Below are 56870 nucleotides of genomic sequence, written 5' to 3' on the forward strand. Positions count from 1 at the left end.
ATTTTATTTTTCTGGCAAAAAGAAGCCCTGCTGGAATTTTACGTTTCCATGCTGGATACGCCGTTGGACACGGTCTATTTGGGCGAGGTAGTCTGCTCACGCCGTCAGAAAATGCGCTTTGCTGACTGGTTCGGACTGGCTGAAGACCTGGCAGAAAGCGGTAAGGAAATTATTCTTTCCTCACAAGTCCTGCTCGAAAGTGAATCTGATCTAAAACGCCTACGCAAAATCACGGAGCAGGGAAAATTCAAAGTTGAAGCCAACGACATGGGGGCGGTTAAATTGGCACGCGAACACGGCATCCCGTTTGTTGCCGGTGCAAGCCTGAATATCTACAACGAAACCACTTTGGACGTATTCCGAAAATTAGGGGCATTCCGTTGGATTGCACCGTCTGAGCTGAGCCGCGATAAGGTTGCCGAAATCATCAAGGCTTCAGACGGCATTGAAACTGAACTCTTCGCTTGGGGTAAAATGCCGCTCGCCTATTCATCACGTTGCTTTACCGCCCGCCATTACAATCTGAATAAAGACAGTTGCGAATTCCGCTGTCTTGACCATGAGCACGGTATGGCCATGAATACGCGCGAAGGCCAGCCGTTTCTTACCATCAACGGCATCCAAACCATGTCTTACGGCTGCCAAAACCTACTGCCCCACCATAAAGACTTAAATAAAATCGGCGTGAATATGCTCAGACTGTCGCCACAAATGCACGGCATGGCTGAAATTATCCAAATTCACCGTGATGTATTGGACGGAAAAGCCACATGGGAAGATGTTCGCCCCGAGTTGGAACGACTGACTACCGGAACACTGGTTGACGGCTATTGGCGCGGTCAGCCCGGTATTGAAACCGTGAAGGAGGCATATTATGGAGCTGCCTGAAATCATATTACCCAAATGGATGGCGAAAATCGGTACCAAACTTCCCGGCAAACCTCCGCGCTTTGTTTTAGTCTCCGTATTGAATACCATGCTGAAAAAAGGTTTACTGCCTGCCGATATGGAACTTTTTGCCGGAAGAAAATTCGAAATCGAAGTTTTGGATGCCGGCATTAAAGTGCGGTTTAGTGCCAATACGGAAAAATTCCTGGATGACAACTTCAGCGGGGCTCCCGATCTGAGGCTGGCCGCCAACGGTATAGACTTCATGCGCATGATGATGCGCGAGGAAGATCCCGATACCTTATTTTTCAACCGTAAATTGCAAATTGAAGGCGATACGGAATTGGGATTAATTACCAAAAACTTACTCGACAGTGTCGAGTGGCCTTTCAGCGAATGGTTTCTGAAACGCAGTACGTCCACTTTGGATTGATTAATTTTGGTTGAAACAAGAACAAAGGCCGTCTGAATGTTTCAGACGACCTTATATATTTCGTCTCTTTGATATGTCTTTTCTTATCGGCTTTATCAAATATAAAAAAGCGTACCTTGTTAGGTACGCTTTTTTCAATCCGACTCAAAATTAGAATTTTGCACCGGACTCATTTGCCATAAAGTCTACAGCTGCTTTAACTTCATCGTCACTCAAACTGCTGTTGCCGCCTTTGGCAGGCATTGAATTAAAACCTTCAAGCGCGTGTTTGTGCAAAGTGTCTTTACCTTGTTTGATGCGAGGAGCCCAGTCTTCTTTTTTACCTACGACAGGAGCGCCTGGAATCATACCGCCATGACATGTTTTACAGTTGGCTTCAAAAACAGCTTTGCCATCTACCTTAACCGGAGCCGCTTCTGCTTTTTCAGCAGGTTTGGCTTCAGCAGCCGGAGCAGCTTTAGCATCTGAAGCAGCTTTATCGGCAGCAGGAGCTGAAGCAGCCGCCGGAGCAGAAGCATCGGCAGGTTGAGCTGCCGGAGCAGGCTCGGCTTTTTTAGCAGGAGCTTTTTTACCGTCTTTGTTAGACAAACCCCAAACATAAGCAGTCATGATGTGCAGCTTGTCTTTGTCGAGGAAGTGACCCCAAGCAGGCATTTGGCTGCTACGGCCGTTGGTAATGGTTTCGGTAATCGCTTTTTGAGTACCGCCCCACAACCATACATCGTCGGTCAGATTCGGGCCGAGGCCTTGGATACCTTGACCTTTGTCGCCGTGACAAGTGAAACAGTTGGCAGGTGGGCCGCTAAACAGGGCTTTACCGCGTTCTGCACGTTCTTCGTCGTATTGACCTTTAGGTTTAGAAAGAGACATAACATATTGTGTTACGTTTTTCACACCTTCCTCACCCAAAGCAGGACCCCATGCAGGCATGGCGGCAGTACGGCCTTTTTCAATGGTTTCCTGAATTTTTTCAGGTTCGCCACCCCACAACCAGTCATCGTCAGTCAGATTTGGGAAGCCTTTAGAGCCCTTGGCATCTGAACCGTGACATTGGATACAGTAGGTATTGAAAAGGTTTTGTGCAATAGCACGGGCTTCAGGGTCTTTAGCCACTTTCTCAATCGGCATATTGGAAAATTTAGCATACACTTTACCGTATTGCTGATTGGCTTTGGCAACTTCTTCTTCATATTGACCATGGCTGCTCCAGCCCCACAGGCCTTTGTAATCGCCGATACCTGGATACATAATCAGGTAGCCGACGCCAAACAGCCATGTGCAGACATAAAGCCAAAACCACCAACGTGGCAGAGGATTGTTGTACTCCGAAATGCCGTCCCACTCATGACCTGTGGTTTTTACTTCTTCGCCTTTTTTAGGGCGTTTCACAACGTTTTGCGAAAGCAGAAGCCAAGCCAGGCCGATGAAGCTGAGCACGACGATAACGGCAATATATATACTCCAGAAACTACTGGTAAATTGGGATGTTGTGTTCATTATTTTGCTCCGTGATCACGGACTGACTGAGCTTGATCGTCCTTTTCAGACGGCCTTTGTTCGTCATTATCGAAAATACTGCTGGCAGCATCGTCATAGTTTTTCTTATTGCGTCTATTGAACACAATATAGAGAACTAAAATAAAGCTGATAAATACCCAAACAGTAAAGAGCGAGCGAGCCCAGTTAGCGTCCATGATGTTACCTTACGTTTTTCAATGCCAAGCCCAAGCCTTGCAGATAGGCGATAACAGCGTCCAGCTCTGATTTGTTGGCCAGCATTTCAGGTGCTTTGGCAATTTCTTCATCGCTGTAAGGTGTACCCACTTTACGCAGGGCTTTCATATGCGCCACAGTTGCCTCAGCATCGACTTTATTGCGTGCGAGCCATGGGAATGCAGGCATATTGGACTCCGGCACAACGTCGCGCGGGTTCAGCAGGTGGATACGGTGCCATTCATCGGAATAACGGCCGCCGACACGAGCCAAATCCGGACCGGTACGTTTAGAACCCCATTGGAACGGATGGTCATAAACAGACTCACCGGCAACAGAGTAATGGCCGTAACGTTCAGTTTCTGCACGGAATGGACGAATCATTTGAGAGTGGCAGTTGTAGCAGCCTTCGCGCACATAAATATCGCGACCGGCCACTTGCAGGGCATTATATGGTTTCACGCCGGGTGCAGGTTCAGTAACTGCCTTGGTGAAGAACAGCGGAACAGCCTCGATCAGAAGGCCGACGCTGACTACAAGCAGGGTGAATACAATCAGTACACCGACTTTTTCTTCAGCTAATTGTTGTAATTTCATTTTGGTAGCCTATCTTTCTTGTCATTAGTGGTGTTGAGTTTGAGAAACCGCAGGAATCTCAGCATCAACGGCTTTACCACTGATAGCAGTACGGTAAACGTTATATGCCATGATGCACATACCGCTCAGGTACAGAAGACCGCCGGTGAAACGAATCATGTAGTAAGGCATGGTACGTTTTACGGATTCAACGAAGGAATAAGTCAGCGTGCCGTCGTCATTCAAAGAACCCCACATCAGACCTTGCATTACGCCGGCAATCCACATTGCAGCGATATACAGAACCACGCCGATGGTCGCGATCCAGAAATGCGCCTCAACCAATTTAGTGCTGTACATTTCATTTTTGCCGAACAAGCGGGGAATCATATAGTAAACGGAACCGATGGTTACAAAGCCCACCCAGCCCAATGCGCCGGCGTGAACGTGTGCAACAGTCCAGTCGGTATAGTGGCTCAGAGCGTTAACGGTTTTGATAGACATCATCGGACCTTCGAAGGTAGACATACCGTAGAAAGACAGAGAAACGATCAAGAATTTCAAAATCGGGTCGGTACGCAGTTTGTCCCATGCGCCGGACAGAGTCATGATACCGTTGATCATACCGCCCCAAGAAGGCGCAAACAGGATCAAAGACAATACCATACCCAAAGATTGAGTCCAGTCAGGCAATGCGGTGTAGTGCAAGTGGTGAGAACCTGCCCACATATAAGTGAAAATCAAAGCCCAGAAGTGAACGACGGACAAGCGGTAAGAGTAAATAGGACGGCCTGCTTGTTTTGGTACGAAGTAGTACATCATACCCAAGAAGCCGGCTGTCAGGAAAAAGCCCACCGCATTGTGGCCGTACCACCATTGAACCATCGCATCAATCGCACCAGCGTAAACCGGGTAAGATTTCATCAAACCGGCAGGGATGCTGATATTATTGACGATGTGCAACAGCGCAACAGCCAAGATGAAGCCGCCGTAGAACCAGTTGGCAACGTAAATATGTTTGATTTTACGTTTGGCAATCGTACCGAAGAATACGATAGCGTAGGCAACCCACACCAGCGTAATCAAAATGTCGATAGGCCATTCCAACTCGGCGTATTCTTTACCTTGGGTGTAACCCATAGGCAAGCTGATAGCCGCAGCCACGATGACAGCCTGCCAACCCCAGAAGGTAAATGCAGGCAACCAACCGCCAAACAGACGGGTATTACATGTACGTTGAACAACGTAGTATGATGTACCGATCAAACCGCAACCACCGAATGCAAAAATAACCGCATTGGTATGCAGCGGACGCAGGCGACCAAAGTGGAACCAAGGTCCAATTTCAGATAAATCAAGGGATGGAGCAAATAATTGGGCGGCTACAATTACACCAACCAACATGCCCACAATACCCCAAACTACAGTCATGATGGCGAACTGGCGCACCACTTTGTAGTTATAAGTTTGTGTGTCCATGGAAGTCTCCATAAATTATGGGTATAAAAAATTTTTATCTCACCCCAACCCTTACGTTTATAAAAAGCGCAATACGGCTAAGGCTCAAATTTTTCTAAATTTAACATAGACACCACAACATGCCAAGCAAAATTACATTCCATATTGCATAAAAACTTTAGTGAGACATAATCTCATTTCTTTTATATTCAATGAATTATTTAAACATATCCTATAAATCGGACACAGCATTTTTTCAAGCCCCCTTTTTCGTACAGATTTATTGATATAGATTAAACCTAACCTTTTAAAACACTTATCCTTAATAAACTTTAGCAAACTATACGATAGTTATGATTAATTACAAAATTACCCCCAACTTTCTGTCGCATGAATGGCACATCACCTTATCATTCACCCAACCCAATGATTCTGAAACAGAAATCAGCCTGCCAAACTGGGTTCCCGGCAGCTACCTCATCCGTGACTTTGCCCGCCACATCACACACATCAGCGCGCGTTGCAACGGCAAAGCCCAGCCGCTGACGCAAACCAGCAAAAACCATTGGCAAACCCCAGCCCTCAGTGGAGCGTGGGAAATTTACTACACCGTCTACGCATTCGACTTGTCTGTGCGCGGCTCGTTCCTCAGTACCGAGCGCGGCTTTTTCGACGGCGCATGTCTATTCTTAAAAGTACACGGACAAGAGGAACAACCGCACCAAGTCGAATTTCCCACCCTGCCACACACATGGCAGATAGCCACAACCCTGCCCAAAATTTCGACAACCACTTTTCAGACGGCCTCATATGCCGAGCTGATTGATCACCCCGTTGAAACAGGCATCATCGAATTCCTCGACTTTGCAGCACAAGGCATTCCCCACCGTATTGCATTAAGCGGTATCTACCCCGATTTCGACCGTTCCCGCTTCCTCGCCGATATTCAAAAAATCTGCGAAACCGAGTTGGCGATGTTTCCCTCCCCTGCCCCGTTTACTGAATACCTTTTCCTACTACATCTAGGCGACAACCTCTACGGCGGACTGGAACACATCAGCAGCACCGCCCTTCTTGCCGACCGCCACAGTCTGCCATCTTACGATATGGGCGAAGCCGACAAAGCCTATACCGAATTACTCGGACTTTTCTCACACGAATACTTCCATGCATGGAACGTCAAATCCATCAAACCGGCCGTCTTCGCACCTTACAATCTCGACCAAGAAAATTACACCGAGCAACTTTGGGCATTTGAAGGCATTACGTCCTACTACGACGACCTCTTTCTAGCCCGAAGCAAAACCATCAGCCCCGAAGCCTACCTTACCCTGCTTGCACAAGGCATTACACGCGTACAGCAGACACAAGGCCGTCTGAAACAAACACTTGCCCAATCCAGTTTCAGCGCGTGGGACAAGTTCTACAAACAAGATGAAAACAGCCCCAACGCCATCGTCAGCTACTATCAAAAAGGCGCACTGGCCGCACTTTGCCTCGACCTCATCATCCGTGAAAAAAGCCAAGGCAAATACAACCTCGACAGTGTAATGCAGCAACACTATCGCAACTGGTGCGACACCCATCAAGGTATACCCGAAAAACACTGGCAAACCCGTTGCCAAGAAATAACTGGTTTAAATTTAGAAACCTTCTTTCAGACGGCCTTATACAGCACCGAAGACCTTCCGCTCGCAGAATGCCTGCAAAGCGTAGGTGTCAAACTCGACTTTATCCCCCTGCCACGCCAGCACGGTGGAGCATTTGCAAACGAACCCCAATCAGTTGCCCCCGCCAATGATTTGGGCGCACGTTTCAAACAAAACGGCGACCATGCCGTCCTGACTCATGTATTTAATGGTGGCAGCGCAGAAAATGCCGGACTCTGCCCGCAAGACAAAATCATCGCCTTAGGCGGCTATGCCTGCAACGACCTTGCAGCGCAGTGGAGCAAACTGCCTATCGGTACGCGCACCACCATCCATTTCTTCCGCCAAGGCCTATTGCGCGAAACCAGTATCACAGTTCAAGCAGCAGAAGCCAATACCGCCCTGCTGCACATTACCGATCGCCAAAAACTTGAAAACTGGCTTTATAATGACTAAACCTTATTTTTATTTTTAAACAACTACCTCTATACAAGACAATTTGAAAATATCTCACTTGAAAGAACAGCCATGAAAAAACTTCTTATCGGAACACTTGCCCTATTTCTCAGTTTGCACTCCGCCGCTGAACCTAACACTGACTCGACAGAAAAGCTTCCAACCGAAAAGCTGAGCAAAGAAGTTGCCGTCTTCTACAAAAACCCTTCTGATACACGCGCGGTTAACTTACTGGACGGCATAGTCAAAGCCAATCTCACGCGCCATACCACTATTGCTTGGGCCAGCCAAGTCTTACAAAAGTATCCTCAAGTCAGCACCGCTTGGTGTAACAAAATTCGTACTTACCACGATAATGCACAAACTTTTGCTGCCTATACTCTCGCCATGACAGGTACACCTCAAGCCCAAACATGTCTTAATAGCCTGACATTAGATGCCGCACTTAAAAATGAAATTGAACAAATCAAAACCTTCCATCCACTTCAAGAACCGATGGTTTCTCCTGCATCACTAGATTTCCTATGGGTAACCTACTATGCAACCGGCAATCCTAAAGCTGTTGAACGTATTCTCGACTACATTATTAAAGCCCAAACGGCAGCCGAACAGCATCCAAATCATGTAGACCTCATGCTTGCTTCTGCCATTTGGTCAACCCGCTCCAATATGGAGCAAGACTCGACGATCGACAATATCGTCCGTAAATATATACAAAACCAATCCAAAGCAAATAAAAAACTATTGGAACAAGCCTTATTGAAACCTCAAAAGCAATAACATCCATCATCAAACTTAGAAAAGGAAAAACTATGCCCATCCGTAAACTGACCGACTCCCTCTATATCGCCCCCCAACTGACCGAATCCGATGTCCAAGAAGCCGTACGTCTCGGCATCCAAACCGTCATCTGCAACCGCCCGGACGGCGAAGAAGAAAACCAACCGGCTTTTGCCGAAGTGCAAAACTGGTTTAAAGAGGCCGGCATCAACCAATTCTCACACCAGCCCGTCGTTGCGCCTCAAATCAACGCAGCCGATGTTGCAGCCTTCCAAAATCTGTTGCAACAATCTCCGACTCCTATCCTTGCCTTCTGCCGCACCGGCACTCGCTGCTCCTTGCTTTGGGGTTATCATCAAGTGCAACACGGCGCATCTGTAGCCGAAGTAGTTGCCGCAGCCGAACAGGCAGGCGTCAATCTCAGCAACTTTGAAGCCCGCCTGCAAGAAGCCAAAGATAAAGGTCTGGCTTAATACTTAATTTATGTATAAGTAGTAGCCTTTAAACCAATCAGGCCGTCTGAAACCCATTTTTCAGACGGCCTGATGACTTTTATTCACAATCAAACCTTATTTTTAATTTATTTCCACTATCCTAAAAATATATTTTCTAAATCAAGCCCGAATTGACCTGTATCAATACCCCAACCCTATTTTCATTTATAATGCCTTTCAATGCTTCAGGGTCAAGCCCTAATCCTCCAGTTTTCCTCTATAAGAGCCAGCTCTCTTATTAAATGATTTTTCTTTCCTCTTGATGTGTGTGTGTTTGGGTGTGGCCGAAAGCCACCCCCTTTTTTTTATACCTACCCCTTTTAAGGCCGTCTGAAAACTTTCAGACGGCCTTTCCTTTCCCCTCACAAAAATAGTATAAAATCCCCTTATCGTTCAAACCACAAACTCCAAATACCATGGTCAACAAACTCACTCCCCCTCCAAGCCTGCCCGATCCGCAAGACCTCCGCGCCGTTATCGCTTACAACATGCGCCTCTATCGCGTTAATCACGGCTGGTCGCAAGAAGAACTGGCGCGCCAATGCGGACTTGACCGTACCTACGTTTCCGCCGTCGAGCGCAAACGCTGGAATATCGCCCTTTCCAACATCGAAAAAATCGCATCCGCGCTTAAAATTGCTCCTTACAAACTCCTCCTTCCGCCGCAAGAAATGCTCCGCCAAATGACCGAGCCTGCCGATACCCAAGCCTAATTCACAGCCAGATACCATCATGACCGCCGCCCAACAAGCCATCCAAACCTACCAGCAGCAAAAAGCCGCAGCAGAAACTGCCTACCGCCAAAACAACCGCCCTACCGTTTACTTCCGTGACCATATCGCCGCTGCCGAAACCCTGCTGCAAACCCTCTGGCAAATCCACTTCCCCGACAGCAACGATATCAGTCTGATTGCCATCGGCGGCTTTGGGCGTTGCGAACTCTATCCCCATTCCGACTGGGACTTAGCGATTATTTCCTTGGCTCCATTTTCAGACGGCCTGCAACAGCAAACCGCCCAATTTATCCAAACCCTTTGGGACGCACGCCTCAATCCTGCCATTAAAAGCGGCAGCATAGAAGAAATCCTCCAAAGTACCCAAAACGACATTACCGGCGAAACCGCCTTTCTTGAGGCGCGCCACCTACAAGGCAATGCCGACCTTACCGCCCAACTTCTAAACAAACTCAACACACGCCGCGACACAGCCGCCTTTATCGAAGCCAAACTCCTCGAAATGGAGCAACGCCATACCAAATCCCAAGGCACAGGCGCACAACTCGAACCCAACATCAAAACCTGCCCCGGCGGCCTGCGCGACATCCACACCCTTATCTGGACAGCCAAAGCACAAGGCATAGACAGCAACCCCACCGCCCTCGTTACCGCCGGCGTCCTCACACGCACCGAAGCCGGCATGCTGGCCCATGGCTACCGCCGTCTTGCCAATATCCGCATTCACCTCCACCTTACCGCCGACCGCCCCGAAGACAGGCTGCTTTTCGACTACCAGTCCCAAGTTGCCGAAAGCTTAGGCTATACCCAACCCGACATCCGCGGCCGAAGCGAAGCCCTGATGCACACCTTCTACCGCGCCACCAAAGCCATCAAACAACTCAACGGCATCCTCATTCCGGTTCTCAAAAACCATCAGACCTCCAGCCGTCCCCGACATATCCATCCCATCGACAGCCGCTACAAACGCATCGGCCACCAAATCGCCGCCAACGACCTTGCCCTGTTCGAGCAAAATCCCGAACACATCTTCACCATCATCCAAACCATGCAGGAGCAAAACATCACCACCATCGAGCCGCAAACCCTGCGTGCATGGTGGGCGGCCACACGAAAAATCAACACCCGTTTCACCCAAAATCCAGAAAATCGCCGCCGCTTTATCCAATTCTTCAAACACGGCACCGGCCTCACCCAAACCCTCCGTTTTCTCAACCTCTACGGCGTACTGGGCCGCTATCTCCCCGCATGGGAAAAAATCACCGGCCTGCTCCAACACGACCTCTTCCATATTTACCCCGTAGACGACCACATCCTGACCGTCGTCCGCAATATGCGCCGTCTCGCCATCGAAACCCACAGCCACGAAATGCCCGAGGCCAGCGCCATCATGCAGGCCTATCCAAGACCACATGTCCTCTACACCGCCGCCCTGCTGCACGACATCGCCAAAGGCCGTGGCGGCGATCACGCCAAAGAAGGCATCAAAGACGCACAACAATTCGCCGCCAACCACTACTACACCGAAGAAGAAAGCCACCTCCTCGCATGGCTGGTTGAAAACCACCTGCTCATGTCCACCGTTGCCCAAAAAGAAGACATCCAAGATCCCCATGTCCTCCAAGCCTTCTGCCGCCGTATTCCCACACGCGAATACCTAGACGCACTCTACCTGCTTACCATTGCCGACATCCGCGGCACCAACCCCAAACTTTGGAACACATGGCGCGCCAGTCTGCTCCAAACCCTCTACCACAGCACCGCCGCCGTTTTAAACAGCAAACACCACGATCCCGAACGCCTCCCCAACCGACGCGAACAAGCCTCAACCGACCAGCTCACGCGCGCGGCCGTTCCCCTCAAAAACCAACAAAAGCTCCGCCGCATACTCGGCAGCGCATACTACGTCCGCCATCAGACTCGGGAAATCCTCTGGCACACCGCAAACCTCGCCTACGACACCCAAAGCCCGGCCGTCCGCAGCCGCATCCTTCCCCAAAGCAACAGCCTTCAAGTCATGGTGTTCATGCCCAATGGCGACCGCCTATTCGCACGCCTCTGCCGCATCTTCAGCAGCCACCGCTTCGACATCCAAGCCGCCCGCGCCTTCATTACCGAGCACGACTACATCCTCGACACCTTTATCCTTCAACTTCCCGACAATCTCCCGCCCGAAGAATATCCCGACCGCCAAAGCGCGCTCGAAGCCGAACTCAACAGCTTCATCCACGGCAATACCACCGTCCAAAAACAAAGCGGCCGCCCACACATCAGCCGCCGCATCCGCCATATCCCCATTCCGCCCACCGTAATCATCACCCCCGAAGAAGATTATCCCGGCTGGCACACCATAGACATCACCGCCGTCAACCGCCCCCACCTCCTCGCCGACATCGCCGAGACCTTCTTCGCCCACAACATCAGCCTGCGCTACGCCAAAATCACCACCTTGGATCAGCGCATTGAGGACAGCTTCATCACCTACAGCCCATCCCTGCAAGACCCGCAAACCCAAAACACCCTAAAGCAGGCATTGATCGAAGTCTTGACCCCATAAAGGCCGTCTGAACATCTTAAAAACATAGGGTGAGCATTTTTTGCTCACCCTAATCGCACCCAAAAATATAAACATCCTGAATATATCCTTCTAAAACACTCAAGAAATCCAAAGCCTTAAAATTCAAAATCAGACCTTTACTCTGACATAAAACTACATTCTAAAATCATAACCCAAATGAATATAATTCCAATAACAAAATTTCATTCACCTATTACACCAAATCCTCTTCAGAAATCCTTCCTTCCAAATTTTTTCCTTATCTGTATTCAAACAAAATACGCATACAAAATAAAACCCATAAAAAACAAAAAAATAAAATCACAAAATATTAAACCTACCGATTAATCCATAAAGATACCGCCTATCTAAATCAATTAACATATTATTGAACAAGCTTAATTTCTGACAAAAAACGTCACATAACCAAACTCGCACACATCCCCTGTCACAAAAAACACAAAACTGACAAAAAACGTCAACCCCCTAATTTCCCTAAAATCCTGAAACTTTCAAACAAAACCTCACAAAATTTAAAAATTAAAAAATAATCTCAATAAAAACAACAAACAAAAAATAAAAAATAAATTTTTTAATCAGTTTTGCGCACTTGGCACACCGACTGCTTGAAACAACACGTCCGATAAGGCCCAAGCCTCAAAGCAGCAAGCCCGACGGAAGCTGTATATTCCTTCTTACTTTATGGTTTACTCATAATACAAAGTGCCAAGCACATTACGGACTTTTTACTTAAACACAATTATTCACACTTTCAAACTGGAGTTTTAATCAATGAAAGCAATCCAAAAAGGTTTCACCCTGATCGAATTGATGATCGTCATCGCCATCTTGGGCATCTTGGCCGTAATCGCTCTGCCTGCATACCAAGACTACACCATCCGCGCTAAAATTTCAGAAGGTTTGAGCTTAGCCGAACCTGCTAAATTGGCAGTAGCAGAAACTTCTGCAGCTTTAGGTGGCTTGAACGAGATTACTGCTACTAATACTGGTTACACCTTCCCTGCAGGTGGTACTGATTACGTTTCAAGCATCGCTATTGAAGCAAATACTGGTAAAATTACAGTAACAACTAAAAATACTGGTGCTTCTACCAATCCAGTGTTTACATTAACTCCTAATCAAGCTAACTCTGAATCTCCTATTACTTGGAAATGTAAATATAAAGGTGGTGAAGCTAAACACGTTCCAGCTAACTGTCGTGATAAAGAAGCTTCTTAATATAACAACATAACAAAGTAAATCCCATAACCGAACAATACGTTATGGGATTTACTTTACAAAAATAAAAAAACCTGAAAACGATACACTCAAATGAATACCCCATTTCAAGCCCAAAAAGGTTTTACCCTGATTGAGCTGATGATAGTGATCGCCATCCTCGGTATTCTGGTTGTGGTTGCCATACCCACTTATCAAAACTATATCGGTAGGGCGCAAGCCTCCGAAGCACTATACCTTGCCGATGACCTGAAAACCGAAATCAGCATTGCTTCAGCGGTAAATAACCGCCTGCCCAATGCAGAGGATGTCAGCAAACAAGGCGCAATCGGTGTTACCGCTCAACGCATCGGCGGCACATACATCCAAAACGGTGGCGTAACCGTAGAAGCAGATACAGGCAAAATCAGTATTCCTTTCGATAAAGGGCAAAACAAAGGCAAAGTCCTGACCCTGACCCCTTATCGAAATAATAACGATTCGACTTGGTTGCTCAACTGGCAATGCGGCGGAACACTGGATCCGATGATGGTTCCCGCCATGTGCCGAGACAACTCAAACGGATAACGACCGAGCATATACCTTAAGAAAAACACAAAAATACATTGCGAAGAAAACACCCCAAACAAAGCCAAATACAAACGCGGAAAACGAATCAAAGCAAAAGAACAAAACTCTCCAAAACAAGGTCATTAAGAGCCTGAATCATCACATTACGAAAATAAATGCCGTCTGAAATTCATTTTCAGACGGCCTCTTTATATCTAATCCTAATATGACATAAAGCTTTGACCTTGATTAGTTTCAGACGGCCTTTATCTTTTCACAACTACATAAAACAAATTCGCAACACTTTTTATAAGACAATTTGTCGCCTATCTGAACTCAATATATAATTTAACCATACAAGTCTTTATTTTTAAGCATTTTTCATTTTCAAAACATACATTGTCTACATTGGGAGAACCATCATGCTTCATCTAAACTTGGATAAAACGGATTTAAAGATTCTGCAGGTTTTGCAGGAAAATGGGCGGTTGAGCAATGTTGAGCTTTCTGAAAAGGTGGCGCTCTCTCCTTCTCCCTGCCTGCGCCGTCTCAAACAGCTTGAAGATGCAGGCATTATTCAAAAATACGCCGCCCAGCTTTCTCCCGTATCTTTGGGCTTGGGTTTGCAGGCTTTTATCCGTGTATCGATTAGCAAGGCAAAAGATGCGCGCGAGGATTTTTCCGAATCTGTCCGCGCTTGGCCGGAAGTATTGAGCTGCTTTGCTTTAACGGGTGAAACCGACTATCTGCTCCATGCCTTTTTTACCGATATGAACGCGTTTTCCCATTTTGTTTTGGATACGCTGCTTTCGCACCACGGCGTGCAAGATGCGCAATCGAGTTTTGTGTTAAAAGAAATTAAAAACACGACCGCTCTGCCTTTGGTTCATTTGGTTCAGGATTGATGATTTGAAACTGATAAAGGCCGTCTGTTGTTCAGACGGCCTTTTAAATTCCAATGGTTTGCTTTCACGCCCATACACTTGTATACTTTTTAAGAATAATTCACATAAGCTTTTACTCATGACTGACACCGCCCATCTCGATATCGATACTGTTTCAGAACATACCAAACAATGGCTGGAAAAAGCCGTTATCGGCCTGAATCTCTGCCCGTTTGCCAAAGCACCGCACGTTAAAAACCTGGTTCGCATAGTTGTCAGCAAAGCCCGTCATTTGGACGGTTTCCTTGAAGACTTGGATCGTGAATTGCAGCTTCTGGGCAATACGCCTGCTTCGGAATTGGAAACCACTTTACTGGTTCATCCGACACTGTTCCCTGATTTTGAGACCTTCAACCAAATGCTGGAAATTGCCGACGATGCGGTTGTAGAAAACGAATTGGAAGGCATTGTCCAAATTGCACCGTTCCATCCCGATTTCCAATTTGAAGGCACAGAAGCCGACGACATCAGCAACTACACCAACCGCTCGCCCTACCCGACCTTGCATCTGATTCGTGAAGACAGTATTGCTAAAGCGGCTGAAGCATTTCCTGATGCATCGGCAATTTTCGACCGCAATATCGCGCTGCTGGAAAAAATGGGACACGAAGGTTGGGATAAATTAGACATTCCGCGTTGTCCATTTCCACATCACAAGCCGTCTGAAAACAAATAATTGGTGATGGGAAGATGGTTCGCTATTTGTTGATTTTTTGCGGCGCATTGTCGCTCGTCTTGGGTATTATCGGCATTTTCATGCCATTTCTGCCGACTACGCCTTTCATTTTATTGACTGCTACTTGCTGGGCACAGGCTTCGCCGCGCTTTCACAATTGGCTCTATCATCACCGCTATTTCGGCCCGATCATACAAAACTGGGAAAACAACGGCGCCGTGCCGCGCAAGGCAAAGTTTTTCGCTATCGGCATGATGACCTTTTCTTGCCTGTTGATGTTTTGGCGGTTTCCGGAACGCTGGTGGATCGGTGTCATATCGTCAGTCTGTTGCAGCTGCGTGGCTGTGTGGATGTGGTTACGGCCGGAAGCATAAAATAAAACAGGTGGGCATTTTCGCTTACCTGTTTTTTATTTTCATACCCAATTTATCCATTAAAACAATCAGTAAGAACCAAAACACCCTATTCATCCTCATTTTTCGGACGGCCTCCATTTATTCAATCAAATGTAAATTTTAGCTAAAATTAATTCAAAATATTTTTTCGATAGTATTATTTCCGAGATTTCAAACTCCTGTTTCAAAACTACTTTTTACTACTTCCAACTACTCTATCCATTTTGATTCCTTTATTTGTATCAACATTTCTTTTGATTCCAATATTCTAAACCATCCCTTAACACTTGCTTTGCGTTATACTTTCCCCTGACACAACCGCGCAGTTCGTCTGGATATTTTTTCAGACGGCCTGAATATTTTACCGCCGTGCTCTCTCAACGAAGTTCCTCACGGCGCAACAGAATAAAAAGGAAATACTATGCGCTATCTCTCATTTTCACTGCTTCTTGCCGCCCTTCCTGCTGCGGCATCCGATTTTGACGGCTCATCCGCAAGCCTGCTTTGGGGTCTGCCGTTTGCACTGATTCTCTTGTCTATTGCACTCGGGCCTCTGTTTTTTTCCCGTATTTGGCACCATCACTTTGGCAAAATTACAGCGTTTTGGACACTGCTGTTTTTAACGCCGTTTATCGTAACCTTTGGTTTCGGAGCTGGCGTACATACCGTTGCCCATGCTTTGGTTGAAGAATATATCCCCTTTATCCTGTTGCTTTTGGCGCTCTATACCATTTCAGGCGGTATTTTTGTCAGCGGCAATTTGCACGGCTCGCCCAAATTGAACACAACCCTGTTGGCAGTCGGCACGGCTTTGTCGTCCATCATGGGGACGACAGGCGCAGCGATGTTAATGATTCGTCCGCTTTTGAAGGCCAACCATAAACGCCACTACCGCGTTCACATCGTGATTTTCTTCATTTTCTTGGTGGCGAATATCGGCGGCGGTCTGACTCCTTTAGGCGATCCTCCTCTGTTCTTAGGATTCCTGAAAGGCGTAGATTTCATGTGGACGGTCAAACACATGCTGATGCCTGTATTGATTAGTTCTGTAATTTTACTGGCCGTTTTCTACATCATCGACAGCCGACACTTCAACCGTGAACAAAGCGAGCACCTTGCTCCCGCTCCTTCCGATAAAGAAGAAAAAGTCAAAATTTACGGCAAATGGAATTTCCTGTTACTGGCCGGTGTTGTCGGCGCGGTTTTGCTGTCCGGTTTGTGGAAACCAAATCATCCGGGCTTTGAAATCTTAGGCAGCCATTACGCCTTGCAAAACCTGATGCGCGATGGCATTTTGCTGGCTTTAACCGCCGTATCTTGGATTATTACGCCCAAACAGGTACGCGCAGGTAATGAGTTCAACTTCGAGCCGATTGCCGAAGTGGGCAAACTGTTTTTGGGTATTTTCATTACCATTTCGCCTGTTTTGGCAATTTTGAAAGCCGGCGAAACAGGCGCATTGGCTTCCGTTGTTTCTTTGGTTCACGACGCGGCAGGCAATCCGATTAATGTGATGTATTTCTGGATGAGTGGCATTTTGTCGGCATTCTTGGATAACGCGCCGACTTATTTGGTGTTCTTCAATATGGCCGGTGGCGATGCCCAAGCCTTGATGACAGGCCATCTGTTCCATTCGCTGCTGGCAGTATCCATGGGCTCTGTATTTATGGGTGCGCTCACTTATATCGGTAATGCGCCGAACTTCATGGTCAAAGCTATTGCCGAACAACGCGGCGTGCCGATGCCTTCCTTCTTCGGCTACATGGCATGGTCGGTGATTGTATTGGTACCGCTGTTTGCCCTGCATACGATGATTTTCTTCGTTTGGCAGCTCTTTTAAACTTAGAGGCCGTCTGAAATTCAGACGGTCTTTTATTTTCAGCTATATCATCAAATATAGCGTTTAAATATCAATCAGTTAAAAATTATTTCTCTTAACACTCGATTACACATTCCTACTTTTTTCCCACTTTTCCCGTAAAAATAAGCGTAAAACTGACATAAAGCAGCCTATACCTGATAAAATCTAAAGCCTTGTTGTTTGCGTTTATTCGTTGTTTTTATAGCAAACCTCTGCTTTTTTCAGACGGCCCATCCTTTGTTTCAAAGCATTACATGCCGTCTGAAAAAACAATCCGACATCCGAATCTCAACCCACCAAAAAGTAACGCATCCTTATGATTAAGATAAAAAAAGGCTTAGACCTGCCTATCGCGGGCAGACCGGAGCAAGTCATTTATGACGGCCCGGCCATTACCGAAGTCGCGTTGCTTGGCGAAGAATATGTCGGCATGCGCCCCTCGATGAAAATCAAGGAAGGCGAAGCCGTCAAAAAAGGCCAAGTGCTGTTTGAAGACAAAAAGAATCCGGGCGTAGTATTTACTGCTCCGGCTTCAGGCAAAATCGCCGCGATTCACCGTGGTGAAAAGCGCGTACTTCAGTCAGTCGTGATTGCCGTTGAAGGCAACGACGAAATCGAGTTCGAACGCTACGCACCTGAAGCGCTGGCAAAATTGAGCAGCGAAGAAGTGCGCCGCAACCTGATCCAATCCGGTTTGTGGACTGCGCTGCGCACCCGTCCGTTCAGCAAAATCCCTGCCGTCGATGCCGAACCATTCGCCATCTTCGTCAATGCAATGGACACCAATCCGCTGGCTGCTGATCCTACGGTCATCATCAAAGAAGCCGCCGAAGACTTCAAACGCGGCCTGCTGGTATTGAGCCGCCTGACCGAACGCAAAATCCATGTGTGTAAAGCAGCCGGCGCAGACGTGCCGTCTGAAAACGCTGCCAACATCGAAACACATGAATTTGGCGGCCCGCATCCTGCCGGTTTGAGTGGCACGCACATTCATTTCATCGAGCCAGTCGGTGCGAACAAAACTGTTTGGACCATCAATTATCAAGATGTAATTGCCATTGGCCGTTTGTTTGCAACAGGCCGTCTGAACACCGAGCGCGTAATTGCCTTGGGTGGCTCTCAAGTCAACAAACCACGCCTCTTGCGTACCGTTTTGGGTGCGAAAGTATCGCAAATTACTGCGGGCGAATTGGTTGACGCAGACAACCGCGTGATTTCCGGCTCAGTATTGAACGGTGCGATTGCACAAGGCGCGCACGATTACCTCGGCCGCTACCACAATCAGATTTCCGTTATCGAAGAAGGCCGCAGCAAAGAGTTGTTCGGCTGGGTTGCGCCACAACCGGATAAATACTCCATCACGCGCACAACCCTCGGCCATTTCCTGAAAAACAAACTCTTCAAGTTCAACACAGCCGTCAACGGCGGCGACCGCGCCATGGTACCGATCGGCACTTACGAGCGCGTAATGCCCTTGGATATCCTGCCTACCCTGCTCTTGCGCGATTTAATCGTCGGCGATACCGACAGCGCTCAGGCACTGGGTTGCTTGGAATTAGATGAAGAAGACCTCGCTTTGTGCAGCTTCGTCTGCCCGGGCAAATACGAATACGGCCCACTGTTGCGCAAGGTGCTGGAAACCATTGAGAAGGAAGGCTGATTATGGGCTTGAAACATTTTCTTGAAAAAATCGAACCGCACTTCTTGCCGGGCGGCAAACATGAAAAATGGTATGCCCTCTACGAAGCTGCGGCGACGATTTTCTATACATCCGGCGCGGTAACGCGCAAAGCGGCCCACGTCCGCGACGCGCTCGACTCCAAACGCATGATGATTTTGGTGTGGCTGGCTTTGTTCCCTGCCATGTTCTACGGTATGTACAACGTCGGCGTGCAGGCATTCGGTGCGTTAACGCCTGATTTGCTGCAACAAAATATCGCCAACGACTGGCATTACGCCCTTGCTAACGCTTTGGGCATCAATATGTCGTCTGAAGCGGGCGTATTGAGCAAAATGCTGTTCGGCGCGATTTTCTTCCTGCCGATTTACGCGACTGTATTTGTTGTGGGCGGCTTCTGGGAAGTCTTGTTCGCCACTGTACGCAAACATGAAATCAACGAAGGTTTCTTCGTGACTTCTATTCTGTTTGCTTTGATCGTTCCTCCTACCCTGCCTTTATGGCAAGCGGCTTTGGGTATTTCTTTCGGCGTTGTGGTTGCGAAAGAAGTATTCGGCGGTACAGGTAAAAACTTCATGAATCCTGCTCTTGCAGGCCGTGCGTTCCTGTTCTTCGCCTACCCTGCCAACATTACCGGCGATACCATTTGGACTGCGGTTGACGGCTATTCCGGTGCCACTGCTTTGGCACAATGGGCGGCACACGGTGCAGACGGCCTGAAAAACGCTGTAACTGGTCAAAACATTTCTTGGATGGATGCGTTTATCGGTAACGTGCCCGGCTCAATCGGCGAAGTATCCACTTTAGCGCTCTTAATCGGCGGCGCGTTTATCGTGTTCACCCGCATCGCTTCTTGGCGCATTATCGCCGGTGTAATGATCGGTATGATTGCGATGTCTTCACTGTTTAACTTCATCGGTTCGGACACCAACGCCATGTTCTCCATGCCTTGGTACTGGCACTTGGTGGTCGGCGGCTTCGCCATCGGTATGCTGTTTATGGCGACCGACCCGGTTTCCGCTTCCTTTACCAATGTCGGCAAATGGTGGTACGGCGCGCTTATCGGTGTAATGTGTGTGTTGATCCGCGTGGTCAACCCTGCTTACCCCGAAGGCATGATGTTGGCGATTCTGTTTGCCAACCTGTTTGCCCCGATTTTCGACTATTTCGTCGCACAAGCGAACATCAAACGCAGAAAGGCGCGCAGCAATGGCTAAGAAATTCGATAAAGACAGCTTCAGCGGCACGCTGATTGTGGTATTGGTTGTCAGCCTGATTTGTTCCATCATCGTTGCTGGTGCGGTCGTCGGCTTGAAACCCATCCAAGAGAAACAAAAACTCCAAGACAAACAAGGCTATATTTTGAGCGTAGCCGGTTTGATGGATAAAAACACCGACATCAGCAAAACCTTTGCCGAGCGTATCGAGCAACGTGTCGTGGATTTGGCAACCGGCGAATACGTCGCCGATGCGCCTAAAGACTTCAGCGCACGCGTTGCCGGCAAAGACCCTGCCCAAAGCATCCAAATCAAACCTGAAGACGATTTGGCAGGCATCAAAAGCCGTGCCAAATACACTGAGGTTTACTTGGTAAAAGGCGAAGACGGTAAAGTCAGCCAAATCATCCTGCCTATGCACGGCAACGGTTTGTGGTCTGTCATGTACGGTTTTGTCGCCATTCAACCTGACGGCAACACCATCAACGGCATTACCTACTATGACCAAGGTGAAACTCCGGGTTTGGGCGGCGAAATCGGCAACCCTCTGTGGCAAAAAAAATTCGTCGGCAAAAAACTGTTTGACGAACAAGGTAAATTTGCCCTGCACGTCGGCAAAGGCGCAAGCTCAGACAAAGAACACGGCGTAGATGCCCTCTCCGGCGCATCGCTGACGTCTAAAGGTGTGCAAGGTTCGTTCGACTACTGGTTCGGCGAAAACGGCTATATCCCCTACCTGAACAAATTGAAATCAGCAGGAGCACAATAATGGCTGACATGAAACGCTTGAAACATTTGATGTTTTCACCCTTTATCGACAACAACCCGATTGCCTTGCAGGTTTTGGGTATTTGTTCGGCTTTGGCGGTTACCACCAAACTTCAGACGGCCATCGTAATGGGTATTTCCGTAGCTTTGGTAACCGGTTTTTCCAGCTTCTTCATTTCTTTGGTACGCAACTACATCCCCAACAGCATCCGTATTATTGTGCAAATGGCGATTGTTGCTTCCTTGGTAACACTGGTTGACCAACTGCTCCAAGCTTTTGCCTATGAGCTGTCCAAACAGCTGTCCGTATTCGTCGGCCTGATTATTACCAACTGTATCGTGATGGGCCGTGCCGAAGCGTTCGCCATGAAAGAGCCTCCTTTGGAGAGCTTGGTTGACGGTATCGGCAACGGCGCAGGTTACGGCATGATGCTGATCATCATCGCAACCATCCGCGAACTGATCGGCTCAGGCAAGCTCTTTGGCTACACCATTTTCCAAACCGTACAAGATGGTGGCTGGTATCAAACCAACGGCTTGTTCCTGCTCGCCCCTAGCGCGTTCTTCATCATCGGCTTCTTGGTATGGGGGCTGCGCACTTGGAAACCTGAACAGGCGGAGAAATAACACATGGAACATTACTTAAGCCTCTTTGTAAAATCCGTCTTTCTGGAAAACATGGCACTTTCCTTCTTCTTGGGGATGTGTACATTTTTGGCGGTATCTAAAAAAGTATCCACTGCATTCGGTTTGGGCGTGGCTGTAACTTTCGTACTCGGCCTGTCCGTCCCTGCCAACCAACTGGTTTACTCGCTGTTGAAAGACGGCGCGCTGGTTGAAGGCGTGGACCTAACCTTCCTGAAATTCATCACCTTCATCGGCGTGATTGCCGCTTTGGTGCAGATTTTGGAAATGTTCTTGGATAAATTCGTCCCTGCCCTCTATAACGCATTGGGTATCTACCTGCCTCTGATTACCGTAAACTGCGCGATTTTCGGTGCCGTATCGTTTATGGCACAACGCGAATACAACTTCGGCGAGTCCGTTGTATACGGTTTCGGTGCAGGTCTGGGCTGGCTTTTGGCTATTGTCGCTTTGGCGGGCATTACCGAAAAAATGAAATATTCGGATGTCCCTAAAGGCCTCAAAGGCTTGGGCATTACCTTTATTGCCGCTGGCCTGATGGCAATGGCGTTTATGTCGTTCTCCGGCATCCAGTTATAAGAAAGGAATCGGCATGGAGATTATTTTAGGTATTGTGATGTTTACCCTCATCGTCTTGGTTTTGGCACTGATGATTCTGTTTGCCAAATCCAAATTGGTGAGCGAAGGCGACATCACCATCAAAGTCAATAACGAAAAAGAGCTGACGATGCCTGCCGGCGGCAAACTGCTGGGTGCGCTTGCCAGCCAAGGCATCTTCGTTCCTTCCGCCTGCGGTGGCGGCGGCTCATGCGGTCAGTGTCGCGTTGTTGTGAAAAGTGGCGGCGGCGACATTCTGCCAACCGAGTTGTCCCACATCAGCAAACGCGAAGCGCGTGAAGGCTGCCGTCTGTCTTGTCAGGTCAACGTTAAAACCGACATGGACATCGAAGTACCGGAAGAAGTATTCGGCGTGAAAAAATGGGAATGTACTGTCATCTCCAATGACAACAAAGCAACGTTCATTAAAGAACTCAAGCTTGCCATTCCCGAAGGCGAAGAAGTTCCTTTCCGCGCCGGCGGCTACATTCAAATTGAAGCCCCTCCTCACACTGTTGCCTACAAAGACTTCGACATTCCTAAGGAATACCACGAAGACTGGGACAAATACAATCTGTGGCAATACGTTTCCAAAGTGGACGAGCCGATTTTGCGTGCCTACTCTATGGCTTCATACCCTGAAGAAAAAGGCATCATTATGCTGAACGTGCGTATCGCTACGCCTCCTCCGCGCGTACCCGATGCGCCTCCGGGACAAATGTCGTCTTACATCTGGTCGCTCAAACCCGGTGATAAAGTAACGATTTCCGGTCCGTTCGGTGAGTTCTTTGCCAAAGATACCGATGCTGAAATGGTATTTATCGGCGGTGGTGCCGGTATGGCTCCGATGCGTTCCCACATTTTCGACCAGCTGAAACGTTTGAACTCCAAACGTAAGATTACCTTCTGGTATGGTGCACGTTCTAAACGCGAGATGTTCTATGTCGAAGACTTCGACCAACTCGCAGCAGAATTCCCGAACTTCACATGGCACGTCGCCCTGTCCGACCCATTGCCTGAAGACAACTGGGACGGCTACACAGGCTTCATTCACAACGTGGTTTACGAAAACCACCTGAAAAACCATGAAGCACCGGAAGACTGCGAATTCTACATGTGCGGCCCTCCGATCATGAATCAGTCCGTAATCAAAATGCTCAAAGACTTGGGCGTGGAAGACGAAAACATCCTCTTGGACGATTTCGGCGGCTAACAAACAAAAAGGAAGAAACTTCGGTTTCTTCCTTTTTTATTGCCAGGCCGTCTGAAAACCATACTTTCAGACGGCCTGAACCTTTCTTTTACGATACAATAAAGGCTTCAAAAAATAATCCGCAAATCCCTTATGCCGTTTCTTTCCAATTCGTTTTACCGTCCGATAATCGTTTGTACCGTTGCCATCGTTTCCGCACTCACACTCTCTGCCTGCCAACCTGAAAAACAACAAACCATTACCCTACAAGGCGAGACCATGGGCACAACCTATACCGTCAAATATCTTTCAGACGGCCAAGACAAACTCCCCGCCCCTGCCGAAATACAAAAACGCATTGATGACGCACTTAAAGAAGTCAATCGGCAAATGTCTACCTACCAGACCGATTCCGAAATCAGCCAATTCAACCAGCTGCGCACCGTCAATCAGGCCATGCCCATTTCCCAAGACTTTGCCTATGTAACCGGCGAAGCCTTGCGTTTAAACAAACTGACGCACGGCGCACTGGACGTAACCGTCGGTCCTTTGGTCAACCTTTGGGGATTCGGTCCGCAAAAAGAAATCACGCACGAACCGACTGCACAAGAAATCCAACATGCTTCAGAAATGGTCGGTACGGACAAACTCAAACTTTCCCAAGACGGACAGCAGCCTACACTCGCCAAAACCCATCCCGAAGTCTATTTAGACCTATCCTCCATTGCCAAAGGCTTTGGCGTGGATAAAACCGCTGCCGAACTTGAAAAACTCAATATCGGCAATTATTTGGTAGAAATCGGAGGCGAGTTGCATGGCAAAGGCCACAATGCGCAAGGCAACCCTTGGCGTATCGGTATCGAGCAGCCCAATATCGTTCAAGGCGGCGCCACTCAAATTACCATTCCATTGGACAATAAATCACTGGCCACATCCGGCGACTACCGCATTTTCCATGTCGATAAGTCAGGCCGCCGCCTTTCCCATATCATCAACCCTAAAACCAAACAACCCATCAGCCACAACCTTGCTTCCATCAGCGTAGTAGCTGAAAACGCCACACTTGCAGACGGCCTTTCAACCGGATTGTTCGTCCTCGGAGAAACCGAAGCGCTTAAACTTGCCGAGCAAGAAAATCTCGCCGTTTTCCTTATCATCCGGACCCCGCAAGGCGGCTACCATACTAAAATGTCCAGCGCATTCAAGAAATTATTAAACTAATCTTCAGGAATACACATATGAAAACCCTTCTTCTGACTTTCGGCATCTTTATCATTGTCATCCTCGGCATGGCAGTCGGCTATATTTTCTCCAAACGCACCATCAAAGGCAGCTGCGGCGGCATTTCCTCGCTCGGCATGAAGAAAATGTGCGATTGCGACACGCCATGCGATACCTTGCAAAAAGAGCTAGATAAAAAACAACATTCTGACAACCAAGGCATCAAAGTCGATCATTAAGTCATTGTTGAATGTTTATTAGTGATTTAAGGCTGCTTATCCCCTATCAGGCCGTCTGAAAAATAAAAGAGCGTAATCCCAATGGATACACGCTCTTTTATTTTGCCTCTTCCAAAGCAATCCAACCATATCTTGCACACCCGTTTAAAACAAAACACTCCAAACCAATCGAGAAAAAAGAAAAGCTCCTGCAAAACAGGAGCTTTTTCTTGGAAGAAACCGGATTATTTCAATTTAGTTTCTTTGTAAATAACGTGTTTACGGGCTACTGGGTCAAATTTTTTGATTTCCAGTTTGCCAGGCATAGTACGTTTGTTTTTAGTAGTTGTGTAGAAGTGACCAGTACCAGCACTGGACTCCAGTTTGATTTTATCGCGCATTGCAGTAATCCTTAATTAATGGTGTTTAAATTAAGCTTCGCCGCGAGCACGCAAATCAGCCAATACGACATCAATGCCTACTTTATCGATGGTGCGCAATGCAGCGTTAGAAACGCGCAGGCGAACCCAGCGGTTTTCACTTTCTACCCAGAAACGACGTGATTGCAAGTTAGGCAAAAAACGACGTTTGGTTTTGTTGTTGGCGTGTGATACGTTATTGCCAGACATCGGGCGCTTACCGGTCACTTTGCAAACTCGTGCCATGGTTAGTCTCCAAACTTCTAAAATAGTAAAACGCGATTTATACCACGAAATCCGCCTTCAGTTCAAGTCGTTTACTGAAAAAACGGGATTTGTGGAAATAAACCTTCTCAATATGTTGCATCTGCGAAACGGTATTTCGCAAAGCCTTAACTTTTCAATTATAACGGATTTCTTTAAAAAAATCATCTGTCGTTTGCGTGGCCGGCGAAATAAACAGGCCGTCTGAACATTTCAGACGGCCTGTTTATCGTCATGCTTTTTTCTTCAACGCCGCATTCAAAATGCAGCCGAGTATAAAGCAGGCTAAAGAGGGAACAACCCACCCTAAACCGATATTGTAAAACGGCAATGCGCGCTCGATGGCAGCCGCGGTTTCGGCATCAAATCCAAACGCGGCCTTATAGGCATCGAGCAAGCCGACCATAAGGGCCGCCATCATGGTGCAGAAATAGACAATACGGCCGCCGCCAAACAGTTTATCTGTCAAGGCCAACAAAATGATGACGATGGTCAGCGGATACAACAGCATCAACATAGGGATGGAAAATTGCAAAATCGCTGACAGGCCTTTGTTGGCCAACAGGATAGACACTACTGTATTCAGTATCACAAAGATTTTATAAGAAATACCCGGGCAAAGACGGTTGAAATATTCGGCGCATGAAGTAATCAAGCCAACCGCCGTACTCAGACAGGCAAGCAGCACCATAACGCCAAGCAACACAATACCGGCCGTACCGAAATAATGCTGTGCGGTTTTAGACAAAACCGACGCGCCGTTTTCCTGCAAGCCGATACCGGCCACACCTGTCGCACCCATATAGCCGATAAACAGGTAAACCACTGCCAAACAAGAAGCCGCCAACACGCCCGAAATCGTCGTTGTCTTCAGCAAGTCCGCGCGGTTGTCCACACCCATGGCGCGAACGGCATCGATGACGATAATGGCAAACACCAGCGAAGCCAGCGCGTCCATGGTGCCGTAGCCTTCCAAAATGCCTTTAACCAACGGATGAGTGACAAAATCGCCTTGCGCCGCCTGCGGCACGCCCATCGGGTTAATAGCGGCATAGCCGACCAATATTGCAATTGCCAGCAACAAAACGGGCGTGAGGACTTTACCAATGCGGTCAACCAGCTTACCCGGGGAAATCGACAACCAATAAGTAATACCGAAAAACACCAGGCTGAATATGGCCAATGCGATGTTTTTCCAAGATTCATCAATGAAAGGCGAAATCGCGGTTTCAAAAGATACTGTCGCCGTACGCGGCATGGCAAACAAGGGGCCGATTGCTAGGTAAAGCGCAGCGGCAAAAGTCACGCCGTACCAAGGCGCAACACGGGAAGCCAGCGCTTCCACATCGCGCGAGCCGGAATAGCCGACGGCAATCACGCCCAGCAATGGCAACCCCGCCCCGGTCAACAAAAAGCCGAACATTGCCGAAAGCCAGTTTTCGCTGGCCTGCTGCCCCAAATAAGCAGGGTAAATTAAGTTACCCGCGCCAAAAAACAGCGCAAACAGCATCAAGCCCACCGCCCATAAAGAGGCCTTACTGCGACTTGTCGTCGAATTCATCTTAAATTCTCTTTTTCCAAATACCCGTTATCGGTTTCATCGATTTCAAGGCCGTCTGAAAGCATTTCGGCTTCGTTTGTTTCCAAACCATCTTTCAGGCTGATTTCGATTTCACCATAATTTTCCGGCTGTACGATACGCACCAAGCCTTCTTTAGCCAATTCCAGCAATGCAATAAAATTGACCACCACATATGTCGCGCCCTGCTCCGGCTTAAACAAATCGCTAAACTTGCTGATACTGCTTTCGTTCAAACGACGCAAAATCGCCGTCATCTGCGCGCGCACTGAAATGGTTTCTCGCACTACTTCATGACTGCGCGTATGCTTGGCGCGCGACAAAATACCCAACCAAGCCTGCGTCAAATCGGCAACGTACACTTCCGGCAACTTCGCTTCGACCGCAATTTCCAGCGGCAAATACGCCCAAGCAAAATCACGTCCGGCGCGCGGCAACGCATCCAAGCCCTGAGCCGCCAGTTTCATCTGCTCGTAAGCCAAAAGACGGCGCACCAACTCGGCACGCGGATCCGCCTCTTCATCCTCAACTTCTTCAGGACGCGGCAACAGCAGGCGCGATTTAATTTCAATCAGCATCGCCGCCATCAGCAGATATTCCGCCGCCAAATCAAACTGATACGCTTCCATTTGGGCAATATAGTGCAGATACTGCTCAGTAATCTTCACCATAGGAATATCGAGGACATCGATATTTTGCTTGCGGATAAGGTACAGCAGCAAATCCAACGGCCCTTGGAAGCTGCTCAATACCACCTTCAACGCATCAGGCGGAATAAACAAATCCTGCGGCACATCGGTAACAGGCTGACCGAACACCCACGCAACGGTATGTTCAGACAGCGTTGCGGCAGTGGAAGAAATAAGGTGTTCTGAAGGCATGGTTAAGGGGTCTTTTTCTTTTTAAGTTTAGTAAGAAGTTTCATCAACAAAAGGCCGTCTGAAACGAGGACGATCCGTTTTTAATATAAAAATCAGCGGTTTTTACGATTGATTTGCAAAGAAACAATGGCGACGGCAAAGGCCTGAGCCAAGGCCATACCCAACAGCGGCAGGCTGGCGAAAACCGTACCCGTCAGTACCGAGCCAATATCGCGGGAAAACACAAAACCATCCCTCGCAAGCATCGCCACCATCAAAGCCAACAACAGCAAACTTTCGCAGCCGATCAAAAGCCAAATCATTTTAACCGAACGGCGTTTGCGCCATTTCATGATGCCAGCATGCAAAAAGCTGAATATCACGACGGACAGAAACGGATAAAGAAAAGTAGTGAATGGACGGGTATAACCGCTTTGCACACACAAATAATCGCCGGGCAACGTATTGCATTCCATCACATCGAGAAACATCGGATCGACGGCATACATCAATACGCCGAACCATACCGCATAAATCAGACTGGCAATAAAGTAGGCTTTAAAAAATCGGTTCATAAGCAAAAAGGTCGTCTGAAAAAATAAATTTCAAAAGGCTTAAACCCACATCAAATTTTCTGATTGGCATTTGCAGAAGAGTCCAACACATTCAGGGCTTGAACTGCTGCCATGCCATAAACAGGCAATCCAAAAAAAATAACTCCCGTTATTGCCGTCCAACTACTATCCAGACTACTCCACTCCCACAGTAATAAAACAAACCAAACAATCCACCATTCGATGATAGGCAAGGCAAGAGTCGTCAAAGTTGTACAGCGTTTGGTCCACTTCATAATGCCGGCATTGAGTAGGGACAATGACATTACAGATAAAAACGGAAAGAAGAAAAACTTCAAAGACGTTTTCTCAAAAGCCGACATTTCATGAGCTCGTGAACAATACTGTAGACGCTGTTCATTTTCAGCGTCAATATCAAAACATTCGAATCCTGTAAGCAGCAAACCGACACCGTACATCAACAAACCGAAGACAATCGCATAAATCAGGCTACTGATAAAGTAGGCTTTAAAAAATCGGCTCTTAACCATCTTCCCCTACCCCTCACTTCCGCCCCGCGATATGCTCCACCGCAGCCTGCGCACAATACAGCCCAAACGAAGCCGTCACCAGCATACTCGCGCCGTAGCCCGCGCAGGACAAACCTTGCGGCGCGACATCGGTCGAACACGCTTCGCCGGATTGCGGCGGCGTAATATTCTCGGTGGAATAAACGCAAGACACGCGCATTTTTTCTTTGGTATCGCGGCTGAAACCGTAGCGTTTGCGCAAGGTGTAGCGCAAATTGGAAAGCAGAGGGTCATGGGTAACGCGGCTCAAATCGGCGGTTTGAATCAAAGCCGGATTTTTCTGTCCGCCCGCGCCGCCACTGATAATAAACGGTTGTTTATGTTGCACGAAATACGCCGCCATCGCCGCTTTGACACGGATTTGGTCGATGGCGTCGATAACGAAATCAAACGGCCGTCTGAAAAGCTCGTCCAGATTGTCTTCGGTAACAAAATCTTCGATTTCCGTCACTTCGCATTGCGGATTGATTTGGGCGATGCGTTCGCGCAAAGCGGTAACTTTTGCCTTACCGAAATCATCGGTCAAAGCGTGCAACTGGCGGTTGACATTGGACTCGGCAACGTTGTCCAAATCAATCAGCGTTAAACGACCGATACCGCTCCTCGCTAAAGCCTCCACCGCCCACGAGCCAACGCCGCCGACGCCGACCACGCACACATGCGCACGCGAAAAGCGCGCCAGTGCTTCGTCTCCGTAAAGTCTGGCAATGCCGCCAAAGCGGCGCGAAGAAAGAAAAGCGGCGTCCTGCATAAGTAACCTTGTGATATATCAATAAATTAATGAAAAACGCCACAGGCGAATCAGACCGATATTATACTTGAAAGCAGATGGGCTGTTGTACCCGCCCGAAAGAGTTTATAATCGTTTCACATTCAGACAAGTTCTGATTTCATATTAAACGAAAGTGCCGCTACTCGGCGCAAAAGGAGAATAAATATGTACAAACATCTGGTTGTAGCCGTTGACGGTAGCGAGACTTCCCTCAATGCATTGAAACACGCCGCCGAACTGGCAAGCCTCAACAAAGCCCAACTGACTTTGGTTCACGTTGCCAACCCTGCCGAATACATGGCTTTGGCTCCTGAATTCCTGCAACACGAAAGCTACGAAGCCGCCGCAGTGGCTCAAGGTAACGAAGTTTTGGATTTCGCAGAAAAAACAGCGCGTGAAAACGGCGTTGAAAACATCGTGAAACACCTGTTGGTTGCCAACAAAGGCGCACGTGAAATGGCGCAAGACTTGGTTGACTACGCCGACAACAACGGCGCAGACCTGCTGGTACTCGGCACACACGGCCGCACCGGCCTGATGCACCTGCTGATGGGCAGCTTCGCCGAGACCGTAATGCGTCAAAGCCACCTGCCTCTGCTGATTATCCGCAGCAAAGCCGAAGAAGCATAATCAAGCATTGATTTAAAATAGCGAAAGGCCGTCTGAATATTTTTCAGACGGCCTTTTTTCACATGACAGCTTCAGCTTTTATTTTGCCATTTCTTTGAACACTTCGTGTGCCACAGCAATGGTTTCGTCAATCAGCTCAGGCGTATGCGCGGCGGAAACAAAACCGGCTTCGTAAGCTGACGGGCCGAATGCGACATTGCGGTCGAGCATACCGTGGAAGAAATGTTTGAAACCGTCGATATTGGAACGCGCCATGTCGGCATAGTTTTGCGGCGTATGGCTGGCAAAATACAAACCAAACATACCGCCCACGCTGTCCGCCGTAAATTCAATGCCATGCGCTTTAGCCGCGTCGGCAATACCGTTGGCGAGGCGTTGGGTCAAGGCAGTCAGGTTTTCATAGAAGCCTTCACGCTGAATGATTTCCAGCGTTTTCAAACCGGCCGCAACCGCAATCGGATTGCCGGACAATGTACCTGCCTGATACACGCCGCCCAACGGGGAAATATATTCCATAATGTCTTTACGGCCGCCAAACGCCGCCAAAGGCATACCGCCGCCGATCACTTTGCCCATGGTGGTCAAATCAGGTTTGATGCCGTGCAAAGATTGCGCACCGCCCAGCGCCACGCGGAAGCCGGTCATCACTTCGTCGTAAATCAACACGGTACCGTGTTTTTCAGTCAATTCGCGCAAGGCTTTGACAAAGGCTTCAGACGGCCTAACCAGATTCATATTGCCGACAAAAGGCTCCAAAATCACACAGGCAATGTCATTGCCGCTTTGGGCAAAGGCTTCTTCCAGTTGGGCGATATTGTTGTACTCGAGTACCAAAGTATGTTTGGTAAAGTCGGCAGGCACACCGGCGGAAGAAGGATTACCAAACGTCAGCAGACCGCTGCCTGCTTTCACCAACAGGCTGTCGGAATGTCCGTGGTAGCAGCCTTCAAATTTGATGATTTTGTCGCGGCCGGTAAAACCGCGTGCCAAACGAATGGCGGTCATCGTTGCTTCCGTACCGGAGCTGACAAGGCGCAGCTGCTCGACGGACGGCATGATTTTGGCGATTTCTTCGGCAATGACAATTTCGCCTTCAGTTGGCGCACCAAACGACAAACCGCCCAATGCCGCTTCGCGCACGGCTTCAATGACTTCAGGATGGGCATGGCCGACAATCGCAGGGCCCCAAGAGCCGACATAGTCGGTATAACGCGTGCCGTTTTCATCCCAAACATACGCGCCTTCTGCCTTTTTGATAAAGCGCGGTACGCCGCCGACGCTGCCGAATGCGCGCACGGGAGAATTCACGCCGCCGGGAATAATGGCTTTGGCGCGGTTGAACAAGCTTTCATTACGGTTCATGGTCAATTCTTTCGTAAGAGGTCGTCTGAAAATCAAATTGATGCCATTTTAACACCAAATCCTTTTCAGACGGCCCAAGCTTCAAAATAAGAATCGGACGCAAAATCAAAATTATTCTTTAAAAACAAACACTCTATCCACATTTTTCCTGCTTGTGCTATAATCCGCGACCTATTGAAACAATAAAAGAAAAGCATCATGTTACGCGGATTCATACTCAGCCTCGCCCTTTTAGCGTCCTCCCTCGTCCATGCACAACGCAGCCTGCCTGACGATATGGATGTGGCCGTTTTAAAGACTGTCGATTTACCTTATCTGAAAGTCAGCAAAGGCGGTTTTTCTTGGACGCGCCTGCTGACCCTGGGTATTGTGGACGGCAATGCGGCCAAACTGCAAATCACCCGCTTCACCAAAATCCACGATGAAAACGACCGTTTCATTCCGATGGGCCGCCTGCTGAATCAAACCGGCAAAGCCGTTGCGTTCAAATACAACGAAGAAAGCCGCCTCGTCCGCGAAATCTGGATTTTGACCGACGCCGAAGCCGACAGGTTCATCGAACACGCTAAAAAGCAGAAAAAGGCGGAAGAATAATTTTTCAGACGACCCGAATATTTCACAGGCCGTCTGAACCCTTTTACAACAAGCAAGTCAATCAAAACAAACCATGAAAAAAGTATTTATCCGCACCTTCGGGTGCCAAATGAACGAGTACGACAGCGAAAAAATGCTGTCCGTCCTCGCCGAAGAACACGGCGGCATCGAACAGGTTACCCAACCTGACGACGCCGACATCATCTTGTTCAACACCTGCTCCGTGCGTGAAAAAGCGCAAGAGAAAGTCTTCTCCGACTTGGGCCGCGTACGCCCGCTCAAAGAAAAAAATCCCGACCTCATCATCGGCGTTGCCGGCTGCGTTGCCTCTCAAGAAGGCGAAAACATCGTCAAACGCGCTCCGTATGTGGACGTGGTTTTCGGCCCGCAAACGCTGCACCGCCTGCCCAAACTCATCGTCGATAAAGAAACCACCGGCCTGTCTCAAATCGACATCAGCTTCCCTGAAATCGAAAAATTCGACCACCTGCCGCCTGCGCGCGTAGAAGGCGGTTCGGCATTCATTTCCATTATGGAAGGCTGTTCTAAATACTGCTCTTACTGCGTCGTTCCTTACACCCGCGGTGAAGAATTCTCCCGCCCGCTCAACGACGTATTGACCGAGATTGCCGGTTTGGCGCAACAAGGCGTTAAAGAAATCAACCTCTTAGGCCAAAACGTCAATGCCTATCGCGGCGAAATGGAAAACGGCGAAATCTGCGACTTTGCCACTTTGTTGCGCATTGTCCACGAAATCCCCGGCATCGAACGCCTGCGCTTTACCACCAGCCATCCGCGCGAATTTACCGACGCGATTATCGAGTGCTACCGCGACCTGCCGAAGCTGGTTTCCCACCTGCACCTGCCGATTCAAAGCGGTTCCGACCGCGTATTGAGCGCGATGAAACGCGGCTACACCGCCTTGGAATACAAATCCATCATCCGCAAACTGCGTGCCATCCGTCCTGATTTGTGCCTCAGCTCCGACTTTATCGTCGGCTTCCCGGGCGAGACCGAGCGCGAGTTCGAGCAAACCTTGAAACTGGTCAAAGACATTGCCTTCGACTTGAGCTTCGTCTTTATTTACAGTCCGCGCCCTGGCACGCCTGCCGCCAACCTGCACGACGACACGCCGCATGAAGAAAAAGTGCGCCGCCTCGAAGCTTTGAACGAAGTCATCGAAGCCGAAACCGCGCGCATCAACCAAACCATGATCGGCACGGTTCAACGCTGCTTGGTTGAAGGTATCTCCAAAAAAGACCCTGACCAACTGCAAGCCCGTACCGCCAACAACCGCGTGGTCAACTTTACCGGCACACCCGACATGATCAACCAAATGATCGATTTGGAAATCACCGAAGCCTACACTTTCTCCCTGAAAGGCAAACCGGTATAAGCATACACAAACAAAGGCCGTCTGAAACTGTTCAGACGGCCTTTATCTTGGCTCGGCTCAGTATCATCTGATTCATGTATTTTTATTACCCGAACAAAAGGCTTTTCAGTATAATACCGCCCGAAAATTCCCTTATCTGTTGAGAAGTTAAGGCCAAAATCCGAGCTTCCGGCAGTTAAACCCGCTGATGCCGTCCTCGAACGGCTTTCCCAAAGGAATATCTCGAATGAGTTCTTCAAATCAAAGCGTTTTGGAAAGATTGTTCAACCTCAACGCCAATCAGACCAATGTCCGCACGGAAATTATGGCCGGTGTGACAACCTTCCTCGCCATGTGCTACATCATCATCGTCAATCCCCTGATTCTGGGCGAAACCGGCATGGATATGGGCGCAGTATTTGTGGCCACCTGTATCGCCTCTGCCATCGGCTGTTTCGTGATGGGCTTTGTCGGCAACTACCCGATCGCCCTCGCTCCGGGCATGGGTTTGAACGCCTACTTTACCTTTGCCGTCGTCAAAGGCATGGGCGTGGACTGGCGTGTGGCTTTGGGTGCCGTCTTTATCTCCGGCATTATTTTCATCCTGTTCAGCTTCTTTAAAGTGCGCGAAATGCTGGTCAACGCCCTGCCTATGGGCTTGAAAATGTCGATTGCCGCAGGTATCGGCCTCTTCTTGGCATTGATTGCGCTCAAAGGCGCAGGCGTAATTGTGGCCAATCCTGCCACATTGGTCGGTTTGGGCGACATCCACCAACCTACCGCCCTGCTGGCCATGGCAGGCTTTGTCATGGTGGTTGCACTTGGCCACTTTCGCGTTAAAGGCTCCATCATCATTACCATTCTGACGCTGACCGCCATCTCCACCATCTTGGGCTTGAGCGAGTTCAAAGGCGTGGTCGGCGAAGTTCCGAGCATTGCGCCAACCTTCATGCAGATGGACTTTAAAGGCTTGTTCACCGTCAGCATGGTCAGCGTAATTTTTGTATTCTTCCTGGTTGACCTGTTTGACTCTACCGGCACATTGGTCGGCGTTTCCCACCGTGCAGGCCTGTTGCAAGACGGCAAACTGCCGCGTTTGAAACGCGCCCTGCTTGCCGACTCAACCGCCATTATCGCCGGCGCCGCCTTGGGTACTTCTTCCACTACCCCTTACGTTGAAAGCGCGGCAGGTGTTTCTGCCGGTGGCCGTACCGGCCTGACTGCCGTTACCGTCGGCGTACTGATGCTGGCCTGTCTGATTTTCTCCCCGCTGGTTCAAAGCATTCCTGCATTCGCTACCGCACCCGCCCTGCTCTATGTAGGAGCGCAAATGTTGCGCAGCGCGCGCGAAATCGATTGGGACGACATGACCGAAGCCGCACCGGCATTCCTGACCATCGTCTTCATGCCGTTTACCTACTCGATTGCCGACGGTATTGCGTTCGGCTTTATCAGCTACGCACTCATCAAACTCTTATGCAACCGCACTCAAGACGTACCGCCTATGGTATGGATTGTCGCCGTGTTGTGGGCACTGAAATTCTGGTTCTTAGGTTAAACCGTTCAAAAGAACAGGCCGTCTGAATACTTTTCAGACGGCCTGTTTTATTTTACCCAGCGTTTAAAGCTGTCGGTAAAAAATTATTTTTTCACTTTTTTAGCAGCAGGTTTAGCGGCAGCTTTCGCGCCTTTGTCCAATGCGCAGAAGCGGGTAACGATTTGATCAACCACTTCTTGTTTGCCGTTTACTTCGGTAGTACCGCGGATAGTCAGCATGTTGCCGTCAACTTTGTCTACGTTGGCTGCAGTGGCTGCCTCAGCAACCCAAGCGACATTGCCGCCCCAAAATGCGTTTACATCTTTGCTGCTGTCAGTGATACGGAACAGGTTTTCAGTTAATTGACCTTTGTATTTTACTTGTGCAGCAACAACTTCGTTGCCTTTGAAGCCGTACATTACGCTCAGAGGCTCTTTGCCGTCTTTACCGCATTTGTAGTGAACTTCTTTAGTACCGTCGATAGAGTCTACTTTCAAAGTATTAGGTACTGGAGCTTGAGCTTGTTGAGCCTGAGCTTGAGTTTGTTGTTGCGCAGTAGGCGCAGCTTTGGCTTCAGGTTTGGCTTTAGAACCGCTGCTACATGCAGTCAGGGCAACAGCCGCCAAAACAGCAGGAACGATTAATTTAACATTCATATTCATAATTGACTCCCAAATGGTTTCAATAAAAAACCGGCAAACGCCGGCTGACATTTACACATTAACAGAGATATTCTGTCTTGTCTTTATCTCAGACGGCATTTTTTAAGAAAAGTTCAAATAAATATTTTTATATTATAAAATCAAATAATTATAAATATGAAATCATGTAAATTCAGGTTTGGGAATTTTTAAGATGAATACTGTTGTCAATAAATTGGGGTTTGACAATGGTAAAATGAGATTGAAAAGCGTATATAAACGACAAAAAGTCTGGGCAATTTATTTTACAAACTTCTGTCTCTTGAGTTGCTGAGCGTTTCAGACGGCCTTAAACACAAACAGCAAATACAATAAAAAAACGCAATCTGAAACAGATTGCGTTTTTTTTGAAAACTGGCACGCCCACGGGGAATCGAACCCCGGTTACCGCCGTGAAAGGGCGATGTCCTAACCGCTAGACGATGGGCGCGGATAAATCTTGTGGCGCACCCGGAGCGATTCGAACGCCCGACCCTCTGGTTCGTAGCCAGATACTCTATCCAACTGAGCTACGGGTGCATCCTCATCACTTCGCTAGTGCGTTGTGAATCAAGAAGACCGAATAATATAGGCTTTGCTGAAACCTGTCTACTCTTTTCGCAGATATTTTTTTATATTTTTATTTAACCAATTGAAATTAAAAAATATAAAATTAACGTAAAATCCCTACTCCTGACAAATCCTGTGCCATTTTGGCGGCGGAGTTATCAGTCATGCCGCCGACAAAATCCAAAATCTTCATATAGGCCTGATACAGACTGTCTTCAGGAAGAATCGGATTATGCTTTTTCAACAACTCCAATGCCAGAGACTGACGCGTTGCCAACTGTTTTTCAGCAATCAGGGCATAAGCGGCAGGGACGAGTAAATCCAAGATGGAGCCTAAACATGGGAACGTGGCGATCTCGGTCAAGAGCTTGGTGTGATGGCGGAAAATCCGTGTTTGCGCCAATTCTTTTGCTTTTGCCAAAGTGTTTTGCACTTGCGGGCTACACAGAGCAAGCAAGTCTTTGCCTTTGAATGTTCCGTCCAGTAAATCAGACTGATGCAGCATAAAGGTTTGTGCGACATCATCAATCGCCTTACCAATCGCAATACCGCGCAACATGGCGCAACGCTGACGGCTGGAGCTGGCGTGCCATGCGCTTTCGGCAAAGGTCAGTTCGGACAAAATACTTTCCACTTCCGTATCCGTGAGCAAATCCAATTCGACGGCATCTTCCAAGTCCAGCAAGGCATAGCAAATATCGTCGGCGGCCTCCATCAAATAAGACAAAGGATGGCGCGCCCAGCTGTCTGCTCCTGCGGAAACCAGCCCCAATTCATCGGCAACTTGACGGATAAACGGCAACTCGGTTTGATAAATATTGAATTTCTTTCTGCCGTTTGGATGTTGCGTTGTCCACGGATACTTCAGTAATGCGCCGATGGCTGCAGCAGTCAGGCGCATTCCGCCAGCCTCGGGATACATTTCAAGGCTGGCGACGATACGCAGGCTATGCGCATTGCCTTCATAGGTTTGAATGTCGTTGCGTTCCGCTTCGTTTAATGTGTTCAGATAAATTTGATGTTCAGGCCGTCTGAACCAATCGCGCAAAGCATCTTCGCCGGTATGACCAAACGGCGGATTACCCAAATCATGCGCCAAACAGGCAACCTGCACCACGGCACCAATATCGCTGGGCGTATTGCCCTGCGGCAGAAAACCGCCGTTGTGCAACATCACGCCCACGCGGTTGCCCAAGCTCCTGCCCACGCTGGCAACTTCAACGCTGTGCGTCAGGCGGTTGTGCGTCAAATCGTGTTGCGCCAACGGATGCACCTGCGTTTTACGGCCAAGTCGGCGGAAGGCTCCGGAAAAAACAACCCGGTCGTAATCGATGTGAAAATCCGTACGCAAGGCATCGGCACCTTCCTGAGTCGAAGGGGTAACGGTCGGCACGATTTCGCCGTTTTTGGGACGGAAGCGTTGGGTGGACAATAAGTTTTGCCAATTCATTCGGGTATTCATAAGCGTTTCCTAAAATGAAGCAAAGGCCGTCTGAAACATATTCAGACGGCCTTATGTTTATTTACCGCGCATCAATTCAAAGAAATCGTCATTGTTTTTGGAGTCTTTGAGTTTGCCCACCAAAAACTCGGTCGCTTCGATTTCGTCCATCGGATGGAGGAATTTACGCAAGAGCCACATACGCTGCAACTGATCGTTCGGTACCAGTAATTCTTCGCGGCGCGTACCGGATTTATTGATGCTGATGGCCGGAAACAGGCGTTTTTCTGCCATACGGCGGTCAAGGTGCAATTCCATATTGCCCGTACCTTTGAACTCTTCGTAAATCACGTCGTCCATGCGGCTGCCGGTTTCAACAAGCGCTGTCGCAATGATAGTGAGCGAACCGCCCTCTTCCACATTACGCGCGGCACCGAAGAAGCGTTTCGGACGGTGCAAAGCGTTGGCATCGACACCGCCAGTCAGAATTTTGCCCGAAGTCGGCACGACGGTATTGTAGGCGCGCGCCAAACGGGTAATCGAATCCAGCAGGATGACCACGTCTTTTTTGTGTTCGACCATACGTTTGGCTTTTTCAATCACCATCTCGGCCACTTGCACATGGCGTTGCGCAGGTTCGTCAAACGTAGAGGAAACGACTTCGCCACGTACAGAACGGCTCATTTCGGTCACTTCTTCCGGACGCTCGTCAATCAACAGGACAATCAGCTCGACATCAGGATAATTGGCGGTAATGGCGTGGGCAATGTTTTGCAACATCACGGTTTTACCGGTTTTAGGCGGCGCAACCAACAATGCACGTTGGCCTTTACCGATCGGGGAAACCAAGTCGATGGCGCGGCCGGTCAGATTCTCTTCGGCTTTAATGTCTCGCTCAAGTTTGAATTGTTCGGTTGGGAATAAAGGCGTGAGGTTTTCAAAAAGGATTTTGTGTTTGCAGACTTCGGGCGGATCGCCGTTGATGGTATCGAGGCGGACAAGCGCGAAATAGCGCTCGTTGTCTTTCGGTACGCGCACGCTGCCTTCGATGGTGTCGCCGGTGTGCAGATTAAAGCGACGGATTTGCGTGGGCGAAACATAAATATCGTCAGGGCCGGCAAGATAAGAAGTATCTGCGCTGCGCAGGAAACCGAAGCCATCAGGCAGGATTTCAAGTGTGCCCGAACAGGTAAAGCTGACATTCTGCTTCATCATCTGGCGGACGATGGCAAAAACGAGGTCTTGTTTGCGGAAACGGTTGGCGTTTTCAATGCCATGTTCTTCTGCCATTTCCAAGAGTTTGGAAATGTGGAGGGTTTGGAGTTCTGAAACGTGCATAGTATTGATATATTTTGGATGGTATCAGAGAGATGGCACACAGGCCGTCTGAAAGTATGAAATCGTGCCGCAGGATACGGTAGATTTTTGAGAAAGTTGAATTTTAGGCAGTTGGAGGCAGGGTGTCAAATTTTTAAATCGAACGCTGAGCCGAGACCATAATCTTACCCTGCAATAAGATTATGGCGGCAACAGCTTGGCAATCGCAACCCTATCGCCAAAAATCCGAGTATTTACCCAACTTCAGACGGCCCTCTGCCCGTACCGCATCAGCGTCATGCCGCCGACTGCCGCCGCGCAGCCCGCAACCAGCGAAATATGCAGCGGTTCGCCCAAAACCCACGCCGAAGACAGCACACCGAAAATCGGCACAAGCGTAATATACGCCGCCGCGCTGCCTGCACCCAAAGTCTTTACGCCTTCGAAATACCACGCATAGGCCAATACCGTCGCACCAATGACCAGCCACGCCAAGGCTGTCCAACCGCGCCCATCCATTGCCGCTATCGCCTCAAACGGCATTCCGTCCGTCCACAACGCCACCACCGACAACATCAACGCACCAATGAACGACGTTGCCGTCGTTACCGTCAGCGCATCTATCCCGCGCAAAACCGCGCGACCGATTAAGGTATAAGCCGCCCAACAGACCACGCAGCCGAAAATCAGCCACTCCCCTGCCTTGATGCCGCCCGACAATACCGTCAACGGCTGCCCTTGCGTTACTACCATAATGGCACCGCCGACCGCCAGCAGCATACCCGCCAAAATCTTCGCGTTTAAACGCTCGCCGAAAAACCAAGTTGCCAACAGCAGCGTCAACACGGGGTTCACCGCCACGACCACCGCCGCCTTACCTGCCGGCATAGTCTGCAAACCCAGCATAAAAAACACCGCATAGCCGCACACGCCGACGGAAGCAGCCGCCGTCAAACCCAGCCATTGCCGTGCCGACAAAGCCACCAAAGTCGCGAACCTGCTGCGCGCAAACAACCAGCCCAACAACAAAACCGAAGCCAAGACAAACCGAACCGCCCCGCCCGTCAGCGGCGGCAGCGACTGCCCCAACATCCGCCCCATCGGCCAAGACGCGCCCCACAACACCGCCATTCCCAGCAGTTTCAAATGTACAGAATAACGTTCCATCTCATCCCTTTATCGACAAAGGCCGTCTGAAAACCCGATTTCACGTTTTCAGACGGCCTTCAATATAGCGACTGCAAACAGATTACTTAGGCTGCCAAGAATCTTTCAGCGTTACCGTGCGGTTAAACACCGGCGTGTCTTTGCTGTGGTCTTTGCGGTCGGTGACGAAATAGCCGATGCGTTCAAACTGCCAACGGCTCTCCGCCGGCAAATCTTTTGCGACAGGCTCGGCGTAGGCGGTGATTTCCTTGATGGATTCAGGGTTGAGGAAATCGGTAAACGGCAGGTAGTTGCCGTCTTCGCCGCGCACGGCATCGGGACGCTCGACGGTAAAGAGGCGGTCGTACAGGCGGACTTTGATTTCTGCTGCGTGTTCGGCGGAAACCCAGTGAATCACGCCTTTGACTTTTCGGCCTTCGGGATTTTTGCCCAAGGTATCGTGGTCGATGCTGCATTTGAGTTCAACCACATTGCCTGCCTCGTCTTTTACTACTTCATCGCACTTGATCACATAGCCGTGGCGCAAACGCACTTCGCCGCCGGGAATCAGGCGTTTGAAGCCTTTGGGCGGATTTTCGGCAAAGTCGTCGGCTTCGATGTAGATGGTTTGGGAAATAGGTACTTCGCGATCGCCCATTTCTTCGTGATTGGGGTGGAACGCGGCACGGCGGCTTTGGGTTTTGCCGGCTTCAAAGTTGGTCAGGGTAACTTTGAGCGGGTTCAAAACCGCCATCAGGCGCGGCGCGGAGTTTTCCAGCTCTTCACGAATCGCGCCTTCCAACACACTCATATCGACGATGTTTTCAGATTTGGAAATACCGGCGCGTTTGGCAAACAGGCGCAGGCCTTCGGGCGTGTAGCCGCGGCGGCGCATACCGGAAATCGTCGGCATACGCGGGTCGTCCCAGCCGGAAACGTGGCCGTCTGAAACCAGTTGGTTCAGCTTGCGTTTGGAGGTGATGGAATACAAAAGCTCCAAACGGGAAAACTCGTATTGGCGCGGGCGGGTGGCGTGCGGCGCGGGAATGTTGTCCAACACCCAGTCGTACAGCGGACGGTGGGCTTCAAATTCGAGCGTACACAAGGAATGCGTGATGCCTTCGATGGCATCGGAAATGCAATGCGTGTAGTCGTACATCGGATAGATGCACCATTTGTCGCCGGTGTTGTGGTGATGGGCGCGGCGGATGCGGTAGATGACGGGATCGCGCATATTGATGTTGCCTGAAGCCATGTCGATTTTCAGGCGCAGGGTTTTGCTGCCGTCGGGGAATTCGCCGTTTTTCATGCGCGTGAACAGGTCGAGGTTTTCTTCGACGCTTCGGTCGCGGTAGGGGCTGTTTTTGCCGGGTTCGGTGAGCGTGCCGCGGTATTCGCGCATTTCTTCGGGCGTCAAATCATCGACATACGCTTTGCCGTCTTTGATTAAACCGACAGCGTAATCATAAAGCTGGTCGAAATAATTGGAAGCGAAACGCGGCTCGCCTGCCCAATGGAAACCAAGCCACTCAACGTCTTCTTTGATGGCGTTGACGTATTCGTCGTTTTCTTTTTCGGGGTTGGTGTCATCGAAACGCAGGTTGCACAAGCCGTCATAAATATACGCCAAACCGAAGTTCAGGCAGATGGATTTGGCGTGGCCGATGTGCAGATAGCCGTTGGGTTCAGGCGGAAAACGGGTTTGGATGGCTGTATGTTTGCCGCTTTTGAGGTCTTCTTCGATGATGGTGCGGATAAAGTGGTTGTCCGCGAATTGGTCTTTATTCAACATAATATTTCTTTGATGGGAAAATGATTTTCTGTTTTCAGACGGCCTGAGCATTCAATCAGGCCATCTGAAAGGAATGGAATGATGGCTTAATTGTACCCGACTTGGCTACTTTGATACAGGGTCGGCAACCTGCCACGCCACGCCGCGCTCGTTTAGGGTTTTCTGCATGGCGGCGGATGGTGTGCGGTCGGTAAACAGCTTATCGAATGCGCCGATATCGCCCAGTCTGACCAAGGCATTGCTGTTGAACTTGCTGTGGTCGACGCCGAGATAGCGCACGCGGGCATTGTTCACCATTGCCTGCATGACGCTGACTTCCTTGTAGTCGTCATCCAAAAGCGAGCCATCGTTTTCTATGCCGTGGGTACTCATGATGGCATAGTCGACTTTGAATTGGTTGATGAAATCGACAGTCGCCACGCCCGTAATACCGCCGTCCAAGGGGCGGACCACACCGGAAGCGATGATGACCGTGTAGTCGGTACGCGCCGCGGTGATGGAGGCGGCGTAAATGTTGTTGGTGATAATCCGCAGGTTTTTACGCTGTCTCACCAACTCGGCGGCGACGGCTTCCATGGTTGTACCGATGCTGATAAAGAGCGAGGCATTGTCGGGAATGGTGGAAGCAATCAGCCGGGCAATGGCGTTTTTTTCCTGCTGCTGATGGTTGCGCCGCTCCTGCCCTGCCGTTACGACTGAAACGTCGCCCAAAGACGCGCCGCCGTGATAGCGTTTGAGCTGCCCGGTTTCGCTCAATTCCTGCACATCGCGGCGTATGGTTTGCGGTGTCACATCCAAATTCGCCGCCAGCTCTTCCACCGTCATGAAGTTATGTTCGCGGATAAGGGTGAGGATATGTTCGTGTCTCTGGATTTTGGGTTTCATGGCGTTTTGCTTTGCAGGGATAAACCAATGGCCGTCTGAATATTTCAGACGGCCTTTTTATTATTAAACCGATTACATTTCGAGTTTCTGTTCCAAGCGTTCGATGCACGCGCTCAAGTGGCGGCGCATGACTTTGGTCACACGGTTGCGCTTGCCGGCCACCAATAAATCGAGGATTTCGCGGTGTTCATGGTGGGAATTGGAATTGATGGTGCGCTTTTCTTTGCGAAGCGGATCGGAAACGGCCACAATCAGTGAAGAACGCGCGCACAAGGTATTCATGATTTCAAACAGGACGTCGTTGTCCAGCAGCCGCGCCAATTCGACATGGAAGGCATTGGACAGGCGGTTCCAACCCACGCGGTCGCCACTTTCGGAGGCTGCAGCCTCTTGCTCAATCATGGCGTAAAGCGGTTGCAGGCGCGTTTCCAAATCAGGCATATCGATGAGGACGCTCAAAATCATGCTTTCCATTTCGATACGCGTGTTGAACACGTCTTTCATTTCTTTCAAGTCCGGCACATGGACAAATGCGCCGCGATTGGGCTGCAAATCGACGATTTTATCGTGCGCCAAAAGCGACAATGCGCCACGCACGGTATTGCGCGAGCAAACCATTTGTCGGCAAAGCTCGGACTCGGTCAGTTTTTTACCCGGCAACAGCAGATGGTCGGTAATGCCGTCCAAAATCAATGCGTACACGCGGAAGAGTTCGGAATCGTGACGCTCTTCCAAAATAAGCGATGAAGTTGCAGGCGCAACGTTGGTATTATTTTCGTAATCCATAATGTTTCCCCAGTATCCGTATTAAGGCGCAAGCGTTTACAAACCAGCATCTTTCGGGGTTGTTTAAAATATAATTAAAAATTGTTGACAATGTTAAACGAAACTTGCACAATGAGATCAACAAGCCAAGTTATAAAGGCTGATAGAGAGAGAGAAAAAGGAATAAAAAGCAAGCAGATATATTCATGTTAATGCGTGAATATATCTGCTTTTTTTGTGGGTAGCCGGTTCACGCTCCTGCACGCCCACCCTAAAACCGCCCTATTCTGTTTCAACTATCTCGAAGCTGTGGCTCATTTTTGCCGCTTTGCCCAGCATAATCGATGCGGAGCAATATTTTTCGGCAGACATCTGTACAGCGCGTTCAATCGCGCTTTCTTGCAAATCCCGACCATACACTTTGAAATGGATATGGATTTCGGTAAACACGCGCGGCGCGGTGTCGGCGCGTTTGGCAGTCACTTCGGCACGGCAGTCGGTGATTTTTTGGCGTTGTTTCTCGGCAATCATCACGACATCGATGCTGGAACAGCCTGCTACACCCAACAACAGCATTTCCATCGGGCTGGGGCCGCGTTTGACTTCGCCTTCAGCCGCCGCGCCTTCCATCACAACGCTGTGTCCGTTTGCCGTTGTACCGACGAAGCACATTCCGTCTATCCATTTTGAGGTAACTTGCATGGTGTCTTTTTTATCCGTAAAAGCATTAATCTGATATTGTAAACAATTTCAAGTGATAAACCTAGTCAGGCCGTCTGAAAAATACAATCAATTACAATTGGTCTGAACGCATTATTCGTCCCGATACGCCCAGTGGTTGACCGGCCCGTGCCCTGCCCCGATGCCCAAAGGATGGGAAATGGCGGCGGCAATATAGTTTTTTGCCGTTTGAACTGCCTCGGGCACGCTAAACCCTTTTGCCAACTCGGCAGTGATGCAGGCAGAAAACGTGCAGCCTGTGCCATGTGTATGCGGCGTTGGGAAACGTTTGCTGTTCAGCTCAATGGTTTCGTATGGCGTAAACAGCCAGTCGGTGCAATATTCGCTTTGGCTGTCGGCAAGATGGCCTCCTTTAATCACCACATTTTTCACGCCCCAATCCTGAAGAGTTTTGGCGGCGCGTTCCGCATCTTGGCGGTTTTCAATATTGATACCCGTCAAAGCCTGCGCTTCGGGCAGATTGGGGGTCAATACGTCCGTATGCGGCAACAGCAGGCGTTTCATGGCTTCGACGGCCGAGTTTTCCAACAACGGCGCGCCGCCTTTGGCAATCATGACCGGATCCAACACACGTTTACCGAAGTCGCATTCGGCGGTTTGTTCCGCCACGCATTCGATGATTTCCGCCGTACCCAGCATGCCGATTTTATAAGCGCGGATTTGAAAATCCTCCTGAATCGCGGCAATTTGCGCGGCAATTATGTCGGTCGGTATCGGATGCACTGCCGATACGCCCAAAGTATTTTGTGCGGTAACCGCTGTCAGTACGCTGGTGCCGAACACGCCGCGCATCTGAAACGTCTTCAAATCCGCCTGTATGCCCGCGCCGCCTCCGGAATCTGAGCCGGCAATCGTCAGCGTTTGAATAAAAAGTTCGTCCATCGTATTATCCTGTTTTTCAGACGGCCTTTTGCTTATCGTTATGGGAAGCCGTTTGGTTTTATCCGTAAGCAAAGGCATTTGCCGTCTATTTTTCCGAATGCCTTATCCGTTGTTTTGCCAAAAACAAATGTATGTTCCCGGGCGAAATATCTTAACAAACAAAAGGCCATCTGAAAACTATTTTCATTTTCAGACGGCCTGTTCAATTTTAAACCTATTCAGGCTTAATCTTCGTATGCGTCAATCGGCAAGCAGGAGCAAATCAGATTGCGGTCGCCATACACTTCATCTACCCGTTTCACGCTCGGCCAGAATTTGTGTTCGCGGACGAACGGCAATGGGAGGACGGCTTCTTCACGAGAGTACGGATGCGCCCAGTCGCCGGTTACGTCGGATGAGGTGTGCGGAGCGTTAACCAGCGGGTTGTCCTCTTTCGGCCATTCGCCGCGCTCAACTTTCAGCACTTCCTGTTTGATTTGTTTCAAGGCGGCGATGAAGCGGTCGAGTTCGGCTTTGCTTTCGCTCTCGGTCGGCTCGATCATCAGCGTGCCGGCAACAGGGAAGGAAACCGTTGGTGCGTGGAAGCCGTAGTCCATCAGGCGTTTGGCGATGTCGGTTTCGGTGATGCCGCTTTCGGCTTTGAGCGGACGCAAATCGACGATACATTCGTGCGCGACGCGGCCATTTTTGCCTGTATACAGAATCGGATAGTCTTCGCTCAGACGTTTGGCAACATAGTTGGCGTTGAGCAATGCCCAGCGTGTTGCCTGCTCCATGCCTTGTTTGCCCATCATGGTCAGGTACATCCAAGTAATCGGCAGGATGGACGCAGAACCGAAGGCCGCAGCAGCAACGGCGGTTTGGTCGGCACTGGCGCTGTGGGTGTCGGTCAAAGCGTGTCCCGGTGCAAACGGGGCAAGGTGAGCTTTCAAACCGATAGGGCCGACGCCAGGACCGCCGCCGCCGTGAGGGATACAGAAGGTTTTGTGCAGGTTCATGTGCAACACGTCCGCGCCGACTTCGGCAGGCTGCATGATGCCGATTTGGGCGTTGAGGTTGGCGCCGTCCATGTAAACCTGTCCGCCGTTTTCATGGATGATGCGGCAGATGTCGCGGATGCCTTCTTCGTACACGCCGTGGGTGGACGGGTAAGTAATCATGATGGCGGACAAAGCGTCGCGGTATTGCTCGGCTTTGGCTTTCAAATCGTCGATGTTGACGTTGCCGTGTTCGTCGGTATCGACAACGACGACTTTCAAACCCAGCATAGCGGCAGTCGCAGGGTTGGTGCCGTGGGCAGATTTGGGAATCAGGCAGATGTTGCGGTGTCCCTCGCCGTTGGCTTCTTGATAGCGGCGGATGGACAGCATACCGCTGTATTCGCCCTGCGCGCCGGAGTTGGGCTGGAAGGAAATCGCGTCAAAGCCGGTGATGGCTTTCAGGCTGTTTTCCATGTCGGTCAAAAGCGCGCGGTAGCCTGCGGCTTGGTCTTTGGGGGCGTAGGGGTGGATGTCGGTGAACTCTGTCCAAGTAATCGGCAACATTTCCGCAGTCGCGTTGAGTTTCATGGTACAGCTGCCCAATGAAATCATGCTACGGTTCATCGCCAAGTCGCGGTCTTCGAGTTTTTTCAGGTAGCGCAACATTTCGTGTTCGGTATGGTAACTATTGAACACAGGGTGTTGCAGAATGTCGTCCTGACGCAGCAATTCGGCGTTCAGACGGCCTTTGACGTCATCGGCAAATGTGAACGTATCTTTGCCGGTAAACGCGCGGTACAAATCGACCAAATCTTCGTATGCCGACGTTTCATGGAATGCAGCCGCAACTTGAGTATCGTTAACGCGGCGCAGGTTGTAACCCGATTCCAAAGCAGCGGCAAACACTTGGTCTGCTTTCTCTTTGCTGCCGAAATCGACGGTAACGGTATCGAAGAAGACTTTATGAACCACATTCAGGCCGTCTGAAACCAGCGCATTGGCAAAGGTAGAAGCCAGCGCATGAATGCGGTTGGCAATGCGTTTCACGCCTTCAGGGCCGTGGTAAACGGCATACATACCGGCCAAGTTCGCCAGCAATGCCTGCGCGGTACAAATATTGGATGTCGCTTTTTCGCGGCGGATGTGTTGCTCGCGGGTGGACAAAGCCATGCGCAAGGCAGGTTTGCCCGATGCGTCTTTGGATACGCCGATGATGCGGCCCGGAGCAGAACGTTTGAACTCGTCTTTAAACGCGAAATAAGCGGCGTGCGGACCACCGAAGCCCATCGGCACACCGAAGCGTTGGGTGTTACCCAAAGCAATATCCGCGCCCAATTCAGCCGGAGACTTCAGCAAAACCAAGCTCATGATGTCGGCGGCAACGGCCACGATTGTGCCTTTTGCTTTCAGACGACCGATAACATCCTGCAAATCTTGTACGTCGCCGTCTTTACCGACGTATTGGAACAGCGCGCCGAAGTATTCGCCGTCATCAGCTTGGGCAAAATCTCCAACCACCAGTTCAAAACCGAAATATTTGGCGCGGGTTTTCATCACGTCCAAAGTTTGCGGATACACGCGCGCATCCACAAAGAAACGCTCGGATTTCACTTTGCCCACGCGGTGCGCCATCGCCATCGCTTCAGCAGCGGCAGTTGCCTCGTCCAGCAAAGACGCGCCTGCCACAGGGAAACCGGTCAAATCGATACACACTTGTTGGAAGTTCAACAAAGCTTCCAAACGACCTTGGGCAATTTCCGCCTGATACGGGGTGTAGGCGGTGTACCAACCCGGATTTTCCAATACGTTGCGCAAAATCACATTCGGCACGCGGGTCGGGTAATAGCCCAAGCCGATATAGGACTTGTTGATCACGTTTTTAGACGCGATACCTTTCAATTTCGCCAACGCGTCCGCCTCGGTCAAAGCCCCGGGCAGGTCGAGTTCGGACGGCATACGGATGCTTTGCGGCACGGTATTGCCGACAAAATCATCCATGCTCTTCTCGCCCAGCGCTTCCAAAAGCGCAGCCTCGTCGCCAAAGCTCAAATGGCGCGCGGCAAATTCGTTCGGGTTGAACAATTCAGATAGTTTCATTTCTACTCCTTCGGTGTTGTAGGAAGCTGCCGCCAAGGGCAGATGTTTTGGGGGTCAGATGACGATATCCACTTGTTTTACGTTACAGCGGCGCCGGACAGGCTTCGGCAACATGGACATCATGTCGTAAAACGATGATGCACCAAAATATCGGTCATGTGAGTATGTTTTTTAGTTTTCAATTCTCAAATTGGAAAAGATATAGCTTGGCTAAACCGACTATGTTTGCCGCGTTGCTCTTTCCAACGTTCCAAGTCTACTCATAAAAACTTTAATTTGGTTCTACTGTCTATTCAAGTTTGAAGTTGACTGGAGTATTAAACTGCGACCAAACAGGTTGACCGTTTGTTACAGTAGGTAGAAAGATACCTCTGCTCATAGCTGCCTTAGCTGCTTTGTCCAATCTAGTGTGGCCTGAACTTTGCAAAATTTTAACGCTATCCAAACCACCTTTGGGTGAAACCAAAACCTTTAACACAATCTTTCCTTCTTCCCCATTCTCTTGTGATAATCTTGGATAACTTACATTTAGTTTACGGTAGACACCTCCTGCAAAATTGTCATGTTTTCCATACAGCAGATAGATATATTCCGCATACGCGGGGACATTTTGGCATACTGTCTGCGCTTGGCCATTTTCATCGATTGAATTAGAACAATTCTGAGTAGGTTGATAACGTTTTTGACGTTTCTCCGCTAATGCAGCATTGCATAATGCCCTACTTACCTGCTCATCACGGCATACTGCGCCATCAACACCGCCTTTTTCGTTGATAACTGATAATACTGATAATACTCCTCCTTTTTCTCCATCAGGCGTGGGGGCGACCACTACCTTCGGTTTTGACACTTCCGGTCGTATTAAAATTTCTTCAACAGATGGAAGTTTTTTGCCTGAAGAAGAGAAACAGGCTGTCAAAAATGTAGACAGCACCAAAAGGATTACGGTAGAGGGTTTTATAATATTCATTTTTTAATTTTTTTCATAACGCATATTGCCCGAACTAAGCTTCAGACGGCCTCCGCCCACTTTGGACGACATGCCAATATTTCCCTATAAACCGGACAGGTTTCCACATGCGCGCCGGGCAGGTAGCCGGTACTCATCAGAAATTCGCCGACGATTTCGCCGCCGACAAATTTGAAATGTTTTTTAAACAGCTTCACCCATTCAACCTTGTCGAGCGGATGGTTCGCATCCAGCCAGTTTTTGAATGAGCCGTATTCTTGCTGTATTTGTTTGATTTGTCGCGCGTTATAAATGGCTGCGTTGATTTTCAGGCGGTTGCGGACGATGCCTGCATCGGCAAGCAGCCGCTCAATATCGGCTTCGTCAAATGCGGCGACCGTATCGATGTCAAAACCTTTAAATGCCGTCTGAAATGCCTGTTGCTTCTTCAGCATCAGCGTCCAGCTTAATCCTGCCTGATTGATTTCCAACACCAGCCGCTCAAACAATTCATTGTCGTCCTCAATCGGAAAACCGTATTGCGTGTCGTGATAATGTTTGTTGGGGTTGTCCGTATCGTCGGGAAGCGTGGCGACAAATTCGCAGTAATTCATGTTTGCTGAGGAAAATTTGAAACAAAGGCCGTCTGAAAGCATTTTTCAGACGACCTAAGACCTGCAATATCAAACAGATGAAAAACCTGTTTGAATGTTTGCAAAAATCAAGCTACTTCGCCTGCGTATTGTTCGGCAGTCAGCAGACCGTCGTAATCGGCAGGGTTGGCAGGTTTGATTTTGAAGAACCAGCCTGCGCCGTAAGGGTCGCTGTTGGCAGTTTCCGGAGCGCTTGGTAAATCTTCGTTGACGGCAACGACTTCGCCTGCAATCGGCGCGTATACGTCAGATGCGGCTTTCACAGACTCAACCACACCGGCTTGCTCTTCGGCAGCCAGGTTTGCGCCGACTTCTGGCAGCTCGACAAATACGATGTCACCCAACAGCTCTTGCGCGTGATGGGTAATACCGACAGTGATGGTACCGTCTTCTTCAAGGCGCAGCCATTCGTGGCTGGCAACGTATTTCAGTTCTGCTGGGATGTTGCTCATGGTTTGATACTCCATTGATAGGGGGTTATTTTCAGACGGCATCTGCACAGCTTAACGTGCGCAGATACCTCGTGCGATTAATTCTTCCAAGCGTCCGTAATGGACGGCAATCATATTGTTTTTATCTTGTTCCAATTTTTGCTTTTGGGCGGAAGGAAGTTTAGGGGATGCAGAATAATCCAAATATGCTTCGTTTATCTTGCGCTTGTTACTTGCCATTACGCCGCTTGCGCGGAATACAACGATTCCTTGTTTGGACCTCATATTGTCTGCAACGGCAACCTTCAGGCCTTTGCTGCGGTAATCTGCACAAATGCCTGTAACAGCCGATACTTTATCCACTTCAACTGTTCCTGCATAACGGCTGAACGTAAACAGGGTAAATGATTTCGCTTGCGACAATGATTTCAGGTCGGCAGCACGGCTTCTACCCTTATTATCTTGCACGGCAATACTCAAATCATCATTCATGCGGATAATATCAAGAGCATATTCCCCGTCTATCGTCACCTCGCCGGCAATCTTTCCATTGCCGCCAACGGTTTTCATAAATGTTGCAGTACGGGATTTTCCTTCTGTATCGAAAAACATCAATCCGCGCTCGCTGGCAGACGAAGCGCAAGCCGATAACATCAATAACAACAATAAACTGCCAAAGGTTGCTTTCATAGGAAACAACAATTCCTTAAAACCTGCTTTCAGACGACCCTTAACAAATAAAGGCCGTCTGAACCGATATTAATCAAACTGTTTTTGACCGTTGCGGACAAACGGCAGCTTCAGTACACGCACGTCCACTTCTTTGCCACGAATCAGGACTTTGGCGGTATCGCCGTCAAAGTCTTTCGGTACGCGCGCGATGGCGATGGATTGTTTCAGGCTTGGGGAGAATACGCCGCTGGTGGTTTCGCCTTGGCCTTTGTCGGTCAACACTTCCATATGCGCGCGCAGGATGCCGCCTTTTTCGAGCAATAAGCCAACCTGTTTGACGGCAACGCCTTTTTCTTTCAATGCCAGCAAGGCGGCTTTACCGACGAAATCGCGGCTTTCGTCTTTCAAATCAACCGTCCAACCCATGCCTGCCTCGAGCGGACTGGTATTGTCGTCCATATCGTTGCCGTAGAGGTTCATGCCGGCTTCCATGCGCAGGGTGTCGCGTGCGCCGAGGCCGCAAGGCTGTACGCCTGCTGCTTGCAGGGCTTTGAAGAATGCGACGGCTTCGGTGCCAGGCAGAATCACTTCAACGCCGTCTTCGCCGGTATAGCCTGTACGGGCGACAAACCAGTCGTTGCCCAAGTCTGCACCTTGGAACGGTTTGAGGCCGTGAATCACGTCTGCCCATTCAGGTTTGACGGTCAGGAGTTTTTCGATGGCTTTCGGGCCTTGTACGGCAAGCATGCCGAGGTCGTAGCGCGGATTGAAGGCAACGCCGAACTCTTGTCCGACTTTGTGGAATTGCGCCGTGTCTTTTTCGCGGGTCGCGCCGTTGGACACGATGCGGTATTGGGTTTCGGCTTCATTGGTGCGGTAAACGATCAAGTCGTCAATCACGCCGCCGTTGTCGTTGAGCAAAGCGGAATAAAGGGCTTTGCCGACAAAAGCGAGTTTGGCGACATCGTTGGCAATCAATTTGCGGAAAAAGGCTTTGGCATTTGCGCCTGCTACGTCGGTAACGAGCATATGGGATACGTCAAACATACCGGCGTCGGTGCGCACGGCTTCGTGTTCGGCGATTTGTGAACCATAATGGATGGGCAGCTCCCAGCCAGCAAAATCGACCAGCTTCGCGCCTGCATCTTGATGGGCTTGATGAAATGGGGTGGTTTTCAGTGCAGTCATTCTCAAGTTTCTCCGGATTTTTTGTTCAGATGCCGCCCGCGCACCTATGCGCGGATGACCCTATCTGTCCTTGAACCTGAGATTTTCGGCCGTATCCGCATGATGGCAAACCAGTCTGCTCACTGCTTTGCGCGGTTGTCTGAATGGTGGTTCAGACGGCCTTCTCCCCTTCGGTGGACGTTATTCTAACGCCGCTCTCCAGATTGTTTGTTTCAATGTGCAGTCCCTGATACCTGAGCGATTTAAGGGTGTCTGCGCCTTCGGTGGTTACATTGTAGTTGGGTGTAACACTCTCCTGCACATTTCCCGATTATGTCTTGAATCGGCGGTTTGGGCAAGTAGCCGACGAATATTTATGATGCGAATATTCGTCTTTTTATTGAGGCGGCAAAACCTTAGCCTTTATAAAATTGTTAGCTATGCGGCAAATGTTTTTGCAAAAGTCTCAGGCCGTCTGAAGCCCTTGCCCGTTTTTCCTATATAATTCTGTTTTTTCGATTTATCTGCGTCCATCATGAACCGCCTCAAACGCATTAAAACCATCCTCTGCACGCTCTACCGCTACCGCCTTGCCGAGCTGATTGCCTCGCTGGTCCGTCCGGGTTGGGCGCGGACTTTCCTCAGTATGCTGCCGCAGTCGTCCAAGTTCAAACACGAGATGCCTGCCGTGCGCCTGCGTTTGGCTTTGGAAAGTCTGGGGCCGATTTTCATCAAATTCGGACAGGTATTATCGACGCGCCCCGATTTGATTCCGCATGATTACGCGGTCGAACTGGCAAGGCTGCAAGACAAAGTGCCGCCGTTTGACGCGCAGCTTTCGCGCTCGCAAATCGAAAAATCTTTAGGCCAATCCATCGACACTTTATACGCGGAATTTGAAACCGAACCCGTCGCCAGCGCATCCATTGCCCAGGTACACAAAGCCCGCCTGCATTCGGGCGAACAGGTCGCAGTGAAAGTCTTGCGTCCCAACCTTCTGCCCGTTATCGAACAGGATTTGTCGCTGATGCGCTTTGGTGCAGGCTGGGTGGAACGTTTGTTTTCAGACGGCAAGCGTTTGAAGCCGCGCGAAGTGGTGGCCGAATTTGACAAATACCTGCACGACGAATTGGACTTGATGCGCGAAGCCGCCAATGCCAGCCAACTCGGACGCAATTTCCAAAACAGCAATATGCTGATTGTGCCGAAGGTGTTTTACGACTACTGCACCAGCGACGTGCTGACCATCGAATGGATGGACGGCACGCCGGTATCCGATATTGCCAAACTCAAAGCAGACGGCATCGATTTACACAAACTTGCCGATTACGGCGTGGAAATCTTCTTCACGCAAGTTTTCCGAGACGGCTTTTTCCATGCGGATATGCACCCCGGTAATATTCTGGTTGCCGCCGACAACCGCTACATCGCACTCGATTTCGGCATTGTCGGCACGCTGACCGATTACGACAAGCGCTATCTTGCCATCAACTTCCTTGCCTTCTTCAACCGTGATTACCACCGCGTCGCTACCGCCCACATCGAATCGGGCTGGGTGCCTGCCGACACGCGAGCGGAAGAATTGGAAGCGGCTGTCCGCGCCGTGTGCGAACCGGTGTTCAACAAACCGATTTCGCAGATTTCCTTCGGCTTGGTACTGATGCGCCTGTTTGAAGTCAGCCGCCGCTTCAATGTCGAAATCCAACCGCAGCTTGTGTTGCTGCAAAAAACGCTGCTCAACATCGAAGGCTTGGGCCGCCAGCTTGATCCCGATTTGGACTTGTGGAAAACCGCCAAACCGTTTTTGGTGCGCTGGATGAACGAACAAGTCGGCCCCAAAGCCCTTTGGCGCAACCTCAAAAACGAAGCCCCCGACTGGGCGCAAATCATCCCTTCCCTGCCGCGCAAAATCAGTGCGCTGATTGATGAAAACCGTCAACAGGAAATGCGCGATGCCTATGTGCATCTGGTCAAAGTACAGCAACGCCAAAGCCTGTGGCTGGGTGTGATTGCGGTTGTTTTACTGCTGATTTTGCTGTTTAAATAAACCGTAATACAGCTTTAAACCACATAACAAAGGCCGTCTGAAATCGATTTTCAGACGGCCTTTTATGTGCCGACCTATTCTTTTTTCTCATGCTGAACATATCCGCTTTCAGCTTCGATATGCCGTCTGAAGCGCAAACCTGCGGCGTGGTAAAACGGATGCGGCGAGAATTGGCGCGATACTTGCGAAGCGAAGATGCAAGTCAGCAACATCCAAAACAGTAAATTCTGTCCGCCCGTCATTTCCATTACCACCACGGCGGCGGTCAACGGCGATTGGGTCGCGGCGGCAAGGAATGCGGCCATGCAGAGCAAAACCGCGACATTGGACGCGTCGCCCAGTTGCGCGAAAGAAGCCATGTGTTCGCCTATCATCGCACCGATGGTTAACGACGGCGTGAAGATGCCGCCGGGAATGCCTGCCCAATAGCTGAACACGGTCGCCGCCCATTTCGCGGCGGCCAAGCCGAACGGCGCTTCATACGCGCCTTTAAGAGCGGCTGCGGCTTCGTGATAGCCCGTGCCATAGGTTTTGCCTTGATAAAACGTACCGAGCAGCGCCAGTAAGATACCCATCACAAAAGCGACCACCAACAAATGACGGCGGATGAAACTGCGCCAGCGTACCGGCGCGAATGCTGCCGCGCCGCGATACAAAAAGCTGCCGAACAATCCGCCAGCCACGCCGCAGACAATGCCCGACACCGCGGCCCACATCAGCATATTTGGCAGCTCGTGTCCTTGAAACCCTGAAAAATACGGGTTGTTGCCCTGTATCGCCACTTGAATGAAACCGGCCGCCAACACGCCCATCAGGATCTGGCGCTCCCAACGCAAAAGCACGCCGCGCCCCAATTCTTCGATGGCAAAGACCACGCCGGCCAAAGGCGCGTTAAACGCCGCCGCCAAACCGCCCGCCGCACCTGCGGCAATCAAATCGTTTTCCTGCATGCCCCTAAACGCCAGCCCGTGCTTTTTACACCACGCGCCCCAAGCGTTCATCACCGCCGCGCCCACTTGTACAGACGGCCCTTCCCTGCCGACAGAAGCTCCCAACAGCATGGCGCAAAACGTCAGCGGAATTTTGAAAAAGGTTTCGCCCAGACGAATCAGACGGGTTTTCTGCGCGCCATAAGGCAAAGACAAAGAAGCAATAACCTGCGGAATACCGCTGCCGGAAGTGTACGGCGCAAATTTACGCGTAAACCACGCCAAAAGCGGCAAACCCAGCGGCAAAGCCACCCACGCAAACCACGGATATTTTCCCACCAACAAGGCGTTCCATTCCAAAGCCAAATCCGCCAAGTACGCAAACATCAAAGCCGTCAGGGCAACCAGTGCCGATCCTGCCAGCAAAAACAGAAAGGCAATGCTCTTTTTCGACAGGCGTTTGGTTTGGCGGATTTTGTGGGCGAGGCGCGCCGCCCAAGCCTGGGGAAATTTCATCATAAACACGCAGTCAATGTGTTCAGACGGCCTTGATACTTTTCTCAAAGGCCGTCTGAAAACAAGAATAAAGGTTTTTAAGAACGGTAATCCGCGTTAATCGACACATACTCGTGCGACAAATCGCAGGTATAGACGGCCGCCGTCGTATCGCCGCGTTGCAAATCGATGCGGACGGTAATTTCCGGACGGTTCATCACGGCTTGTCCGGCCTCTTCGGTATAGCTTTCCGCGCGGCCGCCGTTTTCGGCCACTAACACGTCATCCAGCCACATTTTCAAAGCATCGACATCCAAGTCTTCAATACCGGCATAGCCGACGGCGGCCAACAGACGGCCCAAGTTCGGGTCGGAGGCAAAGAAAGCGGTTTTCACCAAAGGCGAATGGGCGACGGCATAAGCCACTTTGCACGCCTCTTCGCGGTTTTTTGCGTTTTGCACTTCAACCGTGATGAACTTGGTTGCACCCTCGCCATCACGGACAATCGCCTGTGCCAGTTCCAAAGCCAGCGAACCGAGCAAGGCTTTGAGCTGCGCATAGCGCGGATCGGCGGTATTGTCGATTTCGCTCTGACCGCAACGACCTGTCGCCATAATCACGAAGCTGTCGTTGGTACTGGTATCGCCGTCCACGGTAATCGTATTGAAACTTTCGTCTGCGATTTCTTGCGTCATCAGCTGCAAAATCGGTTGGGACACTTTGGCATCGGTAGCGATAAACGACAACATGGTCGCCA

Annotated in this window: 55 protein-coding genes, 2 tRNA genes and 1 riboswitch (2 of these 58 cut by a window edge); of the genes, 26 read left to right on the forward strand and 31 right to left on the reverse strand. The window is 49.7% G+C overall.

Annotation, left to right across the window (positions count from 1 at the left end; translation table 11 throughout):
• Together ACTHS8_RS06565 and ubiT are read left to right on the forward strand one after the other, a co-directional pair.
• Nucleotides 1–888 carry the 3' portion of a U32 family peptidase gene (locus ACTHS8_RS06565; protein ID WP_440373301.1) on the forward strand. It extends 30 nt beyond the left edge of the window, so only the last 888 of its 918 coding nucleotides appear in the window; the start codon falls outside the window, past its left edge; it ends in the stop codon at nucleotides 886–888.
• Nucleotides 875–1321, forward strand: a complete 447-nt coding sequence (gene ubiT, locus ACTHS8_RS06570) for a ubiquinone anaerobic biosynthesis accessory factor UbiT (protein WP_440373302.1) — start codon at nucleotides 875–877, stop codon at nucleotides 1319–1321. The genes ACTHS8_RS06565 and ubiT overlap by 14 nt, the downstream gene beginning before the upstream one ends.
• A 150-nt stretch (nucleotides 1322–1471) precedes the next feature.
• On the opposite strand, the gene ccoP is transcribed toward ubiT, so the two are convergent.
• Genes ccoP through ccoN form a run of 4 tightly spaced genes read right to left on the reverse strand, consistent with a single transcriptional unit; the run spans nucleotide 1472 to nucleotide 5089 of the window.
• Nucleotides 1472–2818 (reverse strand): cytochrome-c oxidase, cbb3-type subunit III, encoded by a 1347-nt coding sequence (gene ccoP / locus ACTHS8_RS06575; protein ID WP_440373303.1) that lies wholly within the window; start codon nucleotides 2816–2818, stop codon nucleotides 1472–1474.
• Nucleotides 2818–3015 (reverse strand): cbb3-type cytochrome oxidase subunit 3, encoded by a 198-nt coding sequence (locus ACTHS8_RS06580; RefSeq protein ID WP_003748776.1) that lies wholly within the window; start codon nucleotides 3013–3015, stop codon nucleotides 2818–2820. Before ACTHS8_RS06580 ends, ccoP begins: the two co-directional genes overlap by 1 nt.
• A gap of 4 nt (nucleotides 3016–3019) precedes the next feature.
• Nucleotides 3020–3631, reverse strand: coding sequence for a cytochrome-c oxidase, cbb3-type subunit II (gene ccoO / locus ACTHS8_RS06585; RefSeq protein WP_003748778.1), 612 nt, complete (start codon nucleotides 3629–3631; stop codon nucleotides 3020–3022).
• Nucleotides 3632–3655: 24 nt separating this feature from the next.
• Nucleotides 3656–5089, reverse strand: a complete 1434-nt coding sequence (gene ccoN, locus ACTHS8_RS06590) for a cytochrome-c oxidase, cbb3-type subunit I (protein ID WP_191620500.1) — start codon at nucleotides 5087–5089, stop codon at nucleotides 3656–3658.
• A gap of 332 nt (nucleotides 5090–5421) precedes the next feature.
• Here ccoN and ACTHS8_RS06595 point away from each other — a divergent pair, with 332 nt between their 5' ends.
• From ACTHS8_RS06595 to nqrM, 19 genes are all read left to right on the forward strand, one after another.
• On the forward strand, nucleotides 5422–7173 hold the full coding sequence (locus ACTHS8_RS06595) for a M61 family metallopeptidase (protein WP_440373304.1): 1752 nt from the start codon (nucleotides 5422–5424) through the stop codon (nucleotides 7171–7173).
• A 72-nt stretch (nucleotides 7174–7245) separates the two neighbouring features.
• On the forward strand, nucleotides 7246–7953 hold the full coding sequence (locus ACTHS8_RS06600) for a hypothetical protein (protein ID WP_440373305.1): 708 nt from the start codon (nucleotides 7246–7248) through the stop codon (nucleotides 7951–7953).
• A gap of 32 nt (nucleotides 7954–7985) precedes the next feature.
• Nucleotides 7986–8426 carry a TIGR01244 family sulfur transferase gene (locus ACTHS8_RS06605; protein ID WP_440373306.1) on the forward strand — a complete coding sequence of 147 codons (441 nt, stop codon included), beginning with the start codon at nucleotides 7986–7988 and terminating at the stop codon, nucleotides 8424–8426.
• 437 nt (nucleotides 8427–8863) lie between these two features.
• The gene (locus tag ACTHS8_RS06610; RefSeq protein ID WP_003680870.1) at nucleotides 8864–9160 is read left to right on the forward strand and encodes a helix-turn-helix domain-containing protein; all 297 of its coding nucleotides are present in this window, start codon (nucleotides 8864–8866) and stop codon (nucleotides 9158–9160) included.
• Between the two features lie 19 nt (nucleotides 9161–9179).
• Entirely contained in the window at nucleotides 9180–11738 is a 2559-nt protein-coding gene (gene glnD / locus ACTHS8_RS06615; RefSeq protein ID WP_440373307.1) for a [protein-PII] uridylyltransferase, read from the forward strand.
• Nucleotides 11739–12530: 792 nt separating this feature from the next.
• The gene (locus ACTHS8_RS06620) at nucleotides 12531–12977 is read left to right on the forward strand and encodes a pilin (RefSeq protein WP_440373308.1); all 447 of its coding nucleotides are present in this window, start codon (nucleotides 12531–12533) and stop codon (nucleotides 12975–12977) included.
• Between the two features lie 93 nt (nucleotides 12978–13070).
• On the forward strand, nucleotides 13071–13544 hold the full coding sequence (locus ACTHS8_RS06625; protein WP_070826441.1) for a pilin: 474 nt from the start codon (nucleotides 13071–13073) through the stop codon (nucleotides 13542–13544).
• A 404-nt stretch (nucleotides 13545–13948) separates the two neighbouring features.
• Nucleotides 13949–14431 carry an Lrp/AsnC family transcriptional regulator gene (locus ACTHS8_RS06630; protein WP_440373309.1) on the forward strand — a complete coding sequence of 161 codons (483 nt, stop codon included), beginning with the start codon at nucleotides 13949–13951 and terminating at the stop codon, nucleotides 14429–14431.
• 118 nt (nucleotides 14432–14549) lie between these two features.
• The gene (locus tag ACTHS8_RS06635; RefSeq protein ID WP_070822672.1) at nucleotides 14550–15146 is read left to right on the forward strand and encodes a DUF1415 domain-containing protein; all 597 of its coding nucleotides are present in this window, start codon (nucleotides 14550–14552) and stop codon (nucleotides 15144–15146) included.
• A 14-nt stretch (nucleotides 15147–15160) separates the two neighbouring features.
• Nucleotides 15161–15520 carry a YbaN family protein gene (locus ACTHS8_RS06640; protein WP_063076686.1) on the forward strand — a complete coding sequence of 120 codons (360 nt, stop codon included), beginning with the start codon at nucleotides 15161–15163 and terminating at the stop codon, nucleotides 15518–15520.
• Nucleotides 15521–15962: 442 nt separating this feature from the next.
• Complete coding sequence (locus ACTHS8_RS06645) at nucleotides 15963–17381, forward strand: sodium:proton antiporter (RefSeq protein ID WP_440373310.1); 1419 nt, start codon at nucleotides 15963–15965, stop codon at nucleotides 17379–17381.
• Between the two features lie 337 nt (nucleotides 17382–17718).
• Entirely contained in the window at nucleotides 17719–19062 is a 1344-nt protein-coding gene (locus ACTHS8_RS06650; protein WP_070615826.1) for a Na(+)-translocating NADH-quinone reductase subunit A, read from the forward strand.
• 2 nt (nucleotides 19063–19064) lie between these two features.
• Nucleotides 19065–20297: an NADH:ubiquinone reductase (Na(+)-transporting) subunit B gene (locus ACTHS8_RS06655; protein WP_440373311.1), complete on the forward strand. Its 1233-nt coding sequence runs from the start codon at nucleotides 19065–19067 to the stop codon at nucleotides 20295–20297.
• Nucleotides 20290–21066, forward strand: coding sequence for a Na(+)-translocating NADH-quinone reductase subunit C (locus ACTHS8_RS06660; protein WP_070615830.1), 777 nt, complete (start codon nucleotides 20290–20292; stop codon nucleotides 21064–21066). Before ACTHS8_RS06655 ends, ACTHS8_RS06660 begins: the two co-directional genes overlap by 8 nt.
• Nucleotides 21066–21692: an NADH:ubiquinone reductase (Na(+)-transporting) subunit D gene (locus ACTHS8_RS06665; RefSeq protein WP_049329022.1), complete on the forward strand. Its 627-nt coding sequence runs from the start codon at nucleotides 21066–21068 to the stop codon at nucleotides 21690–21692. Before ACTHS8_RS06660 ends, ACTHS8_RS06665 begins: the two co-directional genes overlap by 1 nt.
• 3 nt (nucleotides 21693–21695) lie before the next feature.
• On the forward strand, nucleotides 21696–22289 hold the full coding sequence (gene nqrE, locus ACTHS8_RS06670) for an NADH:ubiquinone reductase (Na(+)-transporting) subunit E (RefSeq protein ID WP_003684365.1): 594 nt from the start codon (nucleotides 21696–21698) through the stop codon (nucleotides 22287–22289).
• 13 nt (nucleotides 22290–22302) lie between these two features.
• A complete protein-coding gene (gene nqrF, locus ACTHS8_RS06675) occupies nucleotides 22303–23520 on the forward strand; it encodes an NADH:ubiquinone reductase (Na(+)-transporting) subunit F (protein WP_004519569.1) in 1218 nt (405 codons plus the stop codon).
• A gap of 132 nt (nucleotides 23521–23652) precedes the next feature.
• Complete coding sequence (locus ACTHS8_RS06680; protein WP_440373312.1) at nucleotides 23653–24720, forward strand: FAD:protein FMN transferase; 1068 nt, start codon at nucleotides 23653–23655, stop codon at nucleotides 24718–24720.
• A gap of 17 nt (nucleotides 24721–24737) precedes the next feature.
• Nucleotides 24738–24959 (forward strand): (Na+)-NQR maturation NqrM, encoded by a 222-nt coding sequence (gene nqrM / locus ACTHS8_RS06685; protein WP_003680888.1) that lies wholly within the window; start codon nucleotides 24738–24740, stop codon nucleotides 24957–24959.
• 224 nt (nucleotides 24960–25183) lie between these two features.
• Here the strand turns inward: nqrM and rpmG are convergent, their stop codons facing one another.
• From rpmG to ACTHS8_RS06720, 7 genes are all read right to left on the reverse strand, one after another.
• Nucleotides 25184–25339 (reverse strand): 50S ribosomal protein L33, encoded by a 156-nt coding sequence (gene rpmG / locus ACTHS8_RS06690; protein WP_003684373.1) that lies wholly within the window; start codon nucleotides 25337–25339, stop codon nucleotides 25184–25186.
• 30 nt (nucleotides 25340–25369) lie between these two features.
• Nucleotides 25370–25603: a 50S ribosomal protein L28 gene (gene rpmB / locus ACTHS8_RS06695; RefSeq protein WP_002216391.1), complete on the reverse strand. Its 234-nt coding sequence runs from the start codon at nucleotides 25601–25603 to the stop codon at nucleotides 25370–25372.
• Between the two features lie 250 nt (nucleotides 25604–25853).
• Entirely contained in the window at nucleotides 25854–27182 is a 1329-nt protein-coding gene (brnQ, locus tag ACTHS8_RS06700; protein WP_070826434.1) for a branched-chain amino acid transport system II carrier protein, read from the reverse strand.
• Nucleotides 27179–28081: a segregation and condensation protein A gene (locus tag ACTHS8_RS06705; protein WP_440373313.1), complete on the reverse strand. Its 903-nt coding sequence runs from the start codon at nucleotides 28079–28081 to the stop codon at nucleotides 27179–27181. Before ACTHS8_RS06705 ends, brnQ begins: the two co-directional genes overlap by 4 nt.
• 92 nt (nucleotides 28082–28173) lie before the next feature.
• Nucleotides 28174–28635, reverse strand: a complete 462-nt coding sequence (locus ACTHS8_RS06710) for a hypothetical protein (RefSeq protein ID WP_440373314.1) — start codon at nucleotides 28633–28635, stop codon at nucleotides 28174–28176.
• Nucleotides 28636–28685: 50 nt separating this feature from the next.
• The gene (locus ACTHS8_RS06715; protein WP_440373315.1) at nucleotides 28686–29165 is read right to left on the reverse strand and encodes a hypothetical protein; all 480 of its coding nucleotides are present in this window, start codon (nucleotides 29163–29165) and stop codon (nucleotides 28686–28688) included.
• A gap of 13 nt (nucleotides 29166–29178) precedes the next feature.
• A complete protein-coding gene (locus ACTHS8_RS06720; protein ID WP_440373316.1) occupies nucleotides 29179–29955 on the reverse strand; it encodes a tRNA threonylcarbamoyladenosine dehydratase in 777 nt (258 codons plus the stop codon).
• A 186-nt stretch (nucleotides 29956–30141) separates the two neighbouring features.
• Between ACTHS8_RS06720 and ACTHS8_RS06725 the strand changes: the two genes are divergently transcribed.
• Entirely contained in the window at nucleotides 30142–30606 is a 465-nt protein-coding gene (locus ACTHS8_RS06725) for a universal stress protein (protein ID WP_049333908.1), read from the forward strand.
• A 78-nt stretch (nucleotides 30607–30684) separates the two neighbouring features.
• Here ACTHS8_RS06725 and hemL read toward each other — a convergent pair whose 3' ends face one another.
• Complete coding sequence (hemL, locus tag ACTHS8_RS06730) at nucleotides 30685–31968, reverse strand: glutamate-1-semialdehyde 2,1-aminomutase (RefSeq protein ID WP_440373317.1); 1284 nt, start codon at nucleotides 31966–31968, stop codon at nucleotides 30685–30687.
• A gap of 198 nt (nucleotides 31969–32166) precedes the next feature.
• Between hemL and ACTHS8_RS06735 the strand changes: the two genes are divergently transcribed.
• From ACTHS8_RS06735 to ACTHS8_RS06745, 3 genes are all read left to right on the forward strand, one after another.
• The gene (locus ACTHS8_RS06735) at nucleotides 32167–32562 is read left to right on the forward strand and encodes a hypothetical protein (protein WP_049333912.1); all 396 of its coding nucleotides are present in this window, start codon (nucleotides 32167–32169) and stop codon (nucleotides 32560–32562) included.
• 73 nt (nucleotides 32563–32635) lie between these two features.
• Entirely contained in the window at nucleotides 32636–33958 is a 1323-nt protein-coding gene (gene miaB / locus ACTHS8_RS06740; protein ID WP_003684389.1) for a tRNA (N6-isopentenyl adenosine(37)-C2)-methylthiotransferase MiaB, read from the forward strand.
• A 226-nt stretch (nucleotides 33959–34184) separates the two neighbouring features.
• Nucleotides 34185–35495, forward strand: a complete 1311-nt coding sequence (locus tag ACTHS8_RS06745; protein ID WP_049352523.1) for an NCS2 family permease — start codon at nucleotides 34185–34187, stop codon at nucleotides 35493–35495.
• 83 nt (nucleotides 35496–35578) lie between these two features.
• Here ACTHS8_RS06745 and ACTHS8_RS06750 read toward each other — a convergent pair whose 3' ends face one another.
• The 17 genes from ACTHS8_RS06750 to gcvT form a co-directional block, all read right to left on the reverse strand.
• A complete protein-coding gene (locus tag ACTHS8_RS06750; protein ID WP_070826444.1) occupies nucleotides 35579–36136 on the reverse strand; it encodes a hypothetical protein in 558 nt (185 codons plus the stop codon).
• 394 nt (nucleotides 36137–36530) lie between these two features.
• Nucleotides 36531–36605 (reverse strand) — tRNA-Glu (locus ACTHS8_RS06755).
• Nucleotides 36606–36617: 12 nt separating this feature from the next.
• Nucleotides 36618–36694, reverse strand: a tRNA-Arg gene (locus ACTHS8_RS06760).
• A gap of 133 nt (nucleotides 36695–36827) precedes the next feature.
• On the reverse strand, nucleotides 36828–38186 hold the full coding sequence (locus tag ACTHS8_RS06765) for a deoxyguanosinetriphosphate triphosphohydrolase (protein WP_049348127.1): 1359 nt from the start codon (nucleotides 38184–38186) through the stop codon (nucleotides 36828–36830).
• Nucleotides 38187–38243: 57 nt separating this feature from the next.
• Nucleotides 38244–39503 (reverse strand): transcription termination factor Rho, encoded by a 1260-nt coding sequence (gene rho / locus ACTHS8_RS06770; RefSeq protein ID WP_003748836.1) that lies wholly within the window; start codon nucleotides 39501–39503, stop codon nucleotides 38244–38246.
• A gap of 243 nt (nucleotides 39504–39746) precedes the next feature.
• Nucleotides 39747–40649: a DMT family transporter gene (locus tag ACTHS8_RS06775; RefSeq protein ID WP_440373318.1), complete on the reverse strand. Its 903-nt coding sequence runs from the start codon at nucleotides 40647–40649 to the stop codon at nucleotides 39747–39749.
• Between the two features lie 82 nt (nucleotides 40650–40731).
• Nucleotides 40732–42420, reverse strand: coding sequence for a glutamine--tRNA ligase/YqeY domain fusion protein (locus ACTHS8_RS06780; RefSeq protein WP_440373319.1), 1689 nt, complete (start codon nucleotides 42418–42420; stop codon nucleotides 40732–40734).
• A 105-nt stretch (nucleotides 42421–42525) separates the two neighbouring features.
• Entirely contained in the window at nucleotides 42526–43305 is a 780-nt protein-coding gene (locus ACTHS8_RS06785) for a DeoR/GlpR family DNA-binding transcription regulator (protein WP_070836822.1), read from the reverse strand.
• A gap of 72 nt (nucleotides 43306–43377) precedes the next feature.
• The gene (locus tag ACTHS8_RS06790; RefSeq protein WP_049348122.1) at nucleotides 43378–44091 is read right to left on the reverse strand and encodes a GntR family transcriptional regulator; all 714 of its coding nucleotides are present in this window, start codon (nucleotides 44089–44091) and stop codon (nucleotides 43378–43380) included.
• Between the two features lie 261 nt (nucleotides 44092–44352).
• The gene (locus ACTHS8_RS06795) at nucleotides 44353–44772 is read right to left on the reverse strand and encodes an OsmC family protein (RefSeq protein WP_003679886.1); all 420 of its coding nucleotides are present in this window, start codon (nucleotides 44770–44772) and stop codon (nucleotides 44353–44355) included.
• 111 nt (nucleotides 44773–44883) lie between these two features.
• Nucleotides 44884–45693: a bifunctional hydroxymethylpyrimidine kinase/phosphomethylpyrimidine kinase gene (gene thiD, locus ACTHS8_RS06800; RefSeq protein ID WP_049348120.1), complete on the reverse strand. Its 810-nt coding sequence runs from the start codon at nucleotides 45691–45693 to the stop codon at nucleotides 44884–44886.
• 224 nt (nucleotides 45694–45917) lie between these two features.
• Entirely contained in the window at nucleotides 45918–48770 is a 2853-nt protein-coding gene (gcvP, locus tag ACTHS8_RS06805) for an aminomethyl-transferring glycine dehydrogenase (RefSeq protein ID WP_440373320.1), read from the reverse strand.
• Nucleotides 48771–49059: 289 nt separating this feature from the next.
• Complete coding sequence (locus ACTHS8_RS06810) at nucleotides 49060–49740, reverse strand: energy transducer TonB (protein ID WP_440373321.1); 681 nt, start codon at nucleotides 49738–49740, stop codon at nucleotides 49060–49062.
• 41 nt (nucleotides 49741–49781) lie between these two features.
• Complete coding sequence (locus ACTHS8_RS06815; protein WP_440373322.1) at nucleotides 49782–50333, reverse strand: DNA-3-methyladenine glycosylase I; 552 nt, start codon at nucleotides 50331–50333, stop codon at nucleotides 49782–49784.
• Between the two features lie 107 nt (nucleotides 50334–50440).
• On the reverse strand, nucleotides 50441–50839 hold the full coding sequence (gcvH, locus tag ACTHS8_RS06820) for a glycine cleavage system protein GcvH (protein WP_036492952.1): 399 nt from the start codon (nucleotides 50837–50839) through the stop codon (nucleotides 50441–50443).
• 36 nt (nucleotides 50840–50875) lie between these two features.
• Entirely contained in the window at nucleotides 50876–51415 is a 540-nt protein-coding gene (locus tag ACTHS8_RS06825; RefSeq protein WP_440373386.1) for a hypothetical protein, read from the reverse strand.
• 147 nt (nucleotides 51416–51562) lie between these two features.
• On the reverse strand, nucleotides 51563–52663 hold the full coding sequence (gcvT, locus tag ACTHS8_RS06830; RefSeq protein ID WP_063068453.1) for a glycine cleavage system aminomethyltransferase GcvT: 1101 nt from the start codon (nucleotides 52661–52663) through the stop codon (nucleotides 51563–51565).
• A gap of 210 nt (nucleotides 52664–52873) precedes the next feature.
• Nucleotides 52874–52971, reverse strand: a riboswitch (glycine riboswitch).
• A 206-nt stretch (nucleotides 52972–53177) separates the two neighbouring features.
• Between gcvT and ubiB the strand changes: the two genes are divergently transcribed.
• A complete protein-coding gene (gene ubiB, locus ACTHS8_RS06835; RefSeq protein ID WP_440373323.1) occupies nucleotides 53178–54689 on the forward strand; it encodes a ubiquinone biosynthesis regulatory protein kinase UbiB in 1512 nt (503 codons plus the stop codon).
• A gap of 74 nt (nucleotides 54690–54763) precedes the next feature.
• Here the strand turns inward: ubiB and ACTHS8_RS06840 are convergent, their stop codons facing one another.
• The gene (locus ACTHS8_RS06840) at nucleotides 54764–56134 is read right to left on the reverse strand and encodes a chloride channel protein (RefSeq protein WP_440373387.1); all 1371 of its coding nucleotides are present in this window, start codon (nucleotides 56132–56134) and stop codon (nucleotides 54764–54766) included.
• 77 nt (nucleotides 56135–56211) lie between these two features.
• Nucleotides 56212–56870 carry the 3' portion of a bifunctional glutamate N-acetyltransferase/amino-acid acetyltransferase ArgJ gene (argJ, locus tag ACTHS8_RS06845; protein WP_440373324.1) on the reverse strand. It continues 562 nt past the right edge of the window, so the window shows 659 of its 1221 coding nt (coding positions 563–1221); the start codon falls outside the window, past its right edge — the gene reads right to left on this strand; the stop codon is at nucleotides 56212–56214.

The organism is Neisseria sp. P0016.S008 (assembly GCF_051957775.1).
GTDB classification, from domain to species: domain Bacteria; phylum Pseudomonadota; class Gammaproteobacteria; order Burkholderiales; family Neisseriaceae; genus Neisseria; species Neisseria flavescens_B.

What these genes read in the sequence shown, in the direction of transcription:
- ubiT (WP_440373302.1), top strand. Translation starts at nt 875, where the DNA reads ATGGAGCTGCCTGAAATCATATTACCCAAATGGATGGCGAAAATCGGT.
- ccoP (WP_440373303.1), bottom strand. Translation starts at nt 2,818, where the DNA reads ATGAACACAACATCCCAATTTACCAGTAGTTTCTGGAGTATATATATT.
- ACTHS8_RS06580 (WP_003748776.1), bottom strand. Translation starts at nt 3,015, where the DNA reads ATGGACGCTAACTGGGCTCGCTCGCTCTTTACTGTTTGGGTATTTATC.
- ccoO (WP_003748778.1), bottom strand. Translation starts at nt 3,631, where the DNA reads ATGAAATTACAACAATTAGCTGAAGAAAAAGTCGGTGTACTGATTGTA.
- ccoN (WP_191620500.1), bottom strand. Translation starts at nt 5,089, where the DNA reads ATGGACACACAAACTTATAACTACAAAGTGGTGCGCCAGTTCGCCATC.
- ACTHS8_RS06595 (WP_440373304.1), top strand. Translation starts at nt 5,422, where the DNA reads ATGATTAATTACAAAATTACCCCCAACTTTCTGTCGCATGAATGGCAC.
- ACTHS8_RS06600 (WP_440373305.1), top strand. Translation starts at nt 7,246, where the DNA reads ATGAAAAAACTTCTTATCGGAACACTTGCCCTATTTCTCAGTTTGCAC.
- ACTHS8_RS06605 (WP_440373306.1), top strand. Translation starts at nt 7,986, where the DNA reads ATGCCCATCCGTAAACTGACCGACTCCCTCTATATCGCCCCCCAACTG.
- ACTHS8_RS06610 (WP_003680870.1), top strand. Translation starts at nt 8,864, where the DNA reads ATGGTCAACAAACTCACTCCCCCTCCAAGCCTGCCCGATCCGCAAGAC.
- glnD (WP_440373307.1), top strand. Translation starts at nt 9,180, where the DNA reads ATGACCGCCGCCCAACAAGCCATCCAAACCTACCAGCAGCAAAAAGCC.
- ACTHS8_RS06620 (WP_440373308.1), top strand. Translation starts at nt 12,531, where the DNA reads ATGAAAGCAATCCAAAAAGGTTTCACCCTGATCGAATTGATGATCGTC.
- ACTHS8_RS06625 (WP_070826441.1), top strand. Translation starts at nt 13,071, where the DNA reads ATGAATACCCCATTTCAAGCCCAAAAAGGTTTTACCCTGATTGAGCTG.
- ACTHS8_RS06630 (WP_440373309.1), top strand. Translation starts at nt 13,949, where the DNA reads ATGCTTCATCTAAACTTGGATAAAACGGATTTAAAGATTCTGCAGGTT.
- ACTHS8_RS06635 (WP_070822672.1), top strand. Translation starts at nt 14,550, where the DNA reads ATGACTGACACCGCCCATCTCGATATCGATACTGTTTCAGAACATACC.
- ACTHS8_RS06640 (WP_063076686.1), top strand. Translation starts at nt 15,161, where the DNA reads ATGGTTCGCTATTTGTTGATTTTTTGCGGCGCATTGTCGCTCGTCTTG.
- ACTHS8_RS06645 (WP_440373310.1), top strand. Translation starts at nt 15,963, where the DNA reads ATGCGCTATCTCTCATTTTCACTGCTTCTTGCCGCCCTTCCTGCTGCG.
- ACTHS8_RS06650 (WP_070615826.1), top strand. Translation starts at nt 17,719, where the DNA reads ATGATTAAGATAAAAAAAGGCTTAGACCTGCCTATCGCGGGCAGACCG.
- ACTHS8_RS06655 (WP_440373311.1), top strand. Translation starts at nt 19,065, where the DNA reads ATGGGCTTGAAACATTTTCTTGAAAAAATCGAACCGCACTTCTTGCCG.
- ACTHS8_RS06660 (WP_070615830.1), top strand. Translation starts at nt 20,290, where the DNA reads ATGGCTAAGAAATTCGATAAAGACAGCTTCAGCGGCACGCTGATTGTG.
- ACTHS8_RS06665 (WP_049329022.1), top strand. Translation starts at nt 21,066, where the DNA reads ATGGCTGACATGAAACGCTTGAAACATTTGATGTTTTCACCCTTTATC.
- nqrE (WP_003684365.1), top strand. Translation starts at nt 21,696, where the DNA reads ATGGAACATTACTTAAGCCTCTTTGTAAAATCCGTCTTTCTGGAAAAC.
- nqrF (WP_004519569.1), top strand. Translation starts at nt 22,303, where the DNA reads ATGGAGATTATTTTAGGTATTGTGATGTTTACCCTCATCGTCTTGGTT.
- ACTHS8_RS06680 (WP_440373312.1), top strand. Translation starts at nt 23,653, where the DNA reads ATGCCGTTTCTTTCCAATTCGTTTTACCGTCCGATAATCGTTTGTACC.
- nqrM (WP_003680888.1), top strand. Translation starts at nt 24,738, where the DNA reads ATGAAAACCCTTCTTCTGACTTTCGGCATCTTTATCATTGTCATCCTC.
- rpmG (WP_003684373.1), bottom strand. Translation starts at nt 25,339, where the DNA reads ATGCGCGATAAAATCAAACTGGAGTCCAGTGCTGGTACTGGTCACTTC.
- rpmB (WP_002216391.1), bottom strand. Translation starts at nt 25,603, where the DNA reads ATGGCACGAGTTTGCAAAGTGACCGGTAAGCGCCCGATGTCTGGCAAT.
- brnQ (WP_070826434.1), bottom strand. Translation starts at nt 27,182, where the DNA reads ATGAATTCGACGACAAGTCGCAGTAAGGCCTCTTTATGGGCGGTGGGC.
- ACTHS8_RS06705 (WP_440373313.1), bottom strand. Translation starts at nt 28,081, where the DNA reads ATGCCTTCAGAACACCTTATTTCTTCCACTGCCGCAACGCTGTCTGAA.
- ACTHS8_RS06710 (WP_440373314.1), bottom strand. Translation starts at nt 28,635, where the DNA reads ATGAACCGATTTTTTAAAGCCTACTTTATTGCCAGTCTGATTTATGCG.
- ACTHS8_RS06715 (WP_440373315.1), bottom strand. Translation starts at nt 29,165, where the DNA reads ATGGTTAAGAGCCGATTTTTTAAAGCCTACTTTATCAGTAGCCTGATT.
- ACTHS8_RS06720 (WP_440373316.1), bottom strand. Translation starts at nt 29,955, where the DNA reads ATGCAGGACGCCGCTTTTCTTTCTTCGCGCCGCTTTGGCGGCATTGCC.
- ACTHS8_RS06725 (WP_049333908.1), top strand. Translation starts at nt 30,142, where the DNA reads ATGTACAAACATCTGGTTGTAGCCGTTGACGGTAGCGAGACTTCCCTC.
- hemL (WP_440373317.1), bottom strand. Translation starts at nt 31,968, where the DNA reads ATGAACCGTAATGAAAGCTTGTTCAACCGCGCCAAAGCCATTATTCCC.
- ACTHS8_RS06735 (WP_049333912.1), top strand. Translation starts at nt 32,167, where the DNA reads ATGTTACGCGGATTCATACTCAGCCTCGCCCTTTTAGCGTCCTCCCTC.
- miaB (WP_003684389.1), top strand. Translation starts at nt 32,636, where the DNA reads ATGAAAAAAGTATTTATCCGCACCTTCGGGTGCCAAATGAACGAGTAC.
- ACTHS8_RS06745 (WP_049352523.1), top strand. Translation starts at nt 34,185, where the DNA reads ATGAGTTCTTCAAATCAAAGCGTTTTGGAAAGATTGTTCAACCTCAAC.
- ACTHS8_RS06750 (WP_070826444.1), bottom strand. Translation starts at nt 36,136, where the DNA reads ATGAATATGAATGTTAAATTAATCGTTCCTGCTGTTTTGGCGGCTGTT.
- ACTHS8_RS06765 (WP_049348127.1), bottom strand. Translation starts at nt 38,186, where the DNA reads ATGAATACCCGAATGAATTGGCAAAACTTATTGTCCACCCAACGCTTC.
- rho (WP_003748836.1), bottom strand. Translation starts at nt 39,503, where the DNA reads ATGCACGTTTCAGAACTCCAAACCCTCCACATTTCCAAACTCTTGGAA.
- ACTHS8_RS06775 (WP_440373318.1), bottom strand. Translation starts at nt 40,649, where the DNA reads ATGGAACGTTATTCTGTACATTTGAAACTGCTGGGAATGGCGGTGTTG.
- ACTHS8_RS06780 (WP_440373319.1), bottom strand. Translation starts at nt 42,420, where the DNA reads ATGTTGAATAAAGACCAATTCGCGGACAACCACTTTATCCGCACCATC.
- ACTHS8_RS06785 (WP_070836822.1), bottom strand. Translation starts at nt 43,305, where the DNA reads ATGAAACCCAAAATCCAGAGACACGAACATATCCTCACCCTTATCCGC.
- ACTHS8_RS06790 (WP_049348122.1), bottom strand. Translation starts at nt 44,091, where the DNA reads ATGGATTACGAAAATAATACCAACGTTGCGCCTGCAACTTCATCGCTT.
- ACTHS8_RS06795 (WP_003679886.1), bottom strand. Translation starts at nt 44,772, where the DNA reads ATGCAAGTTACCTCAAAATGGATAGACGGAATGTGCTTCGTCGGTACA.
- thiD (WP_049348120.1), bottom strand. Translation starts at nt 45,693, where the DNA reads ATGGACGAACTTTTTATTCAAACGCTGACGATTGCCGGCTCAGATTCC.
- gcvP (WP_440373320.1), bottom strand. Translation starts at nt 48,770, where the DNA reads ATGAAACTATCTGAATTGTTCAACCCGAACGAATTTGCCGCGCGCCAT.
- ACTHS8_RS06810 (WP_440373321.1), bottom strand. Translation starts at nt 49,740, where the DNA reads ATGAATATTATAAAACCCTCTACCGTAATCCTTTTGGTGCTGTCTACA.
- ACTHS8_RS06815 (WP_440373322.1), bottom strand. Translation starts at nt 50,333, where the DNA reads ATGAATTACTGCGAATTTGTCGCCACGCTTCCCGACGATACGGACAAC.
- gcvH (WP_036492952.1), bottom strand. Translation starts at nt 50,839, where the DNA reads ATGGAGTATCAAACCATGAGCAACATCCCAGCAGAACTGAAATACGTT.
- ACTHS8_RS06825 (WP_440373386.1), bottom strand. Translation starts at nt 51,415, where the DNA reads ATGTTTTTCGATACAGAAGGAAAATCCCGTACTGCAACATTTATGAAA.
- gcvT (WP_063068453.1), bottom strand. Translation starts at nt 52,663, where the DNA reads ATGACTGCACTGAAAACCACCCCATTTCATCAAGCCCATCAAGATGCA.
- ubiB (WP_440373323.1), top strand. Translation starts at nt 53,178, where the DNA reads ATGAACCGCCTCAAACGCATTAAAACCATCCTCTGCACGCTCTACCGC.
- ACTHS8_RS06840 (WP_440373387.1), bottom strand. Translation starts at nt 56,134, where the DNA reads ATGAAATTTCCCCAGGCTTGGGCGGCGCGCCTCGCCCACAAAATCCGC.